The following is a 57459-nucleotide window of genomic DNA, read 5'->3' as shown; positions in this document are numbered from 1 at the left end:
CCGCCTCGACAAGGACGATATTCTCACGATCTATCTCAACAACGCACCCTATGGTGGCAATATCGAAGGGGTGCGGGCGGCGAGCCTCGCTTATTTCGGCCGGGAGCCCGCGCGCCTCACCCTCGCCCAGGCCGCCCTCCTCGTCGCCCTGCCGCAATCCCCCGAGACGCGCCGGCCGGACCGCTTCCCCGAGGCTGCCCGCGCCGCCCGTGCCCGCGTCCTCGACCGTCTCGCCGAGCGCGGCGTCATCTCCGCGCGCGATGCGGCCGAGGCGGGGCGCGAGGCCATTCCGGCAGAGCGCCGCAGCGTTCCCCGCCTCGCCCCGCACCTCGCCCGCCAGCTCGTCGATGCCGCACCTGAACGGCGCATCCACGAGACGACTTTGGAGCGCGATTGGCAGGCCGCGCTCGAGCGCCTCGCGGCGGAGCGTGTCGACCTCATCGGCCCACGGGTTTCCGCCGCGATCCTCGTCGCCGACCTTCGCAATGGCGAGATCAGAGCGAGCGTCGGGGCCGCGAAATTCCTCGACGCGGGCCGCGCCGGCTATGTCGACATGGTCCGCGCCGTCCGCTCGCCGGGATCGACGCTGAAGCCATTCATCTATGGTCTCGCGATGGAGGCCGGCCTCATCGCCCCGATGACCCTCCTCGAGGACACGCCCCGTACCTTCGCGGGCTACGAGCCGAACAATTTCGACGACACCTTCCACGGCCTCGTCACCGCCACCGAGGCGTTGCGGCAATCGCTCAACGTGCCGGCGATCGCACTCCTCGACGCGCTCGGCGCGACGCGGCTCGCCGTGCGGCTTCAGGAGGCGGGCGCGCGGGTCGTCCTGCCGGGCGGGGCCGAGCCGTCGCTCGCGATCGGTCTCGGCGGCTTCGGCACGCGGCTCATCGATCTTGCCGAGCTCTACACGGCGCTCGCGCGGGACGGCCGGCCGATCGGGCTTCATGCGACGGGCGGTGCGCCGCCGGTGCGCAACCGCCTCTTGTCGGAGCGGACGGCCGCGGCCGTGTCCGGGATCCTCTCCGGTATGCTGCCGCCTCGCAATGCGCGGCCGGGCGCGATCGCCTACAAGACCGGCACCTCCTACGGATATCGCGATGGCTGGGCCGTCGGCTACGACGCGCGTCACGTCATCGCCGTCTGGGTCGGCCGGCCGGACGGCACGCCCATCGCCTCGCTGACGGGCTGGACCGACGCCGCCCCGATCCTCTTCGACGCCTTCGCCCGGATCGGTATCGAGCGGCGCCCCGCCGCGCCCGATCCCGTCGCGACGGCCGAACTGCCCCCGCCTTTGCGCATTTTCGGGCAGCGTATGGCGGGCGGTGCGCCCGTCGGGCGTTCGGTTTCGATCGCCTTCCCGCCGGCCGATGCGAGCGTCGCGCTCGCCCGCGCCGATGGCGAGCGCGATCCGCTCGTCGCCCGCGTGCTCGGCGCGCCGGTCGATGTCTGGCTGCTCGACGGGCGGCCCCTCGCGGTGCCCCCCAATCGGCGCACCGCGCAGCTCGACGTTCCCCCGGGGGAGCACACCCTCACCGTCGTCACCGCCGACGGCGCGTCCGAACGCGTCACCTTCAAAGTGGACTGACATTCGTCAATTTGACGGTTCCAAACTGAATTAAAAATTTCTCCTATTCAAAAGGGAACGGGAAGTTAATCACAACCATTCGGAGTTGTGTAACGGATGCTCTCTCGAGGGAGGTGATCCGTTCGTCAACGAGAAGGAACGTCCCATGGCGACGATAACGAACAGAACGACGACACCCGTTTCGGTCCGTAATGAAGACCTCACCATCACGGACACGGGGCGCGTCGTCGTCGATTCCAACAACGCGGCAGTTTTCGCCCGAGTTGACAGTGGGAACATCTCGATCGTAAACGATGGAAGCATCGTTTCTCAAAGCTCGAATGCAATGAACATTCGTGCGGGGGAGGAATCCAGCTTCGAGGTGCACAACTCCGGCCTCATTAAGGGCGAGTATGGCGTCCGAGCGAATGTCATCAATGGTGACGATCCGCTGATGCCGACGTTCTCGGGTGAGATCGTAAACAATGGCAAAATCGTCGGCACAACCGAATCCGCGATTTATTTGCAAGGCCAAGACGATATCGTAATCAACCATGGAGTCATCCACGGAAACGTTTCCCTGGATCTCGAAAAGGATGACGATGGCAACGATGATCTCGATGCCGTCGGCAATGATTTTTACAAGGGCTCCGGCAACATCGCCGGTGACTTGAACACGGGCGCCGGAAACGACCGGATCGACCATGCCGGCCTGATCACTCAGAACGTTTATGCCGGCGACGGTGACGACGTTCTCATCGTTCGTGACGGCGGCCGGATCCGCGGCGAGACGGACATGGGAGATAATTCTTCCGATTCCGACCAGATCATTAACAAAGGCCGGATGGAAAGCGGCGTCTTCTTCGGTGACGGCGACGACAGCTATCGCGGGATTTCGAACGGCTTCGCCGCGTCAGTCCTCGGTGGCGAAGGCAACGATACGCTGCGCGGCAGCAACAATGCCGATACCTTCTGGGGTGGTGACGGCCAGGATGTCCTGATCGGCGGCGCCGGCGGCGACAATCTCGATGGCGGTTTCGGCAACGATGTGTTGTTCGGCGGCCCCGGCAGCGATTTCCTCACCGGCGGCGACGGCTTCGATCGGTTCGTGTTTGCGCCGGGCGACGGCAACGACTTCGTCACCGACTTCGAGACCGGCGACACGCTCGATCTTCGCGCCTTCGACCTCATCTCGTTCGACAATGTCGAGGCGGTGACCCGCTCGAATGAGGATATCACCGTGATCCGTCTCGAAGACACCCGCATCGTGCTCGAGAACTACACGGAGCTCAGCTCGGGCGACGTCCTTCTCTGAACGACACGCTTGAGACAATCACCCATCCGGCGCACGCCGGGTGGGTGCTTTGACGGCCGACGCGTCGGCGACCACGCTGTCGCGAAGGCTTGTCTATCGGCTCCGCACCGCCGCGAGCGCCGTGCCGAGCCCGATGAGAACGCCCCCTCCCAACGCCTCCAAGATCATCACGGTCTTCGCCCGCAGCCAGCGCATCGAGAGCGAGGCGAGCAGCGCATATAGGCCGAGAATCGGCAGCTCGATCGCAATCGAGACGAGGCCGAGGATCAAAAATTCCGTGCCAACCGCCGGACCCGGCGTCACGAATTGCGGAAGCAAGGCGACGAAGAACGCGAGATTTTTGGGATTGGAGGCTTGCAGGAACGCCCCCTTACGGAACGCGCGGCGTGGATCTGTCCGCGTCGCGATCGGCGTTTCGACGGGCGACGCCTCAGCCCCCTTTCGCCATGCGGCGAGCCACGGCCTCAGCATCCCGACGCCCAGAAAGACGAGATAGGCCGCGCCGAGCCATTTGAGCACGCCGAACAGCGTCGCGCTCGCGAGGATGAGCGCGCCGACGCCGAGGGCGGACAGCGCGAAATAGACCGCATTGGTTGCGATCACCCCGGCCGAAGCGGCGAGCGCCGGCCCCGATGCCGACCGCATCGCAAGACCGATGACGAGGATCACCGCCGGCCCCGGCGTCAGTGACAGCAACGCCTCGGTCGCCGCGAAGAGAAGAATCGTCTCGATGGACATGATCGTTGCGCGTCCCGCCCAGCATCGGTTCGGCCTCGCCTCGCGAACGACCGCCCCTCACGCTCAACAGGCAAGTTCTGCGCCATCGGTGGAGACCGAACCGCCGCGAAAGAGAAAGCGCCATGCCGTCACGGCAGGGCACGCTCTCCTTCGGGGATCGGGTCCACCGCCGCGGATCGTTCGCGGCAGGCCGGCCCCATGGGCGCGGCGTCAGTCCTCGTCGTCGTCGTCGGCCGGGCGCTCGCCCTTCTTCCAGGCCGCGAGGCCGGAGAAGACGGCGTCGGGATCGTAACGCTCTTTGGTGTTGCGCGCGTCGTCCTCGTCGTCGCGCGGCGCGTCGAGGCTGTCGTCGACGGGCAGCAGCGCGTCGGGTTGATCGAACGGCATGAGCTGCGGCGGCTGGGTGATGCCCGCTTCACGCGCCGCGACTTCGACTTCGCGATCGAGATCGATCTGCGAGCAGAGGCCGAGCGTCACCGGATCGAGCGGCTGTAGGTTCGCCGAATTCCAGTGCGTCCGGTCGCGAATCGCCTGGATCGTCGTCTTCGTCGTGCCGACGAGGCGGATGATCGCCGATTCCTTCAGCTCGGGATGATGGCGTACGAGCCACAGGATGGCGTTCGGCCGGTCCTGCCGTTTCGACACCGGCGTGTAGCGCGGCGCCTTGCGCTTCAGCTCCGGCACGATCGTCTTCGGCTTGGACAGCTTGAGGCGGTAGGACTTGTCGTTCTCCGCCTTCTCGATTTCCTGACGGGTGAGCTGGCCCGTCTGGATCGGGTCGGCGCCCTTGATGCCTTGAGCGGCGTCACCGTCGGCGATGGCGCCGACTTCGAGCGGGTGCAACCTGCAGAACGCAGCGATCTGTTCAAAGGTGAGCGAGGTATTGTCCACCAGCCAGACGGCGGTCGCCTTGGGCATCAAGGGCGTGTCTGGATCAGCTTGCATGGAACCTCCTTGTGCTCTCCGGCGGTTAAAGCTGGAGAACCCGGCAAGTTGCGGGATTTTGGGGAACGACCAAGATATAGGCCGCTCCGCCCGGCGGTGCAATTCGGCTTAGAGGGTGAGCACAATCTTTCCGATGTGCCCGCTGCCTTCCATCCGCCGATGGGCCTCCGCCGCCTCCTCGAACGGGAAGCTCTGATCCATCACCGGACGGATCCGCCCCTCGGCGATCAGCGGCCACACGCTCGCCTCGAGCTGCTCGGCGATCTCGGCCTTGAAGGCGACGTCGCGTGGACGAAGCGTCGCGCCGGTGTGGACGAGGCGCTTGCGCATCAGCTTGGCGAAGTTCGCCTCCGACGGGCCGTTCAGCGTGGCGATCTGGACGATCCGCCCCTCGACGGCGGCGACGTTCCAGTTCCGCTCCACATAATCGCCGCCGACCATGTCGAGAATGACGTCGATCCCGTTCGGCACCGATTCCTTGAGGACGGTGACGAAATCGCGGGCGTTATAATTGATCGCCCCGTCGGCACCGAGCTGCTCGCACGCGGCGCATTTTTCGTCGGAGCCGGCGGTCGTCACCACGTTGGCGCCGAAGGCCTTGGCGAGCTGGATCGCCGTCGTGCCGATGCCGGACGTCCCGCCATGGACGAGGAACCACTCGCCCGCGCGCAGCTTCGCCCGGTCGAACACGGTGCTCCAGACGGTGAAGAACGTTTCGGGAAGGGCCGCCGCCTCCAGCATCGACAGCCCGGCCGGGATCGGCAACGCGTTCCGCTCGTCGACGACGCAATATTGCGCGTAGGCGCCGCCGGGGACGAGCGCGGTCACCGCATCGCCCACTTTGTAGCGCGCCACATCGTGGCCGACCGCGACCACCTCGCCGGCACATTCGAGGCCGAGAATCGGCGTCACGCCCGGCGGGGCGGGATAGTGTCCGGCGCGTTGGATGCAGTCCGGTCGGTTGACGCCTGCGGCGGCGACCTCGATCAGAATGTCCGTCGGTCCCGGCGCGGGCGTCGGGTGCTCGTCGATCACCAGGACGTCCGGTCCGCCAGGCGTCGGCGCGGTGATCGCCTTCATCATCGGCTCGATCGTCATCTCTCCCCCTCGAACTCTTTCGCCGTGCACGCTACCCTTGGTCACGGATGGAGGTGACCATGGACGACGAACCCCAAGCTCCGAAAGCCCATATGCTGGGAGATGATCTCAGCCGCATGTCGATCCGCGAGCTGGAGGCTTTGAAGGCGGCCTGTCTTTCCGAGGCCGAGCGCATCACGCAGGAAATCAAATCGAAGGGGGAAACGCGCGTCACGGCGGACAGTTTCTTCCGCATTTGACGGCGGCGCGCAAACGAAAGCCACGCCGGCATGGGATGATGCCGGCGTGGCTCAGTCGATCGGAACCCGTTGCGGGCGTCGCGCCTCGGACCAGCCGGCGCTCAGGCGCCGGGGATGCCCTTGAACTTGCTCTTGAAGCGCGAGATGCGACCGCCGCGATCGAGAAGCGTCGTCTGACCGCCGGTCCAAGCCGGATGGGTGCGCGGGTCGATATCGAGGCGGATCGTGTCGCCGGCGGAACCGGAGCACGAACGCGTCATGTACTCGGTCCCGTCGGTCATCACGACGGTGACCGGGTGATAGTCCGGATGGATGTCCTTCTTCATGGCTCGTCCTTGGCGTCGAAGGCGTGCGGAACACCATCACGAGCGACCCGTTGTCGCCGCCATGAGATTCCACATCGTGTGAGAAACCCGCTGCACGTAACCTCTCCGGGCCGTCTGCGCAAGCTGTCGTGCTTGCCACATTGACATTGTCGAACGACGGGCGTTCTGAGGCGAGATGCGATTTGGTCGAAATAAAGCGCCGGCGGCGGATGAATCTGTCGAGGACGGCGCACAAAAGAAGCGGGAGCGGGTGCGGTTGCGGCCGCTCGCTTATCTCTGGCCCTATGCGCTGCGCTATCGCGGGCGCCTCGTCCTTGCCGGCATAGCGATGCTCGCGGCGACGGCCGCGACGCTCGCCGTGCCGCTCGCCGTCCGCCGCATGATCGATTTCGGCTTCGGTCAGGACAACGCCGAGTTTATCGACGCATATTTCGGAATGCTGATCATCGTGGCGGGTGCGCTCGCGGTCGCCTCGGCCGCGCGCTTCTATCTCGTCACCACGCTCGGCGAACGGATTGTCGCCGATATCCGCTCCGACGTGTTCGCGCGCGTGATGGACCTCTCCCCCTCCTTCTTCGACAGGACGCTTTCAGGCGAGATCGTCTCGCGCCTCACCGGCGACACCACACAGATCAAGGCCGCCGTCGGGGCGAGCGCGTCGATCGCGTTGCGCAATTTCCTGATGTTCGTCGGGGCGATGGCGATGATGGTGGTGACGAGCCCCAGCCTGTCGGCGATCACCCTTGCGGTGATCCCGGTTCTGGTGCTGCCCCTCGTCGCGCTCGGTCGGCGCGTGCGCAAGCGCTCCCGCGCCGCGCAGGACACCCTCGCCGGCATCTCCGCCTATGCGACGGAGGCGATCGGCGCGGTCCGCACGCTCCAATCCTTCGGCGCCGAGGGCCGGGCCGCGGAGCGCTATCGCAACGGCGCGCTCCAGGCCTTCGAGATGGCGCGCGGTGCCACCGCGGCGCGCGCGTGCCTCACGGCGATCGTCATCTTCATCGTCTTCTCGGCGATCGTCGCTGTGCTGTGGATGGGCGCGCAGCAGGTGCTGAGCGACGCGCTCACGCCCGGCGCGCTCGGCCAGTTCGTGCTCTATGCGGTGTTCGCCGCCGGCGCGCTCGGCGAGCTCAGCCAGGTTTGGGGCGAGATCGCGCAGACCGCCGGCGCCGCCGAGCGCCTCTCCCTCCTCGCCCGCGAGACGCCGGAGATCGCCTCCCCCGCGAGCCCGCGCGCGCTGCCCGAGCCCCCCGTCGGCAGTGTCGAATTCGACAATGTGACCTTCGCCTATCCGGGCGAGCCGTCCCGCCCGATCCTCCACGGTCTCACCTTCGCGGCCGAGCCCGGCAAGACGATCGCCCTCGTCGGCCCCTCGGGCGCGGGCAAGACGACCGTCTTCCAGCTCATCGGCCGCAACTACGATGTCGGCGCGGGCCATGTCCGCATCGACGGGATCGACGTGCGCGAGACGGAACTCGCCGCGCTGCGCGAGCGGATCGCCCTCGTCCCGCAGGACACGACGATCCTCGCCACATCGATCGCCGAGAATATCCGCATCGCCCGCCCCGCCGCCTCCGACGAGGAGGTCGTCGCGGCCGCTCGTGCGGCGCGCGTCGATCCGTTCGTCGCCGCCCTTCCCGACGGCTATGCGACCGTCGTCGGCGAACGGGGTATCACCCTGTCGGGCGGTCAGCGTCAGCGCATCGCGATCGCGCGCGCGATCCTGAAGGACGCACCGGTGCTCCTTCTCGACGAGGCGACCTCGAGCCTCGATGCCGAGAGCGAGGCTCTGATCCAGGATGCGCTGGAACGGCTGATGGTCGGCCGCACGACGCTCGTCATCGCGCACCGTCTCGCGACGGTGGTGCGGGCCGACCGGATCCTGGTGATGGACGAGGGCCGCATCGTCGAGCAGGGCACGCACGGTGAGCTCGCACGGCGCGAGGGCGTCTATGCGCGCCTCGCGACGCTCCAATTCGGCGACGCGGCACAGGAGAGGATCGCAAGCGCGATGCAATAGGCCGCCGCGCCGACGAATGGCGGGCGTGGCCAGGCGTCAGACAGGCGTCAGGCGCTCAGATGTCTGGCGCTCCGGCGTTTCTGCGTCTTCTGCCGAAGACGGCCCACCAGGAGCGCGATGTTCACGACGGCGAGGATCGCGACGAGCGATCCGAAAGCGGTCACGAGCCATCCAGCATCGAAAGGCATAAGGCGTCGAATTCCCTTACGAGGCGGCCGGCGACCCTCCCGGACCCTTGCTTGCGTACCCTTGCCCGCGCACCGTTGCCCGCATCATGGCGCGCGCTGGTCCCGGCATGGCATGCGGCCCGCCGCGTCATCGCGGAAGGCTGGCCTGGAGGTCGTCGCGGCGAGGAGGCTCCCACGCGGGCCTTGGCCCACGCTGCCCCTCAGGCGGCGATATAGGCGGTGCGGGACGGAACGCCATCATGCGCCGGCGCAAGGCAGAAAGACGCCTCACGCGGCTTGCAACGCGTTCCTCGCGCCCCACGAGCGGGGATCAGCGTTCGGTGAGTTTCAGCTCGATGCGGCGATTGCGCTCGTAAGCCTCGGGCGTCTCGCCCGGATCGAGTGGCCGGAACTCACCGAAACCGGCCGCGACCAGCCGTTCCGGCGGCACGCCCTGGCCAATCAGATATTGCACGACCGAAATCGCGCGGGCGGCCGATAGCTCCCAGTTGCTGCGGAAGCGGCCACCCGAAATCGGCCGCGCATCCGTGTGCCCGTCGACGCGCAAGACCCAGTCGATATCGTCCGGAATCTCGGCGTTGAGCTCGATGAGCTGGGCGGCGAGCTTGCCCATCTCCTCCTGCCCTTCGGGATTGAGGACGTCCGACCCGGTCGGAAACAGCACCTCGGACTGGAAGACGAACCGGTCGCCGACGATCTCGATACCGGAGCGCTGGGCGAGGATCTCGCGCAGGCGGCCGAAAAAGTCCGACCGGAAGCGGTTCAGGATCTGCACCCGCTCGGCGAGCGCGACATTGAGCCGCCGGCCGAGATCGGCGAGCTGCGTCTGACTTTCCCGCCCGCGGGCCTCGGACGCGTCGAGCGCCTCTTCGAGCGCGCCGATCTGCCGGCGCAGGGCGCGGACCTGCTGGTTGAGGAGCGCGACGCGCGACAGGGCGTCGGCGCCGAGTTCCTGCTCGTTCTCGAGCTCGCGGCGGAGGTCCGACATCTCGTCGCCCTGCCCCACTCCGGTCGCGGTCTCGCTGGCGAGGCGGCCCTGGAGTTGGTCGCGCTGGGCCACGAGGTCGTCGAGGCTCGCCCGCATCTGGAGAACCTCGTCGGCCTGCTCGCTGCTGCCGGCGCGCTCCAGCGCGAGAAGCTCGGACAGTTCGGCGATCTGCGCGTTCAGCCGAGCAAGCGCCGTCTCCCGCCCCGACAGCTCCTGGCTGAGGAAGAACTGGGACAGCATGAAGAGCGACAACAGGAAAATGATGACGAGGAGCAGCGTCGCCATCGCGTCGACGAAGCCGGGCCAATAATCGGCACGGGTGTCGCGGCGTCGGGAAACGAGTGGCATCTGTCAGCCCCTCAAGCGCGCTCGTCCTGCTCGAGCGCGTTGTTGAGGCGGACGAGGAGTTCCTCGATCCGTTCGTTCTGCGCGCCCTGCGCTTCGGCCCAGTCGATCAACACCTTCTGTTCGCGCCGTGCGTTCTTCACGATCGCCTGTATCCCCTCGGCCAGCGTCGCGAGGGCTTTGGCCGTCTGCCGGTCGCCGCCGCCGGCCTGGTTCGCGACGATCTCGGCGAGATGGTCGACCGAGCGTTGCAGGTCGATCGTCGCCTGCGCGGCGGTCGCGGCGTCATAGTCGTCCACGATGTCGGTCAGCGTCGAGAGCCAGTCTTCGAGCTCGGTATAAAAGCGGTTCTGCGCCTGCCCCGCCTGAAGGTCGAGAAAGCCGACGATCAGCGAGCCGGTGAGGCCGAACAGCGAGGAGGAAAAGGCCGTGCCCATGCCGACGAGCGGGGCCTGAAGGCCGGCCTTCAGATCCTGGAAGATGACGGCCGAATCGCCAGACGTCACGTCGAGCGAGTTGATGGTCGCCCCGACGGACGAAATCGTCTGCAACAGGCCGTAGAAGGTGCCGAGAAGGCCGAGAAAGACCAGGAGACCGATGAGATAGCGCAGGATGTCCCGCTGCTCGTCGAGCCGGGTGCCGACGGTGTCGAGGATCGTGCGCATGGTGACGGCGCTCATCACCGTCTCCTCCACCCCGTCGCGCAGCAGCGTCGCCATCGGCGCGAGGAGGACCGGCTGACGCCGCTGTGGCGGTGCGCCGACGCGGAAGCGGTTGACCCAGGCGATTTCCCGGAACAGCCGCGTCACCATCACGACGGCGAGGAGGATGCCGATCACCCCGACCGCGATGATCAGGCCGTTGAGGATCGGGTTCGCCATGAACGCTGTCATGACGGTCCCGAACTGCATGAAGATCAGGAACGCCACGAGAATGACGAACAGCACCATCCGCCACAGGTAAACCTGCGGGGTGCTCAGACGGTAAGGATCCTTCTTGCGCGCCATATTCTCACGTGTAGCCGAAGTTCGTTACGGGAGAAACGCCATTGGCTGGCGCGGCGACGCCGAGTGCGCCGCCATCAACACTATAAGACCGATCCAATCTGAACGCCGCCTTAGCGAACGGACCGATCGGCGCCACGTGGACGCTCCGGACCGTCCGCGAAGGGCGGCGCGTCAGCGGATCGCCCGGCCTTCGCTCGCGGCGCGCAGCGTCTTCGTCAGCGCGCGATGCAGAGTTTCGTTGCCGGCGACGACCGACCCCGTGGCGAGCATTCTATCGCTTCCGTCGGGCGCGGTCACGAAGCCGCCCGCCTCGCGCACCAGAACGACCCCGGCCGCGATGTCCCACGGCTTGAGGTCGTGCTCCCAATAGCCGTCATAGCGGCCTGCGGCGACCCAGGCGAGATCGATCGCGGCCGCCCCCGCGCGACGAATGCCGGCGACCCGGCTCATCAGCGGCTGCAACTCCGACAGCGTCTGGACCTGATTGCCGTGGCCGAGAAAGGGCAGCCCCGTCGCGATCAGCGAATCGGCAAGGTCCGTGCGCGCCGCGACGCGAATGCGCCGGTCATTGAGGAAGGCGCCGCCACCCCGCTCGGCGACGAAGAGCTCGTTCATCACCGGGTTGTAGATGACGCCCGCCACCAGCTCGCCCTGCCGCTCGAGCGCGATCGAGACGCAGAAGATCGGCACGCCGTGGAGGAAGTTGCTCGTCCCGTCGAGCGGATCGACGATCCAGCGATGCTGGTCGTCCTCGCCCTTGGTGGAGCCGGACTCCTCCATCAGAAAGCCGTAACCGGGGCGCGCCTTCGACAGCTCGCGATAGACGATCTCCTCGGCGCGCATGTCCGCCTTCGACACGAAATCGGCCGGCCCCTTGCGCGAGACCTGGAGATTTTCCACCTCGCCGAAATCGCGGGCGAGGCTTCGCCCGGCCTTTTCGGCGGCCGCGACCATCACATTGAGTAGGGCCGAACGGGCCATGTCGTCGTCCCCTCTTCAGTCGGCGCGGCGGACGTAGGCGACCTCTTCGGTATCGACCACGATCTTCTCACCCGCGCCGATGAAGGGCGGCACCATGACCTTGACGCCGTTCTCGAGCACCGCCGGCTTGTAGGAGGAGGACGCCGTCTGCCCCTTCACCACGGCATCGGCCTCGGAGATTTCGAGGGTGACGTGCTGGGGAAGGGAAATGCCGATCGGCCTTTCCTCGTACATCTCGACGGTGACCATCATGCCGTCCTGGAGGAAGGCGGCGCGGTCGCCGACAAAGTCCTTCGCGAGCTCGAGCTGCTCGTAGGTCGACGTGTCCATGAACACGAGGTCGTCGCCTTGCTCGTACAGGAACTGGAAGTCCTTCTGCTCGAGGCGGACGCGCTCGACGGTGTCGGCGGAGCGGAAACGCTCGTTGAGCTTGCGCCCGTCGAGGAGGTTCTTGAGTTCCACCTGGGCGAAGGCGCCGCCCTTGCCGGGCTTCACGTGCTGCACCTTGACGGCGGCCCAGAGGGTCCCCTGGTGCTCCAGCACGTTGCCGGGGCGTATTTCGTTGCCGTTGATTTTCATGGCCGAGCTCTAGACATCTGATTGATATGACGTGACCGGAATCCGTGCATGGCACGCGCGCCCGGCGCGGTTCCGCGTGGAAACCACAGGCTGCGGCCGATCGCAAGCGGGGACACCGGCTTCGATTGAGGTGAGCGCTATGTCGTCGATCGGCGAACGTTTGCCAACCCCACCCGCGCCTAGCGGCCGACGGCGACGGTTCAACCGCCGACGAAGGTCGCCGCCCGCCGCCGCGCTTCGGCGACGATATCGGGATCGGCGGTGCCCATGAAGCCGTCCATGAAGAGATCGGACAGGCCGGCCTGCCGCGCGAGGAGATGCCACTTGATGGCCTCGACCGGATCGGGCTTCACCCCGCGGCCATTGGCGAGCAGCCGCGCATAACGGTTCATCGCGACCGGATTGCCCGCGCGGGCGGCCCGGCCGAAATAGCGCGCGCCGACCGCCTCGTCCGGCTCCGCCCCGACGCCGTTGAAGATGCGCAGGGCATAATCGAGCATCGCCGATTTATCGCCCGCCGCCGCGGCCCGGCCATACCAATAGGTCGCCTCCGCCTCGTCCGGCAGCGTCCCCTGCCCCTCTTCGTACATCACCGCGAGCGCGAACTGCGCGGCGACGTCGCCGCCCATCGCCGCCATCCGCATGAACTTGAGCGCCGTTTGCGCATCCGTCGACCGGCCCTCGCCCTTGAGGAGCATCAGCGCGAGGCTGTGCGCCGCGTCGGGGCTTCCGGCGTCGGCGGCCGCCTCGAACACCTCGGCCGCGCGCGCCGAATTCTGCGGCACGCCGCGGCCGGCGAGAAGCATCGCGCCGAGCCGGTTCTGCGCCTGCGCGTTGCCGAGATCGGAGGCGATCGCGTACCAGCCCGCCGCCTTGGCAAAGTCCTGCTCCTGGCCGAGCGCCTCTTCATAGAGGCGGCCGATGAGGGCCGACGCGTCGGGATCGTCGTTCGCCGCGGCGCGCAGGGCGACCTGAAAGGCGGTGCGATAGAGCCCGCGCTGGTAGGCGCCGAAGGCGAAGTCGGCGAGGGACAGCTGTCCCGGCGCGGTACCGGCGGCGGCCAGCATCGAATCGGGGATCGTCACGTCACGCGCCGTTCCGCCGTCGAGACCCATGAACGAACCGGGGACGTCGAGCGCATCGGTCGCGGTGGCGGACTCGTCGGTGCGCGCGCTCGACACGACGACGCCGGGCGCTTCCTGTTGCGGGATCTGCATCGGACGCGAGAGCGGCATCGGCAAGAAGCGGTGCGCCCGATTCTCGGCCTGCTCCAGCATCAGATCGGCGGTTCCGGGCGTCCGCTGCATCAGCGATGGCGGCAACCGGTTGTCATCGGCGGACCGCGGATTACTACCGGGACGCGGATCATCGGGATTGGGACGGGGCAACGGTCCCGTTGCCGGGGTCTCGCCGCCTTGGCGCAGCACACCGGGGAGTGCGGCTTCCTCGGCCGGGGCGGCGATCGGAGGCGTCGATCGCGCGAGGCCCGGCAGGCCCGTTGTCGGTGCGGTCGGTGCCGGTTCGGTCGATGAGGACGCGGCGGATGACGGCTCGGTGCTGGGCGATGCGGCCGGGTTCACCGGCTCTCGCGCAGCCGTCTCGTCGTCCGGCTCTGCGGTCGCCTCGCCAGGCGCACTCGCCGTCGCCGGCGGCGTGGGGTCGGTCTCGGACGTGGTCGCCGCCGCATCCGCCTCGCCGGGCGCAGCGCCGGCGGCCTCGGGGGGCGTGCCGGGCTGCGGCGTCTCGCCGGTCCCGGTCGCTGATGTCGTCTCGGTCGCAGGTGTCAGGGGTTCGGCGTCGGCCCCGTCGGCGTCCTCGATGGGCGCGGCTGCGCCGGCCTCGTCACCGTCCGCGGCATTTGCCGCATCGCGGCTCGGGCCCGCGGGGGTGTCCGCGCCATCGGTCCCGATGGCTTCGGCCGCGGCGTTTTCGGTCACAGGTGTTTCGGCCGCACTCGGAACGGCTTCGGGCGCCCCGGTGACCGCGGTGGGATCCTCCGCGCGATCGTCAGGCTGCGCGGCGGTGTCGCCCTCGCCGGCCGGGTCGGTCGGCGTCGAGGCGGCGGGGTCGGTTGCCTCCGCCTCCGACGCGGCAGCGCCCTCGTCGGCCGTCTCGGCGCTCAACGTTTCGGTCGGATCGGCGGGGGCCGTGTCACGGTTGTCCGCTTCGGCGGGTTCGGCGGCCGGGCCGCTCTCCCCCGGCTCGCCGGCGGTCTGGGCAATCGCCTCGGAAATCGTGCGCGGCGGGCGCGGGTCGGCGCCGGGTTCCGTTTCGGCCGCGGTCGTGGAAGCGGCAGGGCCGGACGACGGCGACGCCCCATCGGTGGATTGCGCCGCGGCGTCCTCGGCCGCGGCGGCGTCCGGCGCGTCGGTGGTGCGAACCGCCTCGGCCGCCTCGGCCGCGGGAAGCGGCGCGAGGGATTGCGTCTCGACGTCGGTGGTTTGGGCGGCAGGCCGCGAATCCGCGCCCGTGCTCTGGCCGAGCGCCGGCGCGACGACGGCACCTTCCGCCGCAATCCCGATCGCGGCGGACATCAGGACCGCCCCGATCCGTCTCACGATGAAGCGAGGCCCTGATCGAGGCGATTGTTGATCATCATGACCCAATCGCCAGGGTCTTCGGCACTCGAAAACACATCCACGGCGATGAACTCCACCTTTGTCGCGATCATCAGATCGATCGCCGCCGCATTACACGGACCTGCCACCACCGCCGGGATTTCGAACACGGCCTGCCACCAGATGCCCAGCTCCACCGCTTCCTCGTCGAGGGTGCGGGTGTTGCCGAACCACAGATAGTCCGCGCCGAGTTCGCCCAAACTCATCGCCTCATGGCGATTGGTGGCGATCGCCCCGATGGTGGCACCTTCCGGGCGTGTGTCAACGGCGGTGGACCGCGCCGCAAGGTCGCCGGCGGCGTGAACCCCGTCGGCACCGTAAGCGAGCGGCCATGGCGGCCGGTCTCCCTCGGCGAAATCATAGCCGAGCAGCGCGGCGGCGCCCGCATTCTGGGTCGCCGCCACGATGGCGCGCAAATGCGTCGCGCCGGCCGGAATGACCAGCGCGGCGACATCCCCGGCCGACAGCGCCTTTTCGATGGCGGCGCTGTCGGCGTCTTGGGGGGCTGAGAGGATCAGTCGCGATCGCAAGGGAGCGTAATCAGGCCGCCTCGCGCTCGTCTTCAGGGCTCCAGAGGCCCATCGCCGCGCGACCGTTCATCTTCGCGCGGTGGGTGAAGGCCGCTTGCGCCGCCGCCACGTTCTCCGCACGCCCCGCCCAGGTCTTGATCGCCGCCTGCTGCAGCGCCCGCCCATAGGAGAAGGTCATCTTCCAGGGGAAGCCGCCGATCTTGTTCATGATCGCGAGGTGCTCGGTCGCGAGCTCGTCGGACTGACCGCCCGACAGGAACGCGATGCCCGGCACCGCCGACGGCACCGTCGCTTTGAGGCAGGCGATGGTCATCTCGGCGACCGTCTCCGGCGAGACCTGCGGCCCCTTCTGACCCGGCACGACCATGTTCGGCTTCAAGATCATGCCCGTGAGATCGACCCGCATGTCATAGAGCGCGTCGAAGACGATCTTGAGCGTCTCCTCCGTCACCTCATAGCAGCGCTCGACCGTGTGGCTGGCGTTCGGCCCGTCCATCAGGACCTCGGGCTCCACGATCGGGACGATGCCGTTCTCCTGGCAGAGCGCGGCATAACGCGCGAGGGCGTGCGCGTTGGCGCGGATGGCGCCCGTCGTCGGCAGCCCCTCGGCGATGTCGATCACGCCGCGCCACTTCGCAAAGCGGGCGCCGAGCTCGTAATATTCCTGGAGCCGCTCGCGCAGACCGTCGAGGCCCGCGGTCACCGATTCGCCGGGGAAGCCGGCGAGCGGCTTGGCGCCCTTGTCGACCTTGATGCCGGGGACGGCACCGGCCGCCTTCATCAGGTCGACGAAGCGGGTGCCGTCCTTCGCGGACTGGCGGATCGTCTCGTCGAACAGGATGACGCCGGAGACATAGTCCCGCATCGCCTCGTCGGAGGTGAAGAGCAACTCGCGATAGGCACGGCGATTCTCTTCGACATTCTCGAGGCCGATTTGATCGAAGCGCTTCTTGATGGTGCCGGTGCTTTCGTCGGCTGCCAGGATCCCCTGACCGTCCTGCACCATCGCATCAGCGATGCCAGCAAGTGTTTCACTCATCCAGGATCTCCTTAGAGGCTTTGCTACGGAAGAACGTTCTAGCGCTCAATGTTCAGCCTTCAAAGCTTCGACACCGGGCAGCGGCTTGCCTTCCATCCATTCGAGGAAGGCGCCACCTGCGGTCGAAAGATAGCTGAAATCGGCACTGACCCCGGCATGGGCGAGCGCGGCGACCGTGTCACCGCCCCCTGCGACCGAAAGAAGTTTGCCCTCGCGGGTGCGCTTTGCCGCATGTTTTGCGAGGGCGACCGTGCCTTTGTCGAACGGCGGAAACTCGAACGCGCCGACCGGCCCGTTCCAAACGAGCGTCGCCGCACCGTTCATCTCGTCGTTGACGAGTTCGACGGTGCGCGAGCCGATATCGAGGATCATCTTGTCGTGGTCGACGCCTTCGTCGACGCCGATGTGCGTCGTTGCGACGCCGGCCTCGAGCTTCTCGGCGATTTCGGCGTCGCGCGGCAGCATGATCGCACAGCCGGAGCGTTCGGCCGCGTCCATGATGCGGCGCGCCGTCCCGGCCTGGTCCGCCTCGTGGAGCGAATGGCCGACATCGACGCCGAGCGCGTGCAAGAAGGTGTTCGCCATCCCCCCGCCGACGACGAGCGCGTCGACCTTGGTCACGAGATTTTCAAGGAGCGCGATCTTCGTCGAGACCTTCGCCCCGCCGACGATCGCCATCACCGGACGTTTCGGATGGCCGAGCGCCTTCTGCAAGGCTTCGAGCTCGGCCTGCATCGAGCGGCCCGCATAGGCCGGCAGGCGATGGGCGAGCCCTTCGGTGGAGGCGTGGGCGCGGTGGGCGGCGGAAAAGGCGTCGTTGACGTAGATGTCGCCATTGGCGGCGAGCGCGTCGGCGAAATCCGGCGCGTTCTTCTCTTCGCCGGCATAAAAGCGGGTGTTCTCGAGGACGAGCACGTCACCATCACCGAGCGCCTTGATCGCGTTGGCGGCATCCTCGCCGATGCAATCGGGCGCGAAGGCGACATTGCGCCCGAGCACCCGCGCGAGCGCCGGAATGACGGGCTCCAGCGACATCGAGGGGTTCTTCTCCCCTTTCGGCCGGCCGAAATGCGCCAGGAGAATCACCTTCGCCCCGCGATCGGACAGATCGAGGATCGTGTCCTTCACCGCTTCGAGGCGCGAGGCGTCGGTGACGCGTCCGTCGGCCATCGGAACGTTGAGATCGACCCGCACGAGGACGCGCTTGCCCTTCGCCGTTCCGAGATCATCGAGGCTCTTGATTGTGCTCACGACGCTATCGCCTTTGTTAGCAGGATCCATTCGGTGGACGCGGTCTCCCAGTCGTCCTGTATCACGGGCGCGCGTTCGATTTCGCGATAGCCGAGCCGCTCATAAAGCCGTCTTGCACCGACATTCGTGTCGGCGACGACGATCGACACCCCATGATGGCCCGCCGCGGCGGCATGGCTCTCGGCGAAATGGATGAGGCGTGCCCCGAACCCGCGGCCACGCGCCCGCGGATAGGTGGCGAGCACGTTGAGATACCACGTGCCCGGCACCTTGTTTTCGAGTTCCTGCAAGGGGCGCAGGACAGGAAGCATGTCGTCTCCGATCGGAACGGGGTCCTCGCCGATCGGATAGCCGGTCATCGCGGCGAGAACGCCCGATCCTTCGTCGACGACGACCGTCTGTCCGGCGGCGGCGCGCTGGGCCTGGCGGTGAGCCCCGATCGTCCAGGGGTTTTCACCAGGCGCGGCGAGCCGTCGCCAGAGATAGAGCGGCAACCCCTCTCCGGCAAAATTCACGAGGTCCGCGAGCGCGGGGCCGTCGGCCTCGGTCGCGAGCCTCAAGGGCGGAAAGAGGTCGGCCCTCACGTCAGATGAACTTCGCCATCGCGACGGCGGTGTCCGCCATGCGGTTGGAGAAGCCCCATTCGTTGTCATACCAGGACATCACGCGGCAGAAATCGTTGTCGAGGACCTTGGTCTGGTCGGTCGCGAAGATGCTCGAATGGGCGTCGTGGTTGAAGTCCATCGAGACGAGCGGATCGTCGGTGATGCCGAGAATGCCCTTCAGCTCGCCCTTGGCGGCTTCCTTGATCGCGGCGTTGATCTCGTCCACCGACGTGGCGCGCGCGGCCTCGAACTTGAAGTCGACCACCGACACGTTCGGGGTCGGCACGCGAACCGAGACGCCGTCGAGCTTGCCGTTCAGCTCCGGCAGCACGAGACCCACGGCACGGGCGGCGCCCGTCGAGGTCGGGATCATGTTCATCGCCGCAGCGCGGGCGCGATAGAGATCCTTGTGCAGCGTGTCGAGCGTCGGCTGGTCGCCGGTATAGGAGTGGATCGTCGTCATGAAGCCGCGTTTGATGCCGAGCGCCTTGTTGAGGACATAGGCGACCGGGGCGAGGCAGTTCGTGGTGCACGAGGCGTTGGAGACGACGAGATCGTCCGCCGTCAGCACGTCGTCGTTGACGCCGAAGACGATCGTCTTGTCGGCGCCCGAGGCCGGCGCGGAGACGAGGACGCGCTTCGAGCCGTTTTCGAGGTGCAGCGCCGCCTTGTCGCGCGCGGTGAAGATGCCCGTGCACTCGAGCGCGATGTCGACGTCTTTCCAGGGGAGCGCCTTGGGATCGCGCTCGGACGTCACCCGGATCGACTTGCCGTTGATGACGATCTTATCCCCGTCGACGCCGACCTCGGCCGGGAAACGGCCGTGCACGCTGTCATAGCGCAAGAGGTGGGCGTTGGTTTCGACCGGACCGAGATCGTTGATCGCGACGACCTCGATATCGGTGCGCCCCGCCTCGACGATCGCGCGCAACACGTTGCGACCGATGCGCCCAAATCCGTTGATTGCAACCTTCACCGCCATACCGGCCTCCCATCAATCTTGCGAGGCCTTTAGCCCCCCGTATCACTTGAGAGCAAGAGCACCTCTTTCAACACCAAAGCCTCGCACCCGCCGCCCCGGTGACACCAAGCACGAAAGGCGCGCGGGCCCTCGTCGTACCGGTGAGGCCCGAACGTTCAGGATCGCGTACGCTTGGAGGGAGCATTGAGAGGAACGAGAACCGCCGCGCTACAAGAAATTATAATTGCGACGCCGACGAGGCGTTCCGATGCCATTTCGCCGCAGCCGGGCTCTCCATCGGACGGCCGCTTACGGGCGGCGATGCCGCCGAACGTTCCGGTTGTCTGGTGAGGGATGGCCGCCGGATGGCGCGAGCGATAGTGCGCTGGCGCTGGCGGTGATCGCCTGTAGCGGCCTAGGCCGGGTCGGAGCGGCGGCCGGGGCGGCCGCACACTATACGAGGCGAAAGATGGGGAAGGTGGGCGAAGCCGCCTCGGCCGTTGGAGGATTCGATCCCGGGACCTACAAAGTAGGTGGGCGCCGTTTGCTCAAGCCCACGGGCCGGAACAGGGACAGCTCCCTTAAGGATCGATAAGGCCCCGGGGATTCAAGTCTCCTATCGAACCGAACAGCAACGCCTGAAGCCAATATAGACGCGACATGCCCCCGCGAAAAGGCGTCCATCGCAATCACACGCGGAATTTTTGTCCCGATCGATGCGCCTAACGCCGCACGAAGGCGAGGCTTACGCCGCCGGCGACGAGGAGCGACCCGCTGATACGCTCGACGAGCTTGACCCGCCCTTGCGTGAGGAGCCTGCCGGCCTTGCCGGCGAGCAGCGCATAGAGGCTGTCGATCAGCGTCGCCACCACCATGAAGATCCCGCCATAGACGATGACCTGCAGCGCGGTGCCGTTCGCACGGTCGACGAACTGGGGGATGAAGGCGCCGAAGAAAAGGAGCGCCTTGGGGTTCGACCAGATCACGATGAACCCTTGAAGCGCATAGCCGAGCGAGGAGCGCGCCGTTCCCTTGGAGCGGGCGACGACGCCGCCCGCGCGCCACAGCTTGATGCCGAGATAGACGAGATAGGCCGCGCCGGCGAGCTTCACGACGAAGAAGGCCTCCCCCATCACCGCCACCACCATGTCGAGGCCGAGCGCGACGACGAGGATCATGGTCGCGAGGCCGGCCTGCGTGCCGGCGACATTCGCCAATCCCGCCGCGGGGCCGGTGCGCAGCGAATTGGCGACGATCATGCTGACCGTGGGGCCCGGCACGGCGACGATCGCGGCCGAGGCGATGAAGAAGGTGAGGATGACGGAGGCGTCGAACATGAGGGCCACTCGATGAAAGGGGGGATCGCGCACCAGGTGCGACTGAGCCCCCCTTTCCGCCGTCCGTCAATCGGCGATGGCGTCGGGCCGTGTTAGTCGGCGATCGTCCAGGTGATCATGACCGTCGCCGACACCGACTGCTCGCCGGTCGCGACCGGCACGGAGGAGGCCATGCGGTTCGCCGCGAACGGACGCGGACCGCCGCCGAAGCCGCCTTCGGTGACGACGGCGATGTCGCCGAGCGTGACGCCGGTCGCCTCGGCGAAGAGCTGCCCCTTGCGCTTGGCGTCCTCGACCGCCGCGCGGCGCGCCTCGTCGGTCACGTCGGTGTCGTCGGCAAAGCCGAAGCTGATGCCGAAAATGCGGTTCGCACCCGATCCGACCACCTTGTCGAGGAGCGCGCCGAGCCCGTCGAGATCGCGGACCTTCACGTTCACCTGGTTGACGACTGCGTAGCCCGAAACCTCGCTACCGCCATCGGCCGAGGCGCGGTCGGTGTAACGCGGCTGCACCGAGATGTCGGACGTTTGAATGTCGCGCGCTTCGATGCCGGTCTCGCCGATCGTGTCGAGGACGGCCTGCGTTTCCGTGTTGTTGTTGGCCATGGCCTCGGCGGCGGTCGGCGCCACCGTCTCGACGCCGATGGTGATCGTCGCGACGTCCGGCGCGGCCGAGGCCGTCCCTTCGCCCGTCACCGTCAGTTGGCGCATCTCGTCCGCATTCGCCGGGGTGAGGGCGAAGACGACGATCAGCGCGGCAGCAGCAACTCTGAACATACCAGTCTCCTTATGGCGTTCCTGATCGGAACGTTTGGGGCTTGCCAGCCCGCGAGTTGGAGGCCAAGAGGTAAGATCGTAGCGCCCGCAGCTCAATCGATCGGAGCCGGTCGCTTCTGACGGGCGCGGCGCCTTTGATTTATCAGGGTAATTTCGCACTCGGCACGTTCCGACGAGAACGGGGGAGTAGCATAATGGTCAATGCCAGTCGCTCATAACGGCTCAGATGGGGGTTCGAATCCCTCCTCCCCTACCAACGAACCGTTGCACATCGATCCACCCGCCCGGCCAACGCCAGCCTGTGGTCAGCCTCTCTCGTCCCCGTCCACCGGGTGCAAGAGCGCGCCGACGGCATGGATCTGGCGGATCGTCAGTCGCACGACAACATCGCTCGTCGGCTCGTCATCGTGGACACTCGCCCGATAGGCGTTGGCCAGCGCCCGCCCGACCAGCGCGGCCACGAGCTCGGCGGTCTGCCGCGCGTCCTCGCCCATCCGCGCCACGAGAAGGTCCGCCAACTGGTCGACGAGGCCCTGAAGCGAATTCGCGAAGACGGCCTGCAGGTTCGTGTCCGTCCTGCACAGCTCCTCGATCCGGCACAGCCGCTCGCGGTCGATGCCGGCATCCGCGACGATCTCGCCGAGCAGCCGCTCGAGATCCGGCAGGAGCGGCTGCCGTGAGGCGCGGAACCAGGAGAAATCGAAGTTCTTGAACCGCAACGGTTCACCCGCCAGAGCCGCCTCCTTGTTCGGAAAATAATTGAAGAAGGTGCGCAGGCTGACGCCCGCCGCATCGGCGATCATCCCGGTCGTGACGTGGCCGAAGCCGTGGGCGAGCGCGAGGCCGAGCGTCGCGTTCTGAATATCGCGTGCGGTCCTGCGGCGCCGGCGCGCGTTGAGAGAGGATGAGGGAGTCGGCTGCGTCATTTCTTCATAATGCGCAAAACTTGCACACTATGCAATTCCATGAAAGGACCGTCCCTCCGGTCCGGCGCCCAGGGACCAACCCGTGTTCGGAGTTCGATCATGACCTTCTTCCGCAATGTCGGCGTGGCCGTCGGCTGGGGCGCGCTCCTCGCCGGGCCATCGGTCGCACTGGCGCAGACGCCGCCGAAAAGTGTCGGCGTCATCGAAATGCGCCTCACCGAGGTCCCGCGGATCGTCACCGTTCCGGGGCGCGCGTCGGCGAACTCGCGGGCGTCGATCCGGCCGCAAGTGAGCGGCCTCGTCACCGAGATCCTGTACCAGCCGGGCACCGCCTTGTCCGAAGGCGATCCGATGTTCCGCATCGACCCGACGACCTACGAGGCCAACCTCACCGACGCGCAGGCGAACCTCGATTCGGCGCGCGCCGCGGTCGCCGCAGCGCAATCGAATTATAACCGCCTCAACCAACTGCGCAGCAGCGCCTCGGTGAGCGAGGCGCAGATCGAGACGGCGCGCACCGAGCTCGAACAGGCACAGGCGAGCGAACTCGCCGCCGGCGCGGCCCTCCGCCTCGCCGAGGCCCAGCTCGCCTGGACCACCATCACCAGCCCGATCGACGGCATGGCGAGCGTCGCCCACGTCTCCGTCGGCGACCTCGTCACCGCCAGCCAGACCGACATGATGGCGACGGTCACGCAGCTCGATCCGATCAACGTCGACGTCTATGGCCCGTCGGTCGGCGTCCTGTCCGTCCTCGAGGACATCGAAGCCGGCCGGCTGACGATCGCCGACGAGATCCACGCGAGCCTCACCCTCGAGACCGGACGAGAATATCAGGCGACGGGCGAATTGGTCGCGCCGGGCTACGAGGTGTCGACCACGACCGGCTCGATCGCGACGCGTTTCCGGTTCGACAACCCCGACCGGCGGCTCCTGCCCGGCATGTTCGTGCGCGCCCGGATCAATGTCGGCGTGGCGAAAGCCTTCCTCGTCTCGCAATCCGCCGCGACCCGCGACCGTATCGGCCAACTCAGCGCCTTCGTGGTGGAGGATGGCAAAGCCGTGCGGCGTGACCTGACCGAACAGGGCACCTATCAGAACAATTGGATCGTCACGGACGGGCTCGCGGACGGCGACCTTCTCGTCGTCGACGGCCTGACCGGCCTTGCGCCGGGCGCCGACGTGAGGACGGTTCCTGTGGCGTTCGACGCGAACGGCGTTCCGCGCCCGGTCGAGCCGGACGCGCCAGCGGATGCTGCCGACACGGATCCCGCCTCCGACACCGGCGCGGCGGAGTAACGTCGCATGGCGCATTTTTTCATCCATCGCCCGGTGTTCGCCTGGGTCATCGCGATCATCACGATGATCGGCGGCATCATCGGGCTGAACACGTTGCCGATCGAGCAATATCCGCAGATCGCGCCGACCACCGTGCGCATCGGCGCGACCTATACCGGCGCCTCGGCGGCGGTCGTCGAAAGCTCCGTCACGACGATCGTCGAGGACGGCATGACCGGCCTCGACGGGCTCCTCTACATCACCTCGGACTCGACGCCGGGCTCGGCCAGCATCTCGCTCGTCTTCGACGACAGCATCGACGCCGATATCGCCCAGGTGCAGGTGCAGAACCGTCTGCAACTCGTCACCCCGCAGCTCCCGGACCTCGTGCAACGCACCGGCGTATCGGTGTCCCGCTCGACGAGCTCGATCCTCCTCGTCGGCGCCCTCACCTCCTCCGACGGCGCGTTCTCCTCGCTACAGCTCGGCGACCTCGTCGCTCAGATCATCGAGGATCCGGTGCAGCGCACGCCGGGCGTCGGCTCGATCAACGTGTTCGGCTCCGGCTACGCGATGCGAATCTGGCTCGATCCGATGCGGATGGTCCAATACGGCGTGACGCCGACGGACGTCACGTCGGCGGTTTCCGAGCAGAACACCAACGTCACCGTCGGCAGCCTCGGCGCTCAGCCCTATCCGCAAGGGCAACGCCTGACGGTGCCGCTGTCGGCGCAATCGCAGCTCTCGACGGTCGAAGGGTTCGAGCAGATCCTTCTGCGGGTCGACGAGGATGGCTCGACCGTCTTTCTCGGCGATGTCGCCGACATCGAGATCGGGCAGGAAAGCTATGGCTCGAACTCGCGCTATAACGGGCAGCCGGCGGCGGGCTTCGCCGTCAACCTCGCGAGCGGCGCGAACGCCGTCGACACATCCGCCGCGGTCCGCGACAGGCTGAACGGGCTCGCATCGTCCCTGCCGGCGGGGGTCGAGATCGTCTATCCGTACGATACGGCGCCGTTCGTCGCCGCCTCGATCGAACAGGTCTACAAGACGCTCGCCGAGGCGGTGCTTCTCGTCTTCCTGGTGATCTTCATCTTCCTGCAGAGCTGGCGGGCGACGATCATTCCGACGGTCGCGATCCCCGTCGTCCTTCTCGGCACGATCGGGGTGCTGGCGATCTTCGGCCTCACGATCAACACGCTCACCATGTTCGCCCTCGTCCTGTCGATCGGACTGCTCGTCGACGATGCGATCGTGGTCGTCGAAAACGCCGAGCGCGTGATGGAGGAAGAGGGGCTCGGCGCCAAGGAGGCGACCGAGAAATCGATGTCCGAGATCGGGTCGGCGCTCGTCGGGATCGTGCTCGTGTTGTGCGCTGTGTTCGCGCCGATGGCCTTCATGGGCGGCTCGACCGGCGTCATCTACCGGCAATTTTCCATCACGATCATCACCGCCATGGTCATCTCACTCGGCTTTGCGATGATCCTGACGCCGGCGATGTGCGCCACCATCTTGAAGGCGCGCAAGCCGGGCGGCGGCATCGCCCCGGTGCGGTGGTTCAATCGAAGCCTCGACGGCGCGACCAAAGGCTATGGCGGCGCCGTCTCCCGCCTCGTCCGGCGGCCTTTGCGGCTCCTTCTGGTCCTCGTCGCGATCTCCGCCGCCGCGTTCATGCTCTATGACCGGGTGCCGGGATCGTTCCTGCCGCAGGAAGATCAGGGCGTTCTCCTCGTCATGGTGGAGACGCCGGAGGGGTCGACGACCGACCAGACGCTGGCCCTCGTCGAGCAGGTCGAGGCCTATCTTCTCGAAGAGGAGAGCGCGACGGTCGATTCCGTGTTCGGGGCGCTCGGCTTCAGCTTCACCGGCTCGGGCCAGAACCAGGCGATGCTCTTCGTGCGGCTCAAGGACTATGCCGACCGCGACGGGCTCGACGCCGCCTCGCTGGTGACCCGCGCCAACACGCACTTCTTCCTGAACAATCGCGGCGGGCAGGTCTTTGTCCTGCTGCCGCCGGCGATCTCCGGGCTCGGAACCTCCGAAGGCTTCACGATGTATCTCGTCGACCAGGCCGGACAAGGACAGGAGGCCCTCGCCGCGGCGGCCGACACCCTCGTCGCCCGTGCGCAGGAAGACGGCCGGGTCATCAATCTGCGCGGCAACGACTCGCCGACGGAATCGGTGCTGCGCCTCGACATCGACCAGCAGAAGGCGGCGGCCTTCGGGCTCTCGATCCCCGAGATCAACGCGATGCTGTCGATCATCTTCTCCGGGCGCGACGTCAACGACTTCACCCTCGGGACCGAGCTGCGTCCGGTGATCGTGCAGGGCGCGGCCGACGCCCGCGCGCAGCCGGAGGACGTCGCGCGCTGGTACGCGCGCAACCAGTCCGATGAGATGGTGTCGTTCGAGGCGTTCTCGTCCCGCGTGTGGGAGCAGGAACCGCAATCCCTCGCGCATTATGGCGGAACGCGCGCGCTGGCGCTGAGCGGCGCGGCGGCGCAGGGCCTTTCCTCCGGGGCGGCGATGGACGCGATGGAGGAAATGGTCGCCGATCTCGATGGCGGGTTCGTCACGGCGTGGACCGGCATTTCCTATCAGGAACGCCTTTCGGGCAACCAGGCCCCTCTCCTGTTCGCCCTGTCCGCCCTCGTCGTCTTCCTCGCCCTCGCCGCGCTCTATGAGAGCTGGACGGTGCCGCTCGCGGTGATGATGACGGTGCCGATCGGGCTTCTCGGCACCCTTGCCGCGGCGATCCTCTTCGACCAGTCGAACGACGTCTACTTCAAGGTCGGCCTCCTGACGATCATCGGCCTCGCGGCGCGGAACGCCATCCTGATCGTCGAGTTCGCGCAGGAGCTGCGGGAGGGCGGAAAGTCGTTGCAGGAGGCGGCTGTCGAAGCCGCGCGGCTTCGCTTCCGTCCGATTCTGATGACGGCCATTTCGTTCATGCTCGGCGTTCTCCCGCTCGCCATCGCGACCGGCGCGGGCGCGAACGCCCAGCAATCGATCGGCATCGGCATTCTCGGCGGCATGACGGCCTCGGTCGTGATCGGCCTCTTCCTGGTGCCGGTCTTCTATGTCGCCGTGCTCGACATCACGCAGCGCGTGCGCCGGCGGTCGGCGCCCGCCGCCGCGTCCGCCGGCGAGACGCCCAAGGCCTGAGGCGAGACGTGGCCGGGGCACCCGCGACGGGTCGCCCCGGCCCCGCACCGCGCCGCCTCGCGGCCGGCGAAAACACGCGGTCCGGAGATCGCAGCCGCTCCTCCGCGAACAGTATAATTCCGGTATAGATCAAGCATTCGCGGCACCACGCGGCGCACGCCCTCCTCCCGTGCGCGCGCCGATAGGGGCGCCGATCCCGTCCCCGTACACCGCGATCGGGACAGGCCGCAGCGCGCCGCGTCCCGGCCATGTCCGTCGCGTCCCCCTTCGAGCGCTCTCAACGGACGCGACGGCGCGGACGGATTAAAGCAGCCGTCTCGGCCGACCCTCGGCGCCCATGATGTCCGCCGGATGACTCCGATTGCCGGACGCGACAATATTGTGTATCCGATCACGAAATCGCGGAACAACTATCGAATACTTCTAAAAATTCGGCACTTTAGAAGTATATTTATTTCAATTCCACCATCCCATCACAGGACCCCTCAGCGTGAAGCCAACACCCTGCGTTGCGATCGTCGCGGCCGGCCTCGTTCTCGCCTCCGGAAGCGCCCAGGCTCAGATCGAATTCAAGGACCATCGCGGCAAGACGATCGTGCTCGACGAACCGGCGAAGTCGGTCGTCACCATCGTGCGGTCGGGGCCGATCCTCTATCGGGCGGTCGATGGCTCCGCCGACCGGATCGCCGCCGTCAACCAGAGCTTCTTCAAGCGCGATTACGTCGCCGGCCTCTATGACGCGCTTTTGCCCGAACTCGGTGACCTCCCCGCGACGGCCGCGATCGAGGGCTTCGTGCCGAACGTCGAGGCGATCCTCGAGCTCGAGCCGGACGCCGTGATCCAGTGGGCGAGCGAAGGCGCCGAGCCGCTGGAACGCGTCGGGCTCAATGTCGTCATCTGGGATTGCTGCACCGCCGAGCAGCGCCGGGATTATGTGACGCTGACCGGCCTCCTCACCGGCAAGGAGGACCGTGCGAAGGCCATTCTCGACCTTCAGGACGCCTCGTCGGCCGCGATGGCGGAGGCGTTCGCGGCGATGCCGGATAGCGCCAAGGTCTCGGCCCTCACCGTCGACCAGCTCGGCGACCAGATCCGCATCATCGCCAACGGGTCACAGGACCTGTCCCTGAGCGGCGTCAGCAATCCGGCCGCCGACGAGACCGGGCAATGGTGGAAGACCATCGATCTCGAGCAGCTCTTCGCCTGGAACCCGGACATGATCCTGATCCCGCCATATGCGCGTGATCTCACGCCGGCCCAGTTCTACGAGCATCCCCTCCTGTCCGGTCTCGACGCGGCGAAGAACAGGCGCGTCTACAAGATCCCCGCCTTCGCCGGCTCGCCGGACGCGCCCGAGATCTTCCTGTCCTCGCCATGGCTGGCGGCGGTCGCGCACGGCCCGGACCGGGTGCCCGATCTGCGCCGGACGGTTCACGACGCCTATGCCGCGATCTACGGCATCGACCTCACGGACGGGCAGATGAACGACGTCCTTTATATGGACCAGAACGCCGACTCCCATGGTTATGGCGCCACATTCCGATAAGGCCGCGCTGCCGGCCGCCGCGGCGCGCAAGCGCCTCGGCGGTGCGGCTCTGCTGCCGCCGCTGCTCCTCGCCCTCCTCCTTGCGACGATGCTCTATTCGGTGACGGTCGGCCGTTACGAGGTCGGGGTGCGCGAGGTGCTCTCGATCCTTTGGAGCCATGTCGTCCCAGGCGCCCAATCGCAGGCGAGCGCCATTGCCGCGACGGTCGTCGAACAGGTGCGCCTCCCGCGCATCCTGGCCGCGGTGCTCATTGGCTTCGGACTCGCGATATCGGGGGCGGCGCTCCAGGGGCTCTTTCGCAATCCGCTGGTCGATCCGGGGATCATCGGCGTCACCGCGGGGGCGGGCTTCGGCGGCACGCTCGCGATTTTGCTCGGCATCTCCGGCTACGGCCTCCTCGCGATCGCCTTCGGTTTCGGCATCGCGAGCGTCGTGGTGGTCAAATATCTCGCCACCGTCGGCGGGCGGACCTCGCTTCTGATGCTGGTGCTGGCGGGCGTCGTGGTCTCCGCCTTCTTCGCGGCGGCCATCTCGATCGCCAAATTGCTCGCCGACCCGTTCCAGAAATTGCCGGCGATCACCTATTGGCTGATGGGAAGCATCGCCTCCAACGACTATGGCGACGTCGCCCTCCTCGCCGTCGCGATCGTCCCCTCGGCGGCGGTCGTCTATCTCCTGCGCTACCAGATCAACATCATGTCCCTCGGCGAGGAACGGGCCCAGGCGCTCGGGACGCCGATCGCAACGGTCCGATGGACGATCCTCTTGGCGAGCGCCTTCATCTCGGCCGGTGTCGTCGCGACGAGCGGCATCATCGGCTGGGTGGGGCTCGTGATGCCCCATGTCGCCCGCGCGTTCGTCGGCGCCGATCACGGCCGCGTTCTGCCCGTCGCGGGTCTCATCGGTGCGATTTATCTCCTCCTCGTCGACAATGTCGCCCGCACCGCGACGACGGCGGAAATTCCGCTCGGCATCATCACCGCGCTGATCGGGGTGCCGGTGTTCGCCGTGATCCTGCGGCGGCTGCATTCGCATGGCGGGTGGCGCGGTGATTGAGGTCGAGGATCTCGGCGTCCGTCGCGGCGGGCGGTTGATCATCGAGCGCTGCACCATCGCCGTGCCGCGGGGTGGGATCCTTGCCGTGCTGGGCGCCAACGGCGTCGGGAAGACGACATTGCTGATGACGCTGACCGGTGTTCTGAAACCGGAGATCGGCCGCCTCCGCGTCGACGGGCGGACCGGCTACGTGCCGCAGCTCTACGACGTCGCCTTTTCCTATTCCGCGATGGACATCGCCTTGATGGGCCGGGCGCGCCATGTCGGCCTGTTCGGCGCGCCGCGCCAGCGCGACTACGCCATCGTGCGCCGCTATTTCCGCCTGATGGGCATCGACGATCTCGAGGAGCGGACCTTCAACACCCTCAGCGGCGGTCAACGTCAGCTCGTCGTGATCGCGCAAGCGCTCGCCTCGGAATGCGATGTCCTCATCCTCGACGAGCCGTGCGCCGCGCTGGACTACAAGAACCAGCGCATCGTGATCGACCTTCTGGCCCGCCTCAGCCGCGAGCACGGCCTGACGGTCGTCTTCACCACCCACGCCCCGCAGCACGCCGTGGAGATCGCGAGCGAGGTGCTGTTGATGTACCCCGCCGGGCCCGCGCTCGGGGGCGCGCGGGAAGACGTCCTCAACGCGGGCAATCTCAGCAGCCTCTACGATGTCCCGATCGGGCGCGCCGATTTCGTTGGAAGCGACCGCTTCACCTACGCGCCCCTTTATGGCGATGGCACGGAGGCGGCGCGATGAGCCCGCGCATCGCCTTCCTTCATGGCGGCAACAACGCCCAGCTTCGCAGCTTCGAGGATTTCTCGCATTCCATCGACGACCTGATCTATCTCGGCGACCTGCCGCGGTGCGACCTCCGGCAGTATGCCGCCGTCATCGTGCCCGACGCGATGGACAGCGTGCGCATCGCCGAGCACGCCCGCCAGCTCAACGACTATGCCCGCGGCGGCGGCTTCCTCATCGTCTTTTTCCAGGGCGAGGCCGATTGGATCGATGTCGTCGATCTCGAGTGGCGGCCGAGCCTCATCCGGGACTGGCTGTGGTGGACGAAAGGCGGAAGCGTCGAGATCCATCAGAACGAGCCGCGTCATCCGATCTGCGAGGACATTCCGCTGCCCGCGATGACCTGGCACTGGGGCGGGGCCTATGTTCCGCCTCCCGGAGCGGTACCGATCCTGTCCCTTTGCGACGGCACGGGATCGCTTTTCCTCGATATCGCGATACCCGGCGGCGGCAGGCTCATGGTCGCAACGCTCGACCCGCACCTCCACAATGGGCAGCGCTTCATGCCGTCGGCGACGCGCTTCCTCCAGGGCTTTTATCCGTGGCTCAATCGCGAGCTCGGGATCGCGCGCCCAGCCGCGAACCGCGTCACCTATCTCCAATGCGTTCACACGCTCGACAATTGGGATCCGGTGACGACCACCGAGAGTCTCGCGGAGGCGGGCTTCACCATCCGCACCCATCCGCATCTCGACATCGACGCGGCGGTCCTCGAGGCGACCGACATCCTTTATCTGCCCTCCAATTATGACGAGTACGCCCTCGCCGCGAAGCGCGACCTCATCCTCGCCTATCTCGCCCGCGGCGGTTCGATGATCATCTGCGGCGAGCCGCACACGCCGTTCCTGCCCTTCCTCTCCCGGTTCCAGGCCGTCCCGGCGCGGCCGTTCGCCAACCTCAAGGTGCGCGTGCGTGACGACCGCGCCGGGTTCTTCGCCGGGATGCCGGAGGATTTCGACGCTTGGCAAGGCGTCGTCGGCCAGTATGCGCGCGGGTGGAGCGCGATGCCCGGCGGCGCGATCCAGCTCACCGACGTCGGCCCGGCGGACGATCCGAAGCCCGCCGATTGGCTGTGGCGATATCCGACCGAGACGTGCACCGGCGGGTTCGTCCTCATGCACAATGGCGACAATCTGATCCGCTATCCCGACCATGGCCCGGCGAAGGACCGGCTCGTCCGCGACATCTGCCTCGGCTTGCGGGCGTTGATGATGGGGCAGACCGTCATCTGACGGCCTCACTCTCGACATCCTCACCATCGAGAGGAACGCGGGCCGTGATCGATGCGTCGAAACCGGGTCCGGACCACGCCATTTGATCGCGCGACGCGCGAGGCGGCGCTATCACGGGAGCCGATCCCGGCGGCGTGGAACGGCCGAGGCTTCGCTTGCACCAATTCGAAGCTTCGTCCAATTCTAAATTCCGCTACGGAGTTCTCGATGCAGGTATCGGACAAGGAACTGCGGCTGCATCAAAGTGTGGCCAACCAACTCATCCAGGATATCGGCAGCGGCACCTATCCGGTCGGTAGTCGCCTTCCGCCGGAGAGCGAACTCGCCACCCAGCTCGGCGTCAGCCGCTTCACGCTGCGTGAATCGCTGCGTTATCTCCAATCGCTCGGCCTCGTCACCCGGCGACAGGGGCACGGCACCGTCGTTCGCGCGAAGGAGGCGAACCGGCAGCTCAAGCTGACCGTGGGCTCCGTCTCCGACATCGAAAGCCACGGCCAGGTCACGCATCTCGTGGGGATCGACAAGCGGATCGTCGAGGCGGATGTCGCCCTGAGCCGCGACCTGCCATGCGATCCCGGCGAGCGCTTTCTCCATATCAGCTACAAGCGCGTTCCGGCCGGCGCCGACGACACGGTGCCACCCGCCCTCAACGACACCTATGTCGTCGAGCCGCTTGCCGCGGTCGGCGAGGCGGTCGGCGACCGGCTCGTCGGTCCGCTCTATCTCGAGATCGAGCGGATGTTCGGAGAGCGTATCGAAGTGATCGAGCAGGATGTCGGCGCGCTGAAGTTCGACCTCGACACCTGCCGCGCGCTCGGCGTGCCGCGAGGCAGCGTCGGGCTCAGGATCAAGCGGAGCTATTATAACCGCAGCGCCCGCCGGCTCATGGTGACCTACCACCGCTATGCGGGCGACCGCTTCTCACTCAACATGCGCATTCAGCACGGCTGACGCGTCCGCCGCCGCCGACGCCTCTCACAGAAGAAGCGTCCCCTCCGCCACCACCACCGCAGCGCCCGACAGCTCGACGCGCGCGGGCTTGCCGCCTTCGATCTCCACCAGCAGCGAGAGTTCGGAGGGGCGGCCCATCTCCATGCCCTGGGTGATCGTGATCGCGTGGGCTCCGTCGGCCGGCCGCTCCGCTTCGGCGAACACCGCCGCGAACGCGACGGCGGCCGATCCCGTCGCCGGATCCTCCTCGACGCCCATCTCGGGGGCGAACATGCGCGTCTGGAACGCCGCATCGCCGCGCCGTGCGACCACATAGACGGCGCGCCAATCCTGCGCGAAAGCGGTGTGCCAGAGGCTGTGATGCAGTGCGATCCGGCCGAGGATCGTCGCGTCCTTCACCGGCACCACCGTAAAGCGCGGCCCGCTGAAGGCGCCGGTCGGGGCGTAATCGTCGAAGCCGATCGCGTCGGCATGAAGGCCGAGCGCGGCGGCGGCGGCCATCGGGTCGACCTTCACCCCGCCCGCTTTCGGCAGCAATGGCGCGTCGATCGCCGCGCGTGTCGTGTCCGTTCCGTCGACGCGGGCGCGGACGAGACCGGCCGGCACCTCCATCGCGATCGCACCGTCCGCCCCCACGCCCCGCCGGGCGAGCGCCACGGCGGCGCCGACGGTCGGATGCCCGGCGAAGGGAAGCTCGGCCTTCGGCGTGAAGATGCGCGCCGACACGTCGTTCGCCGGGTCGGCCGGGGCGCGGATGAAGATCGTCTCCGACAGATTGAATTCCGCCGCGATCCGAAACATGTGCTCCGTATCGAGCCCGTCCGCGTCGTAGACGACCGCGAGAGGATTGCCGGCAAGCGGCGCCTCGGTAAAGACGTCGAGGATCTGATAGGGATAGGGCATAATTCCACCTCCGCTCGCTCGCCTCTAGCACAGCCGGGCGGCGAACGGACCACAATGCCGCGGTGCGCGACGCCGATGGGAGGATCGATGACGATTTGGACACGGACCGCGGCGGCCCTCGCCCTCGCGGCCATCGTGGCGACGAGCGTCGCCCCGGCGAACGCCGCTTCGTGCGGCAACAGCGCGGCCGGCTTCGATGCCTGGCTCTCCGATTTCAAGGCTCGCGCCGTGGCGCAGGGGATCAGCTCCAGCGCGGTGAACCGCTCACTCGACGGCGTCACCTATTCGAGCCGGGTGATCGGCTTCGACCGGAACCAGAAATCCTTTCGCATGTCGTATGAGGATTTTTATCGCCGCCGCGTCGACCAGCGGATGATCAATCGCGGCCGCTCCTATCTGCGGGACAATGCGGGCCTGATCGGCCGGATCGAGGATCGTTATGGCGTGCCGGGCGCGCTCGTCGTCGCCGTATGGGCGCTCGAAACCGGGTTCGGGCGCGACATGGGCGACCTGTCGATCATGCGCTCCCTCGCAACGCTCGCTTATGATTGCCGGCGGAGCGACTTCTTCACGGGCGAGCTTCTCGCCGCGCTGCGCATCGTCGACAAGGGCGACATGACGCCGGCGGAGATGAAGGGGGCCTGGGCCGGCGAAATCGGCCAGACGCAGTTCCTCGCCGAGCGTTATGTGAACTACGCCGTCGATTTTGACGGCAACGGCAAGGCCGACCTCATCCGCTCGGTGCCCGACGCCCTCGCCTCCACCGCGAACTGGTTCCGCCGCAATGGCTGGCGTCCCGGCGCGCCGTGGGGTCCCGGCACCGCGAACTATGCGGTCATCGGCAAGTGGAATCGGGCGGAAGTCTATCAGCGGACGATCGCCGCCCTCGCCGACGAGCTCGCCCAATAGATCCGGCGACCGAGGCCGGACCGATGCGCCGGCCTCGTCCCACCCGACGCATCCCGCCTGCCGCGCCCTCTCTGCCCCGGCCGCTCTGCCTCAAGGCTTGGCGCCGAGCGCCCCTTTCTCGGTGAGCCAGGCGCGGATGATCGCCTTGTGGCGCCGCCCGTCATAACTCGGGAAGTGGCCGCCATGGACGACCCGCGCCGGGATATCGAACAAGCGCGCCATGCTCGCCACATAATCGGCCGCGTTCGCGTGATAGGTGTCTTCCACCAGCGGGCCGTCATAGACGATGTCGCCGGAGAAAAGGATGCCGGTCTCCGCCTCCCAGAGCGCGACGCCGCCGGGAGAATGGCCGGGCGTGTGGATCACCTCGAACCGCCGATCGCCGAGATCGACGAGATCACCGTCGGCGACGAAACCGGTCGCCGCCGCGCTCGTCACGCCATAGTCGGACGAGGCATAGGGCGCGGGCGGTAACGCTTCGAAGATCGCGTCGGTCGCATAGGGATTGGCGAGCGTCGCGGCCCGCGTCGGATGGGCGAGAATATCCGCCTCGGCCGGATGGACGATCCGCTCGGCAAACTCGTGATGACAGCCGATATGGTCGAAATGGGTGTGGCTCGCGAGCGCGGTGAGGCGCTTTTCAGTGACGAGCGGCACATGCGCGCGAAGGCTCACGACGCCCATGCCCGAATCGATGAGCAAATCGCGGTCCCGGCCGCGCACATGCCAGATATTGCAGCGATAGAAGGCTTTGATGAACGGCTCGTCGATCAGCGTGACGCCGTCGCCCACATGCTGTACGCGATACCAGCGATCCGCATCGACACGCTCCATCGCCTCTCCCTTTGCGAACGGCCCGACACGCCCCATCTCGAGGCGGCCTCGCCGGAACGGGACCATCGCCGCCGGCTCCGCATCACCCTGACATGCGCGGCCCGGAGGCGGTAGGGCGTCGACAAGAACCCGGACGGGAGGAACAATCGTGGCTGCCATCAGCGAGACCCCACGGGTCGCCGCGCACGGGGACGACCCGTCGGTCGGCGTCGCACTCATGGTCGTGGCGATGCTGCTCGTCCCGATCGGGGACACGCTGTCGAAGCTCCTCACCGAACACATCCCGCCGGTCGAGATCGCGTTCTGGCGCTATCTCGTCCAGAGCGTGTGCCTGCTCGCGCTCGCCGCCATCATGCGACGCAAGGTGCGCGGCCTCACCGACCCTCTCCTTTTGCTCGGCGGGGTGACGAGCGGCGCTTCGCTCCTCTTCCTCGTCACGGCGTTCCAGGTGATGCCGATCGCGACGGCGATCGCGATCTTCTTCGTCGAGCCGCTTATTCTGACGATCCTGTCGGCCCTGTTCCTCGGGGAGCGGACAGGCTGGCGACGGTTGAGCGCGGTCGCGGTCGGCCTCGTCGGCGCGGTGATCGTGATCCGGCCGGGCTGGTCGACCTTCGGCTGGTACGCGCTCCTGCCCCTCGCCGCGGCCCTCGCCTTCGCGATGACGATGGTCGTCGTCCGCCGCGCCTCGCGAAAATATCCCCCGCTCACCACCCAGTCGGCGATCTCGATCAACGCGACGCTGTTCCTCGCGCTGGGTCTCGCGATCCTGACATTGAGCGGCGCCTCGGACGGGCCGACCCTCGACGTTCCGTCTTTCGTGTGGATCGCGCTCGGGGGGATGGGGCTTTTGTCGGGCCTCACCTTCCTGTTGGTCTCGCAGGCCTTCAGCCGCGTGCCGGCCTCGATCCTCGCCCCGTTCCAATATCTCGAGATCGTCGGGGCGACGACGCTCGGCTATCTCGTCTTCAACGAGTTCCCCGACGCCATGACATGGCTCGGCACCGCGATCATTCTCGGTTCGGGGGTCTACGTCTTCGCGCGCGAACGGCGACTTGCACTCAACCGGCCGATTCTCTCCACCAAAGGCCGCTGAGGCGGCGGCCTTTAAGGCCCCCGCACCCGACCGGATTTCAGAGGCTCTGCGGCTTCACCCGCGCTCATTGGAGGGCGGGACGCCGTCGGAGGCGAGGTCCGCCTTCGTCTTTGCGATCACCTCGAGGAGGGCGGCCCGCACCTGCGGCGCGGCGGCGATCACCTCCGCCCCGTCCATGATCTCGGGCGCCTTCGACGGGAAATCCGCCGTCCAGCCGCCCGCCTCACGGATGATGAGAAGCGCGGCGAGGCAGTCCCACGCGTTGATGTGCGGCTCGTAGTAGCCGATCATCCGCCCGCACGCGACTTCGACGAGCATCAGCGCCCCGGACCCGCTGCGGATGAACATTCCGCCCGCTTCCATCAGATTGTCGATGAAGCGCGGAATGCTCCCTTTCGGAATGCGGAAATTCGCGCCGACCCCGAGGAGCCCTTGGTGGAGGCCGCTTCGCCCGTCGACATTGATCGCGACGCCGTTGAGGCTCGCCCCCTGCCCCTTCACGCCGAGGAAGAGCTCGTCCGTCACCGGGGCGAAGATGATCCCGACGACCGGCTCCCCGTGCTTCACCAAGGCGATCGACACGCACCAATCGTGCCGGCCGTGGACGAAGCAGCTCGTCCCGTCGATCGGATCGACCACCCAGAGATAGCCCGACCCACCCTCGGTGAGGCCGGTTTCCTCGCCGAGAAAGCCGTCCTCGGGAAAGCGCCGGCGAACCTCCGCCAGTATGAGATCCTCCACCGCCTTGTCGGCGACCGAGACGACATCCTGCCCGTTGATCTTCTCCTCGACCTCGAGCGCATGAAGATCGGCGAAATAGGAGACGGCGAGCGCGCCGGCCTCCATGATGACGGCGCGCACCATTTCGAGGCGGGCGGACAGTTCGGCATCGGCTGACATGGGAGACACTTTCGACGGAGGACGATCACGCCCGGTTTGGCGCATCGCGGGCGTCTCGGCAATTGCGGGAGATTCGCCGCGTTGACCTCGCCTCCCGCGACACGGCCCTATGTCGTCGGATATCGTGATCGAAACGGGAGATACGGGATGCCGCATTGGCGACGGGTGCAAGCGGTGCGCCCTTTCATCGAGCCTCGGGCTTTGGCTCTGTTGTTGGTCATCGCCGCGTGCGGCTGGATCTTCATGGGCGTCGCCGACGAGGTCATGGAGGGTGAAACCCACGCGCTCGATACGGCGATCCTCCTCGCACTTCGCGATGCGAACGATCCCAGCAACCCGCTCGGCCCGCGCTGGCTCGAAGAAATGGTACGCGACTTCACCGCCCTCGGCGGCTTCGGCATCCTCACCTTCATCACCTTCGCCGTCTCGGGGTTGATGCTCCTCCACGGCAAGGTGCGCACGACGCTCTTCCTTCTCGCCTCGATCGGTGGCGGCGTCGTCTTCTCCTCGCTCGCCAAGCATCTCTTCGACCGGCCGCGGCCGGATCTCGTGCCGCACGATTCGTTCGTGACGAGCGCAAGCTTTCCGAGCGGCCACTCGATGATGGCGGCGATCACGTATCTGACGCTCGCCGCGCTGCTCGCGCGCATCGAGCCGCGACGCTCGATCAAGATCTATCTCATCGGCCTCGCCTGCCTGATCAGCGGCTTTGTCGGCGTGAGCCGGGTCTATCTCGGTGTCCATTGGCCGACCGATGTTCTCGCCGGATGGACCGCGGGCGCGGCCTGGGCGCTGAGCTGCTGGCTGATCGCCAACTGGCTCGAACGAGCCGGCGAGATCGAACCGGAGGTGCGCGAAGTCACCCCGACAACCGACCATCCCGATTGACGACCAATCCGCGCCGGCCGCCTTTTTTTTGGGGAGGCCGGCGCGGGAGCCGATTGACGTAGTCGAGTAAGTCGACTAATTAGATCGACATTCAGAGCTAGAGTGACAGCATGCAGAACGTCTTCCGCTACGCCGCCACATCCGCCTCGTTCTTTCTGATCGTTCTCGCGATCCTCGGCTATGTGAACTCCGAGAACGGCCTCGTCGCCGACCATGGCCAGCAGCCGATGACGGCGGCGATGCATGGCGCCCTCTCCGGGCGCTGATCCTGCTCAGATCCGCGTGAGGAAGAGCACCAGCCCCGGCAGGAGGATGGTGAGAAGCAGCGCGAGACTGAGGACGATATAAAACGGGATCTGGTGGCGCATGACCTCCGTCACCGAACAGTCCGCGATGCGCGCCGTGAGGTAGAGGAGCAATCCGACCGGCGGCGTCACGTTCCCGTAAACCAGTGCGACACACAGGATGATCCCGAAATGCACGGGGTCGAATCCATAGGCGAGCCCCAGCGGGTGCAGGACCGGCACCAGCACGATCACCGCCGCCGTCACGTCCACGAAGCAGCCGATCACCAACACGAACGCGACGATGATCGCGACCGCGATCCATGGGCTGTCCGTCAGCGCCTGGACGGTCGCGACGATGGTGGTCGGCACGCGTTCGAGGGCGAGCACCCAGCCGAACACCCCCGCCGCGGCGATGATGAGGCCGACGATCCCCGTCGTCAGCGCCGCATCGGCGACGGCACGGCCGAGCTCGGCCATCGTCATCGAGCGATAGAGGAAGAGCGTCACGCCGAGCGCGTAGACGACGGCGACGGCCCCCGCCTCGGTCGGCGTGAAGACGCCGAAGAGGATGCCGCCGATGATGATGAGCGGCGTGATGAGCGCCGCCACGGCATGGCGCGCCGCGGCGAATCGGGCCCGCCACGTCGCCTTTTCCGCGCCGCCCCAGCCGTGCCGATCGGCCTCGATATAGTTCACCACGAAGAGGCCGATGGTGATGAGAATGCCGGGCACGATGCCGGCGAGAAAGAGATCCCCCACCGAGACCCCGGCGAGCGAGCCATAGACGACCATGATGATCGACGGCGGAATGATCGGCCCGATCGCCGCCGACGAGGCTTCGAGCGCGGCGGCATAGCCCGCCGGATAGCCCGCCCGCTTCATCGCCGGGATCATGATCGACCCGGTCGCCGAGGCGCTCGCCGCCGAGGATCCCGTCAGCGAGGAGAAGATCGCGCTCGCCGCGACGTCGACCTGCGCGAGGCCGCCGCGCCAATGGCCGACCATCGCCTCGGCGAGCCCGATCATGCGCCGCGAGAGGCCGCCTCGCTCCATGATCGCCCCGGCGAGGATGAAGAAGGGTATGGCGAGGAGCGAGGTGGAATCGATCAGCACGAAGAGGCGCTGCGGCACCACCTCGAGCGGCAGCCGCATCGGCGAGGTGAGGAGCGCGAGCGCGCCCGACAGCCCCATCGCCGCCGCGACCGGCACGCGCAGGAGGAGAAGGCCGAAAAAAGCGACGGCGAGCGTGATCAGCATGGCGGGCGCCGCCGGTTCATCGTCATGCGCGATCCGATCGGCGCGACAGGGCCAGCTCGGCGAGGTGGGCGAGCGCGAAAATCGCCGTCAGGACGCCGAAGATCGGCAGGATCGCCTGAATGTGCGCCATCGACCAGCCGGTCGCCGGCGCCGTCGTCGTCGTGTTCACCGCCATCAGACCGAGCCCGCCCGTGCCGATGATGGCCGCGAACACGATCATCGCGAGGTCGCCGAGCACAAGGAGCGGCGTGCGCGTCGCGGGCCACGTGTCGTCGATCACGGTGATTGCGATGTGCTGAGCCTTTCGCGTCGCGAGCGCACCGGCGAGGAAGACGAGCCAGATGAACGCGTAGCGCGCCGTCTCGTCCACCCAGGGCAACGCGTTCGAGAAGAGATAGCGCAGCAGCACCTGAAGGAAGTTGATCCCCACGATATACGCGAACAGCATCACCAAGACGGCGGTGACGACCCGTTCGAGGACGGCGACGAGACGCATCGGAAAGGCTTTCGCGTGGGGCTGGAGAAGCGCGGCGCCCGATCCTGTCGGAGCGCCGCGCGCTGTCGGCGTCGTGGCCGGCTCAGCTCTTCGGCTGGCGGGCGTCGAGGAGAAGCTGCAACAGCTCCTGCCCTTCTTCGCCGAGCGGCTCGATCAACTCGGCCCAGGTGCCTTCCACCGCGGACCGCATCGCCTCCCGCTCCGGCTCGTTCACCGCGATCCCGTCCTGCGAGCGCAGCGCCTCGAGCGCGGCCTCGTTGTCCGCCCGCGCCTCGCGGCGCTGCTCGGTGAAGGCCTCGCGCGCCGCCTCCGTCACCGCGGCCTGCTGGTCCTCGGTGAGGGCGTCGAAGGTGCGAGCGCTGATCACGAGATGGATCGGGTTATAAAGATGGCGCGTCAGGCTGTAATAATCGGACACCTCGTCGAAGCGCTGCTGCTTGACGACGGCGGGCGTTCCCTCCGCGCCGTCCACGATGCCGGTCTGCATCGCGGTATAGACCTCGGCATAGGGGATCGGCGTCGGCGAGGCGCCGAGGGCCTTCATCGGCAGGATATGAAGCTGCGCCTCGGGAACGCGGATCTTGAGACCCTTGAAATCGTCGACGGTCTCAATCGCGCGCTCGGTGTTGAAGACGGACCGGAAGCCGAGCTCCCCCCATGCGAGGACGCGCATACCGGCCTCGCGCGCCAACGCCTCGGAGAGGCGGTCGCCGAAAGCGCCGTCGAGTGCGCGGTCGGCATGGTCCGCGTCGTCGTAGCTATAATAGAGAGCGGCGACGACCATCACCGGCGCGAGATTGGCCGTATAATCCGGTCCCGATGAGGTGAGATCGACCGAGCCGAGCTTGATCCCCTCGTATAGATCCCGCAATCCGCCGAGCTGTCCGGCCGGAAAGACCTCGACGGCGACGGCGCCCTCGGTCTTCTCGTCGACGAGCGTCGCAAACCGCTCATAGGCGCGATGCGTGGCACTGTCGGTCGATTCGATGTGCGCGGCGCGCAGCGTCACATCCTGAGCCGCCGCCAACTGGACCGATCCAGCGACGACGGCAGCACAAAGCACGAGCTGTTTCAGCACGGCGTTCCCTCCCCAGGGTTTTGCAGCGGGCGTCTTTGCACCCTTGCTTGCAGGCAAAACAGTCGCGGGCGGATACTGCCCTGTCAAGGTGTCGCACCCACGTCGCCGAATGCTGGCTGTGGGATCTCGGCCGGCGACCCTCTCGCGCACCATGACCCGAGGCCCGCAGACTGCACGCCTTTGATGGCCTCGTCGGCGCACCGAAGTCGTCGCGGACGAGATCGATGGATGGATCCGACCAATATTCTCGACGTTTGTTCAATTTAGAGTTCATCAAAGGATCGCCGGGTCGGGCGCGAAGTGATCCAAAAGAATCGTTCCTGTGTTCGCGTTGCGACGCGACGGGATGCTCCACATCGGGCGTGGCCGACACACCTAGAGGTGTGCTAGGCTTGCCGCTATGAGATGCTTTACCCAAAAGCGTCTCAATTCCCTCGAACCGACACCGCCCATGCTCACTGTTTCACCACCGGCCCAAGGGGTCCGCGCGAAAGCCGCCACGGACGGGCGGACGATCTATGGCGAAGTGCGCGAGGCGATTCTCAACGGCGCCTTCTCGCCCGGAAGCCGCCTGCCGACCGAGCGCGACCTCGCCGATCAGTTTCACGCCACGCGCTCGACCGTCCGCAAGACCATGAGCCGCCTCGCCGCCGAGGGGCTGATCGTGCGCCATGTCGGACGGGGCACGTTCGTTTCCGAAGGCATCGCGCGGGCGACCAAGCCCGAGGAGGAATTCTCCCTCGCCGAGCTTCTCGAAGCGCGGCTCCTCTTCGAGCCGAACCTGCCCGATCTCGTCGTCGAGCGGGCGAGCGAAGCCGATATCGACGCGATGGACGCCTGTGTCGAAGCGATGCGCGCCGCGCCCGACTGGGTGTCCTTCAAGGAGGCGAAATACGCCCTCCATCTCGCCATCGCCCGCGCGTCCGGCAATCGGTTCATCGTCTCGATCTTCAGCCAGATCCTCGCCTCTCGCCGCCGGGCGGGGTGGGACCGCGCCGGCGAGCGGCCGATGCTCCTCTCCGCCGTGCGCGAAGCCGCCTACGAGGAGAATGTCGAGATCGTCGACGCCCTCAAGGCCGAGGACGCCGACACCGCGCGGCTCGCGATCCGCAACTATCTCGTCCGCACCCTCTCCGCCGCTGGAATGAGCTGAGCCGAACGGCGCGCCACGCGCGCCCGCACCGGCTCTCGCACTGCACGCCCTTGTGGTCTACGAGGGGAGCGGTGCGACACGGGCTCCCGCCGCGCCGCCCTTCCAAGGAGACGTTGATCCATGAAATTCGTGAGCTTCACCCGGCTCGGCACCCGGGGCTTCGGCGCGGTCGTCGACGGCGGTGTCGTCAACCTCACCCGCCGGCTCGGCCATCGGTCCGACACGCTGAAGAGCGCCATCGCGAGCGACGCGCTCGCCAGCGCCGCCGAATATGTCGACGGCCGCGCGCCGGACTTCGCGATGTCCGACATCACCTTCCTGCCGTTGATCCCCGACCCGGCGAAGATCTTCTGCATCGGCGTCAACTACGAGGAGCACAAGGCCGAGACCCAGCGCCCCGACGTCGACCATCCGACGATTTTCACCCGCTGGGGCGACAGCCTCGTCGGCCACCGCCAGGCCCTCATCAAGCCGAACGTGTCGAACCGCTTCGACTATGAAGGCGAGATGGCGATCATCATCGGGCGCGGCGGGCGCAACATCCCGGCCGAAAAGGCGTTCGACCACATCGCCGGCTACTCGATCTTCAATGACGGCTCGGTGCGCGACTTCCAGCGGCACACGTCCCAGTTCACGCCGGGCAAGAACTTCCCCGGCACCGGCGGCTTCGGCCCCTATCTGGTGACGCCGGACGAGGTGGGCGACTACACGAAGCTGCCGATCGAGACGCGCCTCAACGGCGAGGTTCTCCAGAAGGCGACGCTCGACGACCTCATCTTCACGATTCCGACGCTGATCGAATACATCTCGACCTTCACGCCGCTGACCCCCGGCGACGTCATCGCCACCGGCACCCCCGGCGGCGTCGGCGACAAGCGCCAGCCGCCGGTCTATATGCGCCCCGGCGATACGGTGGAGATCGAAGTCGGCGTGCTCGGCACGCTCGTCAATCCGGTGATGGCGGAGATGTAATCGCCCGGTCCGCCCACGCGGCGGACCCTCGCCGGCGGCCCCCTTCCGCCGGCCCCTTCCGATGCCGACCGCGCCGGAACGGGAGAGGAAACACGCCGCGCCCGCGAGGGGGCGGCGCTCGAGAATGATCATCCGCCAATCGGATGGCACGAGGAGCGCACGGGAATGATCAACGACAACGTCAACGCCTTCGTCGAGACCTTCGAGATCGAGGGCAAGGCCGACGGGCCGCTCGCCGGACTGACCTTCGCGGCCAAGGACATCTACGACGTTGCCGGCCATGTCACCGGTTGCGGCAATCCGACCTGGGCCGAGACGCACGCGCCCGCGAGCGCGCATGCCGCGCCCGTGAGGACACTCCTCGAGGCCGGCGCGAAGCTCGTCGGCAAGACGCACACCGACGAACTCGCTTATTCGCTGATGGGCGCCAACGCCCATTATGGCACGCCGACGAACAGCGCCGATCCGCGGCGTATGCCGGGCGGCTCCTCCTCGGGGTCGGTCGCCGCCGTCGCGGCCGGGCTCGCCGATATCGGCCTTGGCAGCGACACCGGCGGATCGGTGCGCATGCCGGCCTCTTTCTGTGGCGTGTGGGGCCTCCGCCCGACGCATGGCCGCGTCGCAATCGAAGGGACGATGCCCGTCGCCCCCTCCTTCGACACCGTCGGCTGGTTCGCCCGCGATCTCGACACGCTGACGCGGACCACTGCCGCGTTCGGCCTGCCGACCGCGGCCCCCACCCCGCCCCGCGTCCTTCTGCCGGTGGACCTGTGGGCCTGCGCGAATGAGGCCACCGTCGCGGCGATGGTGCCGCTCCTCGCGCGGATCGAGGCGGCGCTCGGGCCGGCGGTGCCCGTCATCCTGGCGCCCGAAGGGCTCGCGAACTGGTTCGAGGCGTTCCGGGTCGGTCAGGCGGCAGAGGTGTGGCAATCGCACGGGGACTGGGTTCGCGCCCAGTCACCGCGGTTCGGTCCGGGTGTCGCCGACCGCTTCCGCATCGCGAGCGAACTCACGCCGCAAATGTGGGAAGACGCGCGGGCCACGCGGGCAAAGATCACGCGCCGCCTCACCCAGATGCTCGCCGACGGGGCGGTGCTCGTCCACCCGACCGGGCCGAGCCCGGCGCCCTTCGTCAACGACGACGAGGCGACGCTGAACGCCTTCCGCAACCGCGCGCTTCAAATGCTGTGCCCGTCGGGCCTCGCGGGATTGCCGCAACTGTCGATGCCGGCAGGGATCGTCGATGGCGGGCCGGTGGGCTTCAGCGTCACCGCCGGCCGCGATCGGGAGGGCCAGCTCTTCACGCTCGCCGACATCGCTCGCCGCGCCTGAGGCCGATTTACGGGGAAGGCCCGGCTCGGCCCTGTCGCATCCTTCGGAAACGCCCGCCTCAAGCGGGCCTTGGCGTCAGGCGCTCGCGGCGGCGATCGCCTCGCTCCGATCGGGTTTCACCTCGAAAAGGCGCAGGAAGCCGGAAATCTCGAACACTTCGAGGATGGTTGGCTGGAGGCCGCACAGCCGGATCGCGCCGCCTTCGGCCTTCGCCTTCTTGCCGGCGAGCAGGATGACCCGCAGCCCCGCGCTCGAAATATAATCGACCCCTTCGAGATCGATCACCACGTTCGTCTCGCCCGCGCCGAGCTTGCCGAGAATGTCCGTCTCCAGCGTCTTGGCGGTCGCAGAATCGACGCGGCCAGCAGGGGCCACGACCAGAACATCCCCCACCTTCTCGTCGACGATCGTCAAGTCGCTCACGGCGTCAGCCTTCCTCGATCCCGATTGCAAATCGCAACACGTTGTGCCGGCCCTCGCGCATATAATGCAAGTCCTGGGACATGGTCCGCACGAGGTGGACCCCTAGTCCCCCGATTTCGCGCTCTTCCAGCGAAGCCGTGGTGTCGGGCGACTGGCGGGCCAACGGGTCGAACGGCGTGCCGTCATCGCGCACCGTGCCTTCGATGAGATCGCCGCTTCGCAGCGCCGTCACCTCGATGGTGGCGCTGCCGTCCTTCGATCCATGATTGATGACGTTGGTGACGATCTCCTCGAAGATGAGGTTGAGCGTCATCACGGTCTTGAGCGGAAGCCCTTCCGCGTCCCCGAACGCTTCGATCGCCTCGACCATGCGGTCGAGATCGTCGGCGGCGGAAAGGGTCAAGTCGATTTCTGCACTCACCCTGTTCCCGACTCCGACGTACCGTAGCGGCGCCCGCCCCACCTTTTGCAGCACAATGACCTCATCCCGCGTCACCGTCGACCCCATCGGCATGAGATGTGGTGAATCGCGATGGCCCGGCAACCTCGTCCGGTCGAAATCGGCGATCCCGCCCGGTCGTTGCTCAGCCGCCGGTCTGGAGACGGTGCACGAAGCCGGAGACGGCGAGGCTGATATCCGTCCCATAATGAGCCGCCACCGTCGCGATCGCGACGCTGAACATGGCGACGAGGCCGAGATCGGTGCACACGCGCCGGTCGGAGCGGGCGAGGAGCGATACGGGAGTCCAAAGCAACATCCCCGCCACGCGCAGCACGTCTCGTCCGGGACGAGGCATACGACGCGAAGGGTTTGGGTTGTGCTTCATGTATCCGATCGTCCTACGTCGAGGAACGTGTACGGATATCTTGCTGCGACCAAACCGAGTTCGTCAAATCCTTTCCATGGATATGACTTAATTGTGCTTCGACTTCGGAATATCTAGAACAAAGCGCGATGTATTGCGGCGCAATGGAAGCCACTTTGTGGCGCAATGAAGGCAAACACAAACGGCGCGGACTTCTCCGCGCCGTTTCAATCGGATTTCGCGGCCCGTCGGGCCTATGCTGGCGTCAGGCGCGCTCGAGCGAGACGATGTTGGCGTTGTCGTCGACCACGCACACGGCACGGCCGCTATCGACCGTGAGGTCGACGCGATACTGCCCGTTCTCCACCTGTTGAGACGAAACCGGCAGCACCGCATTGCTCGCGACGCTGAAGCGGGTGGCCGCCTCCGACGCGCAAATGAGCTGCAAGTCCGCGGGCGCCGTCACGACGGTCTGCCGCACGGTCGAGGACGGCGCCGCGGGAGATCCCGATCCGCCGCTCTGACACGCGGCGAGCAGCGCCCCCGCCGAAACCAACACCGCCACATTCACGCTCAACCGGAGGCTCATCGCCGTTCTCCCGCTCATCTCGTTCAAACGCCGCGATAGAGCGCGGCACCCTGCATCAACACGATGACTTTCGCCCCGACCTCGACACGGCTGTAGAGGTCGACGACGTCCTCATTGTTCATGCGGATGCACCCCGAGGAAATATCGAGACCGATCGACCAGGGCTCCGTGGTGCCATGAATTCTGTAGATCGTGTCTTGATTGCCCTCATAGAGGTAGAGCGCGCGGGCGCCGAGCGGGTTGTCCGGCCCGCCAGGCATGCCGCTCGCGTATTTGGCGGCCTTCGGATCGCGCGCGACCATCTCAGCCGGCGGCGTCCAGGTCGGCCATTCCTGCATCCGGCCGACCCGCACGATGCCGGCCCAGCCGAACCCGTCCCGGCCGACGCCGATGCCGTAGCGGATCGCCTGGAAATCCGGCAGCACGAGATAGAGATAGTGCTTGTTCGCGTCGATGATGACGGTGCCCGGCTTCTCGGCCGTGCGGAACTTCACCACCTGGCGGCGGAAATCACCCGGCACGCTGCCGTGCGCACGATAATATTCGATCGCGCGGGACGGGTTGTAATTGACCCAGGTCCGCGTCGACGGATCGAAGATCTGAGTTGCGTGAGCGACGCCGATCGCAAGCGACGAAATTCCTAGTGCGAGCGCTGCGCTGCGCCACCACTTCCCCATCATTTGGTCCACTCCTCGATACGCGCTTGATTGTCGTCGACCCAGGCTGACGCGACGTCCGCCGGATCACGCCGCTCGACATGGATCGCATAGCTCATTTGCGCCGCTTCGTCGGCGGTCAGCGCGATCTTGTTCAAAAAGGCGACGATGTCCGGAAAGCTCGAATCGAGCTCGGCCGCATGGGCGACGTGGAAATGAGACGGCTCCCACGCACTCGCAGCTTCCGACTTCGCGAGCCAAGCGGGATCCTCTTCGGTGCGCACGATCGACCAGTTGGACGGATCGTGCTCGGGCTCCTCCAGCGTCACGATATCGTGGAGGGCAAACATGTAATGCGGCGAATAACAATAAAAGACGGTCGGCTGCCCGGTCGCGATCGCCGCGTCGAGGCCGGCCATCGCCATGTCCTCCGGCATCGTCAGGAGGAGCATCGATTCGTCGTAACCGTAGCTCTTGGCCCGCACCCGCTCGATACGGGTCGAGGACCATGTGCGGTCTCCGATCCACATTTCGCCACGCCCGTCACCGTCGGTGTCGAAGTTCGCGGCCATCTCGGGTTTGGCGAGATCCGACACCGCCTTGAGGCCCGTCGCCTCGGCGGTCTCGCGCGTGGTGCAGAGCTTTTGCTCGGCCCGGACGCCGATCGGCGACAGCTCGATCGTGCCGCGCTTGTCGACATACTCGTCGACGAAGGTCTGAAGGTTCGGGAGCCACACTTCGGGGTGGACGTCCACCTCGCCGCGGTCGATCGCGTCGAACATCTCCACCGAGCCGATCGGGCGCAAACGCGTGTCGACGTCGTACCGGGACCCGAGAATCTGAGCGATGATATTGGCGGTCACTTCGGCCGACGGCCAATTTGGCACACCGACGACAATGGTCGACGCCATCGCAGGCGCGGCCACCGCCGTTGCCCCCGCGATCATCAGCGCGCGTACGACGGTCAACATGGCAACATCATCCTCCTACTCGACGCAATCATTCATGCATGTGCTGGAATCATTGCAAAGCCGTGAAAGTCCCCTCACCCGATCGGCAATCATTCGTCAACATTTTCCGATCCGCCAGTCATCAGATGACGGTGCCTGCAGCGTTCGCCCGGCCTCGCCGGCACGACATCAAGCATCGGACAACATTGACCCAATGCCGCCTCTCCACCGCTGCCAACCGTTCCGCGAGGCTGAGGACGGAGCCGCATCCGGTGATCACAAATTCGAGAGGTCGGCGTGAAAATGCCGTCCCAAAACACCCCGAACGCCCCCTTAAGTTGTTGATTTTTGCACCGAGATCCGGGGTTGCCTGTGCCATCTTGGCACGCCGTTTTCGCATGACCGCAGAAATGGCGGGTTTCTGACAGCGTTAAGGCTCTGCCTATCGCCATCCACATCTTTGCGAAGCCCGCGCCAACACGCCGTTCGCCACAATTCGGCACGTTAATCCTAACGAACAAATCGGCCCCAAATTTGTTATATATTCGGTAAGGATTTCCCCGGCGGCCAGTCGAAGACACTAATACAGGCGAATGACGCGATGAAAGCCATTCTTGTCGTTCTTTTCTCAGTTCTCATGATCGGAACGGCGGCGGCTGAGTCATGCAGTCGCGCGCAGGCGCGTCTCGCCTCTGCGCAGTCCGGCGGGGGCGCGCAGGTTGCGAGCTTGCAGAAGCAAGCCCGCGCCTATGGCTGTAATTCGGCGTCCGCTTGGGGCCGCCACCGGGCCTGCGCCGGCATCGAGGCGCAGTTGCGCCGGGCCGGCGGCGGCGACGCGCGTCAGATCCGCGAGCTTCAGCGCCGCGTCGATCGGGCCTGCAACGCCCCCGTGACGGCGAGCCGCCAACCCGCCCGCAGCAGCCGCCGGCAGGCCGCCGCGCCCGCGAGCGGTGTGATCATCCACGGCACCCGCCCCGACAACCACCTCGACGCGCGCGCGAAGTCGAATGGCGGCGGCAGCTTCCTCTCCTCGATCTTCGGTGGCCGCCGTGAGGAGAGCGAGGAAATCCGCACGGTTCGCCACGATCCGAGCGAGCAGCGCTATAATGGCAAGGTCGAGAAGATGCATCTCGACGAGCGTCGCTATCGCGAGAGCGGCAAGGAAGACGACGGCAAGACCGTGCGCCTTGCGACGCAATCGTCAGACCGGGCCAAGGGCGAACTTCGGGTGGGCAGCACGCGCACCGTGTGCGTTCGTCTGTGCGACGGGTTCTATTTCCCGATCAACAGCCAATCCCATTCCGACAATTTCTATGACGAGCTCGCGATGTGTGTCGGCCGCTGCCCCGGTGCCGACGTCTCGCTCTATGCCCATAATGCGAGCTCTCCGGTCGAGACCATGCGCTCCACGATGACCGGCGAGCGCTATGTGAACCTGCCGACCGCCTTCGACTACCGCAAGGAAGCCGTTCCGAATTGCGGTTGCCAGCCGCAGACGACGATCGCCGAGGACATGAACTCCGAAAAGGCGCTCACATATGTCGGGCTCGGATCGGCGCACAACGAAAAGCCGCAGACGGCGCTCGAGGCGGCCGAGGTCGCCGCGTCGGACAGCCCGTCTTGGACCCCCTATCGCGCGGTCTATGATGCGACCGGCAAGCCCCTGCCGCCGTCGCTGACCGACCGTTCCCCGCCGGCCGACGAGAGCAACGCCGTGGCCACCGTGGCGATCGGCAGCACATCGGAATCGTCGTCGAGCCAAAGCGCGTCGCAGTCGCTCGTGTCCGAGAGCGAGCGCGTGCGTGAAGTCGGCCCGCAATTTTACTCCGCGGCGGCGATGGGCGGCGCGAAGGCGCAGCCGGTCCGCCACGTGCCCCGCTACACCACGACCGCGGTCCAGGTCGTGCCGATCACGCCGTCGGTTATCCTGCCGAATGAGGCGATCGACCCGATCGTGCCGGTCGAGGCGACGGCGCCCACCGCGGAGGCCGAACCCACCACCCCGACGGTGACGACGACGCCCATCCCACGCCCCAAGGCGCCGCGCTCGATGGACCACGCGACGCTGCCGCAGGATTCCGGCGCGTGAGGTGAACGGCGCCGGCCTGTCCGGCGCCGAAGGAAGAGGCTCGGCGGCTCAGCCCACGCCCAGCGCGACCTTCGCGGACGCGAGACGGTGGATGATCCGCTCGCGGCCCAGAAGCAGAATGAACGCCGCCATTTCAGGCCCCTGCTCGCGGCCGGTGAGCGCCTTGCGCAGCGGCATGAAGAGCGCCTTGCCCTTCGCCCCCGTCTCGGCGCGGATCGCCCCCGTCCAGGCCTTGAACGTCTCCTCGCCCCACGGATCGGGCGGCAACAGGGCGTCGGCGGCGGCGATCACCGCCGCATCCTCGCGGGCGAGGATCGGAGCGCCCGACGCATCGGTGAGGCGCGGCGCGTTCTGCCAGATGTCGAACCATTCCGCCGCGTCGCCGCGCAGCGCGAGATTGCCGCGCACCGTCTCCCAGAACATGCGGTCGGCGAGGCCGAAGCGCGCGTCGAGCCAATCGGCGGCCGCCTCATAGGGCATGTCGTGGAGCAGCGCCGCGTTGAGGCGTTTGAGGTCGGCCGGATCGAACATCGCCGGCCCCTTGGAAACCGCCGAAAGCGGCGCCTTGCCGGCAAGGTTCGCCATGTCGGCGACCGGCTCGACCGGGTGCGAGGTGCCGACGAGGACCGCCAGCGAGGCGACCGCCATCGGCTCGTATCCCTCCGCCCGCAGACGGGTGACGGACAGCGGATTGTCCCGCTTGGAGAGCGGCTCGCCGTCCTGCCGGGTGAGGAGATTGTGGTGGCCGAACGCCGGCGCCTCACCGCCCAGCGCCTCGAAGAGCGCGATCTGAACGCCGGTGTTGGTGATGTGATCCTCACCGCGCACGACGGTCGTGACGCCGAAATCGAGATCGTCGACGACCGAGGGGAGCGTGTAGAGATAACTTCCATCCGCGCGCACCAGCACGGGATCGGAGACCGTGCCGAGATTGACTATCTGCGGCCCGCGGCAACGATCGTCCCAGCTCCGCGCGCCCTCCGGCAGCTTGAACCGCCAGTGCGGACGCCTTCCCTCCGCCTCGAACGCGGCGCGCTCCGCCTCGGTCAGCGCGAGGGCGGCGCGGTCATAGACCGGCGGCAGGCCACGCGCACGCTGGCGGGCACGCTTGCGCTCCAGCTCATCGGGCGTCTCATAACAGGCGTAGAGGAGGCCGCGTGTGCGCAGATCCTCGGCGATCGCGTCATATCGGGCGAGCCGCGCCGACTGGCGCTCGACCCGCGCGGGGACGATGCCGAGCCAATCGAGATCCGCCGCGATCGCCTCGGCATAGGCCTCGCGCGAGCGTTCGACGTCGGTGTCGTCGAACCGCAGGATGAAGCGGCCGCCGGTCTGGAGCGCGAGGAACCAGTTGTAGAGCGCCGTGCGCGCGTTGCCGATGTGGATTTCCCCCGTCGGCGAGGGGGCGAAGCGGACGATCTCAGGCATCTCGATAACGGTTGGTGATGGGATAGCGTCGGTCCCGGCCGAAATTCTTCGACGAGATCTTCACGCCCGGGGCGGCCTGCCGGCGCTTATACTCCGCGATGTTGAGGAGGTGCTCGACCCGCCGCACCGTCGGCCCGTCATATCCTTCGGCGACGATGTCGGCGACGCTCGCCTCGTCCTCGATGAGGCGGCGCAGGATCGCGTCGAGGGTTTCGTAGGGCGGCAGCGAATCCTCGTCCTTCTGGTTCTCGCGCAGCTCCGCCGTCGGCGGCTTGGTGATGATCCGCTCCGGGATCACCACCCCGTCCGGCCCGAGCGCGCCGTACGGCTTGTGCGCGTTGCGCCAATGGCAAAGGCGGAAGACCTCCGTCTTGTAGAGATCCTTGATCGGATTGAAGCCACCATTCATGTCGCCATAAAGCGTCGCATAGCCGACGGAGACCTCGGACTTATTGCCCGTCGTCACCACCATGCCGCCGAATTTGTTGGAGACGGCCATCAGCGCCGTTCCGCGAACGCGGCTTTGAATGTTCTCTTCGGTGACGTCGGGTTCAAGGCCGTCGAAGATCGGGCCGAGGAGCGTGCCGAACCCTTCGACGGCGGGCGCGATCGGAACGATATCGTAGCGAATGCCGAGACATTCGGCGATCTCGGCCGCGTCCGACAGGCTCTCATTGGAGGTGTAACGGTACGGCATCATGATGCAGTGGACGCGCGCCGCGCCCAGCGCATCGACCGCGAGCGCGGCGCAGATCGCCGAATCGATCCCGCCCGAAAGGCCGATGACGACGCTCGGAAAGCGGTTCTTGTCGACATAATCGCGCAGGCCGAGCATCGCGGCGGCCCATTCCGCTTCCCCGTCCGCCGGCAGATCGGCGCGTTCGCCGGCTTCGGGCACCCACCCGTCCGCCTCGCGCTGGAAGACGACGACGTCCGAGGCGGTGCGGAAGGCCGGAAGCTGCGTCGTCAGCGCGCGGTCGGCGCTCAACACGAAGGACGCGCCGTCGAAGACGAGCTCGTCCTGCCCGCCGACCTGGTTGACGTAGACGAGCGGCAATTCGCTTTCGACGACCCGGGCGACGGCGACCTGCATCCGCCGCTCCACCTTCGTCCGCGTGAAGGGCGATCCGTTCGGAACGACGAGGATTTCCGCGCCCGTCTCGGCGAGGCACTCGACGACCTCTTCGGCCCAGATGTCTTCGCAGATCGGAAAGCCGACGCGCACGCCCTTGATATCGACGGGCCCCGGCATCGGTCCCGGCGCGAAGACGCGCTTTTCGTCGAAGACGTCGTAATTCGGAAGATCCACCTTGTGCCGCACGCCCGCGACGGCGCCATCGATCAGGATGACGTAAGCGTTGGTGAGGAGGCCGTCCTCCAGCCAGGGCGTTCCGATCGCGATCGCCGGTCCATCGACCGAGAGCGGGGCGAGCGCCCGCACCTCGGCCATCGCCCGCTCGGTGAAGGCCCGTTTCAGAACGAGATCCTCGGGCGGATAGCCGGTGATGAAAAGCTCGGTGAAGGCGACGAGGTCGACATCGCCCGCCGCCGCGATGGCGGCTTCGGCCATCGCGCGGTTGCCGGCAATGTCGCCCATGATGGGATTGAGCTGCTGGATCGAAATCGTGAAGCGGTCGCGCATGGGCTCCGGCCTGTCGTGGGATCGGACGACCCCATCCTCAGATGGCGGCGAAACTGGCCGCAAGGCGCACGAAGGTCAACGCCGCCGGCGTGACCTCCGCGATTTGTTCCTATCTCGAACCGCATCGGGGCAAAGCAAGGCCCCGCCCGGACACGCGCGGTGCGCCTCAGCGCCGCTCCCATTCGGGCTGCGGCAGGAAGAGGCCGCCCGCCTCGAACGCCCGGCGCATCGCGGCGACGCCCTGCTCGAAGCCGTAATGCGCCTCGATGAAGGCGCGCGCCTTCGCCGCAACCGACGCCCACCGCTCCGCGTCGTCATAGACGGCGAGGATCGCGTCGACGAATTCGGTGCCGGTGTCGGCGACGAACGCCGCCTCGCCCTCCCGGATCGGCAAGCCCTCCGCCGCAATCGGCGTCAGCACCGACGGGATGCCCGCCGCCATCGCCTGGAAGACCTTGCCCTTGACACCCGCCCCGCTCCGCAGCGGCGCGACGAAGAGACGATGCGCATCGAACATCTCGCCGAGATCGGCGACATGACCACCGACCACGATGCCGGGAATGTCGGCGAGCGCGTCCTCGGCATAGGAGCCATAGGCGGTGAAGGTGATGTCGGGCCGCGCCTCCTGCAAACGCGGCATTACCATCGTCGCGAACCACCGCACCGCCTCGGCGTTGGGCGGATGGCGATAATTGCCGAGAAAAGCGAGCCCGGCGCGCCCCTCGAACGGCGCGGGATCGGGCCGCAGGCGCTGCACCCACGGCACCTTGGCGACAGCGACCTCGGGCCCGAGATGGGAAAACACCACCGACGCCTCGACATCGGAATAAGACAGCACCACGTCGCTCGCCCGCATCGCGGCGATTTCGCGGGCGCGGGCGGAGCGCGCAGCATCGAGCGCGGCGGGATCGCCCGCCTCGGAGGCCGCCCGCATCTCGCGCAGGAATTGGAGGTCGGCGAGGTTGAGAAGCACCTTCGCATCCGGCGCATACCGGCGGATCGCCGGAAGCAGCGCCTCGGCGACCTGATATCGCGTCACATAGACGGCGTCGTACTCGGCGCCCCGCTCCTCGAGAAAGCCTTCGAGAGAGGTGGCGAACGGCGCATAGACGATCTCGACGCCCTGCCGCTCCATCGCCTCGGCATAGCGCGGCAGATATTCGAGACTGCGCGGCAGCACGGTGACCTTCGCGCCGAGCGCCTTGATGAGGCGGATCTCCTCCTCCGCCGCGACACTCGCCGCGTCGATATCGGTGCGCGGCAATTCGATCAGCGGAAAGAGGACGCGTGCCGTGACGCCGCGATCGTGCGCGACGCCGGGCTCCATCCGCGGCGGACGCCGATGAGCCCAGGTGCGCTTGAAGACCGGCGCGTTCAGCACCTGATGGCGCTTCACCCCCGCCGTCTCGTCCACCCCGTGCGACCCGCCTTCGGAGTGCACCACGACCCCGCCCGGCACATAGAGGACGCGCCGTCCCTCTTCGCGCACCTTGAAGCAGAGGTCGACGTCTTCATAATAAGCGGGCGCGAAGGCGTCGGAGAACCCGCCGATGCGGCGCCAGAGAGCGCGGTCGACCATCATCGCCGCGCCCGACACATAGTCGACATCGCGCGTATAGCAGAAGCGCGGATCGTAGGCGTTGCCGCCACGGCCCACCATGGTCGGCTCGCCATGATGGTCGATCCGGCCGCCGGCGTCCTGCAAGGCTCCGTCTGGATAGATCATCTTCGGCGCGACGACGCCGGCCCCCGGAAAGAGGGTGAAAGCGTCGAGCAACGCATCGAGCCAACCGGCGGTCACCTCGGTGTCGTTGTTGAGGAGGAGGACATAGCGCCCCCGCGCCTTCGCCGCGCCGGCATTCGCCGCATGGAGGAAGCCGCGCGCGCTCTCGTGCCGCACGACGGTGATCCCCTCGTGCTCGGCGAGGCGCTCCTGCGTCTCGTCGCTCGACCCGTCATCGACGACGATCACCTCGAAGGTCGCCTCGACGCGCGCGAACCGCAACGCTGCGAGCGCGATGAAGGTGAAGGCGTAGCCGTTATGGACGGGGATCACGATCGAGACGTCGGGCGTCTCATGATGCGCAAAGCGGAGCGGAAAGGGGCTCGCCCGCGTGTGCCCCTGGATCAGCGCCTGATGAAGGGCCGGCATCGCCTTCACGAGCCACGGGTCGACGGTCCCCTCGGCGAGCGCCCGTGCATGGGCCTCGAGCGCCCGGTAACGATACTCGGCGAGCGGCGCGCCGAAGCCCGGAAGCGGTGCCGGAACGTCTTCGGCGATCCGCGTCCAGGGCGTTCCATGGCGTGGGCCGGCGCCGAATCCGGTGCCGAGGATGCCGGCCGGCGAGATCACCTCGAGCCGGTGCATGCGCCCGTCGGCAACGACCTTTCCGGCGGGCAGGAGATGCCGGTCGGCCACCATCGGCGCGGCGACGATGTCGCCGAGCCAGCGGCCGTCCACCATCACCGAAGCCGCCCCCGACCAGTTGCCCGTCTCCACCGCGATGGCGCTGCCGTTCATCCCGATGCGGGCGACGCCGTCGAGCGCCGGCCGGGCGCCGATCGGATAGGCCGCGCCGTTATGCTCGACGATGACGGGCTGCGGCGGCGCACCGCGCGAGACCTGCGGCAGGCCGACCTCTACGAGAACGCGGGAGCCGTCATCGAGTGCGCGCGTCAGCGGGCCGAGCGGACAAAGACGCTCGGCGATCGGACGATCGGGCTCCGCCGATCCACATGCGGCGAGCGCGAGGTGAGTGAAGAAGGCGTAGACCTCGTCGGCGCCGGCGAAGGGGGTGATGCCGATCTTAAAGCGCACCGCCGCGGTCGACGGCGGAACCGAATGCACCGCCCCGACCTTGGCGTAACCGAACGGACTGCGCCCGCCGTTCGCCTCGGGGACGTGGGTCACGATGGTGTCGAGATAACGGTCGCTCGCATCATAGAACTCGATCTTGATCTCGAGCACGCCGCGATGGGCCGCAAAGAGGCCCTGCCACCGCACATATCGCGCGCCGACCGGAAGGGCCTCGCCGATCTCGGAGTCGCGATAGGCGACCTCGATCGGCGAAAGGTGGCCGCGCTGGGCGATATTGAGCCGCACGAACGCCGTGTGCCCGCCGATGATCTGCCAGTCGAAGGCGACGTCTCGGCCGAGCTCGGCGAAGCCGCCTTCATCATGATAGACGTGCCAATGATCGGCGATGGCGTCGAAGCCGTGATCGGACAGAAGGTCGACATCGCGCATCGATGCGCCGAAGCCGAGCGCCGGCTGCCCCTCGATCGTGAGAAGCGTGCCGGGTGAGGTCGCGAGGAGCGCCCGGTCAGAGCGCGTCGCGACGACCTCGAACGGCGCGCCCTCCGGCGCCGCGAGGCGCGTATAGGGCGCATAATTCGGCTCGTCCGGGACCGGCGTCGCGGGCAGCTCCGCAGCGTGCGCGGCGCCCTCCTCGCCAAGCGGCGCGTCGCCCTCGCCCTCAGTCGCGTCGACAGTTTCGCCCGCGTCGACGATCTCCGTCGTCGCATCGGCCGTGTCCTCGTCCGCGGTCTCGTTCGGTGCGCCGCGTTTCCCAATCGACATAATATCCCCGTCCCGACCAAAGTCTCTGCGGTTAGCGCAAAGTCTAAGACAACGCGAGCCGCACCGGCACCGTCGGCGGGAAATGTGGATGATTGCAAGCCCTGCGTGCCGCCGTTCCCGGCCTCACATCACGGTCAGCACAACGGCGCCGGAATAGATCAGCAGGATCAACGCGCTCTCAAATCCGATATTGGCGAAGCCGTGCGGCTCACGCCGGATGAGGCCGAGAAGAAGGACGCCGGTCATCGCGATGCCGACAAGCGCCCAGAATGCGCTCGCCGGATCGATGGCGTGAAAGATCGACCCCTCGCGGTACGCGACATCGGCTGCCGAGAGGAAGAGAACGTCGAACATATTGCCGCCGATGATCCCGCCGACGGCGAGCTGTAGTGCCCCGGCGCGCACCGCCGCGAGGGTCGTGACGAGCTCGGGCAGCGACGTTGCGACCGATGTCATCAGCGAGCCGACCACCGTTTCCCCGATCCCGGCTTCCTTCGCGATCGCGACCCCGAGCCAGGCGACGGCATAGCCCGCGAGGCCGATCACCAGGACGAGACCGAGCACCTGCAGGATCATCACCGATAACGGCCGGTCGTGTGATTCGGGCTCCGGGATATCCTCCCGCGTGTCCTCCGTCCGGCGCGGATGCCACATCGGCCGGTCCCGGTCGCGGCCGGACATCTTGATCCCCGCGGCATAGATGAGGAGGAGCACGATCGTTGCCGGATGGACGCCGAGCACGGTGACGGCCGGCGTGTGGATCGCGATCATCGGCACCGTCAGAAGAAGG

General features: G+C 67.1%; 52 protein-coding genes, 1 tRNA gene and 1 other RNA gene (2 of these 54 only partly in view). 20 read left to right on the top strand and 34 right to left on the bottom strand.

Annotated features, from left to right (window positions below; translation table 11 throughout):
• Both pbpC and L1787_RS04990 read left to right on the top strand, forming a co-directional pair.
• Positions 1–1591 carry the 3' portion of a penicillin-binding protein 1C gene (gene pbpC / locus L1787_RS04995; RefSeq protein ID WP_235707562.1) on the top strand. 491 nt of this gene lie to the left of the window's left edge, so only the last 1591 of its 2082 coding nucleotides appear in the window; the start codon falls outside the window, past its left edge; its stop codon occupies positions 1589–1591.
• Between the two features lie 145 nt (positions 1592–1736).
• Positions 1737–2885 carry a calcium-binding protein gene (locus L1787_RS04990; RefSeq protein ID WP_235707435.1) on the top strand — a complete coding sequence of 383 codons (1149 nt, stop codon included), beginning with the start codon at positions 1737–1739 and terminating at the stop codon, positions 2883–2885.
• A gap of 93 nt (positions 2886–2978) precedes the next feature.
• Here the strand turns inward: L1787_RS04990 and L1787_RS04985 are convergent, their stop codons facing one another.
• The 3 genes from L1787_RS04985 to L1787_RS04975 form a co-directional block, all read right to left on the bottom strand.
• Positions 2979–3623, bottom strand: coding sequence for a LysE family translocator (locus L1787_RS04985; protein WP_235707434.1), 645 nt, complete (start codon positions 3621–3623; stop codon positions 2979–2981).
• Between the two features lie 210 nt (positions 3624–3833).
• Positions 3834–4568 (bottom strand): DUF1013 domain-containing protein, encoded by a 735-nt coding sequence (locus L1787_RS04980; RefSeq protein WP_235707433.1) that lies wholly within the window; start codon positions 4566–4568, stop codon positions 3834–3836.
• A gap of 108 nt (positions 4569–4676) precedes the next feature.
• Entirely contained in the window at positions 4677–5666 is a 990-nt protein-coding gene (locus L1787_RS04975) for an NAD(P)H-quinone oxidoreductase (protein WP_235707432.1), read from the bottom strand.
• Positions 5667–5725: 59 nt separating this feature from the next.
• Between L1787_RS04975 and L1787_RS04970 the strand changes: the two genes are divergently transcribed.
• A complete protein-coding gene (locus tag L1787_RS04970; protein ID WP_235707431.1) occupies positions 5726–5905 on the top strand; it encodes a DUF1192 domain-containing protein in 180 nt (59 codons plus the stop codon).
• 101 nt (positions 5906–6006) lie between these two features.
• Here the strand turns inward: L1787_RS04970 and rpmE are convergent, their stop codons facing one another.
• A complete protein-coding gene (gene rpmE, locus L1787_RS04965; protein ID WP_235707430.1) occupies positions 6007–6231 on the bottom strand; it encodes a 50S ribosomal protein L31 in 225 nt (74 codons plus the stop codon).
• A gap of 175 nt (positions 6232–6406) precedes the next feature.
• Here rpmE and L1787_RS04960 point away from each other — a divergent pair, with 175 nt between their 5' ends.
• The gene (locus tag L1787_RS04960; RefSeq protein ID WP_235707429.1) at positions 6407–8251 is read left to right on the top strand and encodes an ABC transporter transmembrane domain-containing protein; all 1845 of its coding nucleotides are present in this window, start codon (positions 6407–6409) and stop codon (positions 8249–8251) included.
• A gap of 498 nt (positions 8252–8749) precedes the next feature.
• On the opposite strand, the gene L1787_RS04955 is transcribed toward L1787_RS04960, so the two are convergent.
• The 13 genes from L1787_RS04955 to L1787_RS04895 form a co-directional block, all read right to left on the bottom strand.
• Entirely contained in the window at positions 8750–9775 is a 1026-nt protein-coding gene (locus L1787_RS04955) for a peptidoglycan -binding protein (RefSeq protein ID WP_235707428.1), read from the bottom strand.
• 11 nt (positions 9776–9786) lie between these two features.
• On the bottom strand, positions 9787–10779 hold the full coding sequence (locus tag L1787_RS04950) for a flagellar motor protein MotA (protein ID WP_235707427.1): 993 nt from the start codon (positions 10777–10779) through the stop codon (positions 9787–9789).
• 171 nt (positions 10780–10950) lie between these two features.
• Complete coding sequence (locus tag L1787_RS04945) at positions 10951–11760, bottom strand: inositol monophosphatase family protein (protein WP_235707426.1); 810 nt, start codon at positions 11758–11760, stop codon at positions 10951–10953.
• Between the two features lie 15 nt (positions 11761–11775).
• On the bottom strand, positions 11776–12339 hold the full coding sequence (gene efp, locus L1787_RS04940; RefSeq protein WP_235707425.1) for an elongation factor P: 564 nt from the start codon (positions 12337–12339) through the stop codon (positions 11776–11778).
• A 200-nt stretch (positions 12340–12539) separates the two neighbouring features.
• Complete coding sequence (locus L1787_RS04935) at positions 12540–14873, bottom strand: tetratricopeptide repeat protein (protein WP_235707424.1); 2334 nt, start codon at positions 14871–14873, stop codon at positions 12540–12542.
• Between the two features lie 20 nt (positions 14874–14893).
• Positions 14894–15487: a thiamine phosphate synthase gene (locus L1787_RS04930; protein WP_235707423.1), complete on the bottom strand. Its 594-nt coding sequence runs from the start codon at positions 15485–15487 to the stop codon at positions 14894–14896.
• A 10-nt stretch (positions 15488–15497) separates the two neighbouring features.
• Positions 15498–16526 (bottom strand): class I fructose-bisphosphate aldolase, encoded by a 1029-nt coding sequence (locus L1787_RS04925; RefSeq protein WP_235707422.1) that lies wholly within the window; start codon positions 16524–16526, stop codon positions 15498–15500.
• A 45-nt stretch (positions 16527–16571) separates the two neighbouring features.
• Positions 16572–17777 (bottom strand): phosphoglycerate kinase, encoded by a 1206-nt coding sequence (locus L1787_RS04920; protein WP_235707421.1) that lies wholly within the window; start codon positions 17775–17777, stop codon positions 16572–16574.
• Entirely contained in the window at positions 17774–18361 is a 588-nt protein-coding gene (locus tag L1787_RS04915; RefSeq protein ID WP_235707420.1) for a GNAT family N-acetyltransferase, read from the bottom strand. Before L1787_RS04915 ends, L1787_RS04920 begins: the two co-directional genes overlap by 4 nt.
• Before the next feature lies 1 nt (position 18362).
• The gene (gap, locus tag L1787_RS04910) at positions 18363–19364 is read right to left on the bottom strand and encodes a type I glyceraldehyde-3-phosphate dehydrogenase (RefSeq protein WP_235707419.1); all 1002 of its coding nucleotides are present in this window, start codon (positions 19362–19364) and stop codon (positions 18363–18365) included.
• Between the two features lie 460 nt (positions 19365–19824).
• Positions 19825–19981: non-coding RNA, 6S RNA (gene ssrS, locus L1787_RS04905), on the bottom strand.
• 84 nt (positions 19982–20065) lie between these two features.
• Positions 20066–20680 (bottom strand): LysE family translocator, encoded by a 615-nt coding sequence (locus L1787_RS04900; protein ID WP_235707418.1) that lies wholly within the window; start codon positions 20678–20680, stop codon positions 20066–20068.
• Positions 20681–20772: 92 nt separating this feature from the next.
• The gene (locus L1787_RS04895; RefSeq protein ID WP_235707417.1) at positions 20773–21456 is read right to left on the bottom strand and encodes an SIMPL domain-containing protein; all 684 of its coding nucleotides are present in this window, start codon (positions 21454–21456) and stop codon (positions 20773–20775) included.
• A 180-nt stretch (positions 21457–21636) separates the two neighbouring features.
• Between L1787_RS04895 and L1787_RS04890 the strand changes: the two genes are divergently transcribed.
• Positions 21637–21712 (top strand) — tRNA-Ile (locus L1787_RS04890).
• Positions 21713–21761: 49 nt separating this feature from the next.
• Here the strand turns inward: L1787_RS04890 and L1787_RS04885 are convergent.
• On the bottom strand, positions 21762–22382 hold the full coding sequence (locus tag L1787_RS04885; protein WP_235707416.1) for a TetR/AcrR family transcriptional regulator: 621 nt from the start codon (positions 22380–22382) through the stop codon (positions 21762–21764).
• A 99-nt stretch (positions 22383–22481) separates the two neighbouring features.
• On the opposite strand from L1787_RS04885, the gene L1787_RS04880 reads away from it, so the two are divergent.
• From L1787_RS04880 to L1787_RS04850, 7 genes are all read left to right on the top strand, one after another.
• Complete coding sequence (locus L1787_RS04880; protein WP_235707415.1) at positions 22482–23681, top strand: efflux RND transporter periplasmic adaptor subunit; 1200 nt, start codon at positions 22482–22484, stop codon at positions 23679–23681.
• 6 nt (positions 23682–23687) lie between these two features.
• Positions 23688–26825, top strand: a complete 3138-nt coding sequence (locus tag L1787_RS04875; RefSeq protein WP_235707414.1) for an efflux RND transporter permease subunit — start codon at positions 23688–23690, stop codon at positions 26823–26825.
• Between the two features lie 490 nt (positions 26826–27315).
• On the top strand, positions 27316–28371 hold the full coding sequence (locus L1787_RS04870; RefSeq protein ID WP_235707413.1) for an ABC transporter substrate-binding protein: 1056 nt from the start codon (positions 27316–27318) through the stop codon (positions 28369–28371).
• A complete protein-coding gene (locus L1787_RS04865; protein WP_235707412.1) occupies positions 28352–29428 on the top strand; it encodes a FecCD family ABC transporter permease in 1077 nt (358 codons plus the stop codon). The genes L1787_RS04870 and L1787_RS04865 overlap by 20 nt, the downstream gene beginning before the upstream one ends.
• Positions 29421–30176: an ABC transporter ATP-binding protein gene (locus L1787_RS04860; protein WP_235707411.1), complete on the top strand. Its 756-nt coding sequence runs from the start codon at positions 29421–29423 to the stop codon at positions 30174–30176. The genes L1787_RS04865 and L1787_RS04860 overlap by 8 nt, the downstream gene beginning before the upstream one ends.
• Positions 30173–31450: a hypothetical protein gene (locus tag L1787_RS04855; protein ID WP_235707410.1), complete on the top strand. Its 1278-nt coding sequence runs from the start codon at positions 30173–30175 to the stop codon at positions 31448–31450. The genes L1787_RS04860 and L1787_RS04855 overlap by 4 nt, the downstream gene beginning before the upstream one ends.
• 207 nt (positions 31451–31657) lie before the next feature.
• Positions 31658–32401, top strand: a complete 744-nt coding sequence (locus tag L1787_RS04850; protein ID WP_235707409.1) for a GntR family transcriptional regulator — start codon at positions 31658–31660, stop codon at positions 32399–32401.
• A 24-nt stretch (positions 32402–32425) separates the two neighbouring features.
• Here L1787_RS04850 and L1787_RS04845 read toward each other — a convergent pair whose 3' ends face one another.
• Complete coding sequence (locus L1787_RS04845; protein WP_235707408.1) at positions 32426–33304, bottom strand: PhzF family phenazine biosynthesis protein; 879 nt, start codon at positions 33302–33304, stop codon at positions 32426–32428.
• Between the two features lie 87 nt (positions 33305–33391).
• Between L1787_RS04845 and L1787_RS04840 the strand changes: the two genes are divergently transcribed.
• Complete coding sequence (locus tag L1787_RS04840) at positions 33392–34213, top strand: lytic murein transglycosylase (RefSeq protein WP_235707407.1); 822 nt, start codon at positions 33392–33394, stop codon at positions 34211–34213.
• 90 nt (positions 34214–34303) lie between these two features.
• On the opposite strand, the gene L1787_RS04835 is transcribed toward L1787_RS04840, so the two are convergent.
• The gene (locus L1787_RS04835) at positions 34304–35047 is read right to left on the bottom strand and encodes an MBL fold metallo-hydrolase (RefSeq protein ID WP_235707406.1); all 744 of its coding nucleotides are present in this window, start codon (positions 35045–35047) and stop codon (positions 34304–34306) included.
• A 148-nt stretch (positions 35048–35195) separates the two neighbouring features.
• Here L1787_RS04835 and L1787_RS04830 point away from each other — a divergent pair, with 148 nt between their 5' ends.
• The gene (locus tag L1787_RS04830) at positions 35196–36143 is read left to right on the top strand and encodes a DMT family transporter (RefSeq protein ID WP_235707405.1); all 948 of its coding nucleotides are present in this window, start codon (positions 35196–35198) and stop codon (positions 36141–36143) included.
• Positions 36144–36197: 54 nt separating this feature from the next.
• Here L1787_RS04830 and L1787_RS04825 read toward each other — a convergent pair whose 3' ends face one another.
• Entirely contained in the window at positions 36198–37043 is an 846-nt protein-coding gene (locus L1787_RS04825; protein WP_235707404.1) for an inositol monophosphatase family protein, read from the bottom strand.
• A 201-nt stretch (positions 37044–37244) separates the two neighbouring features.
• Between L1787_RS04825 and L1787_RS04820 the strand changes: the two genes are divergently transcribed.
• Positions 37245–37931 (top strand): phosphatase PAP2 family protein, encoded by a 687-nt coding sequence (locus L1787_RS04820; protein WP_235707403.1) that lies wholly within the window; start codon positions 37245–37247, stop codon positions 37929–37931.
• 110 nt (positions 37932–38041) lie between these two features.
• Positions 38042–38197: a hypothetical protein gene (locus L1787_RS04815; protein ID WP_235707402.1), complete on the top strand. Its 156-nt coding sequence runs from the start codon at positions 38042–38044 to the stop codon at positions 38195–38197.
• A 6-nt stretch (positions 38198–38203) separates the two neighbouring features.
• Here the strand turns inward: L1787_RS04815 and L1787_RS04810 are convergent, their stop codons facing one another.
• The 3 genes from L1787_RS04810 to L1787_RS04800 all read right to left on the bottom strand — a co-directional run bounded on the left by L1787_RS04810 (position 38204) and on the right by L1787_RS04800 (position 41049).
• A complete protein-coding gene (locus L1787_RS04810; RefSeq protein WP_235707401.1) occupies positions 38204–39475 on the bottom strand; it encodes a TRAP transporter large permease in 1272 nt (423 codons plus the stop codon).
• 22 nt (positions 39476–39497) lie between these two features.
• The gene (locus L1787_RS04805; RefSeq protein WP_235707400.1) at positions 39498–39971 is read right to left on the bottom strand and encodes a TRAP transporter small permease; all 474 of its coding nucleotides are present in this window, start codon (positions 39969–39971) and stop codon (positions 39498–39500) included.
• Between the two features lie 82 nt (positions 39972–40053).
• Positions 40054–41049, bottom strand: a complete 996-nt coding sequence (locus L1787_RS04800) for a TRAP transporter substrate-binding protein (RefSeq protein ID WP_235707399.1) — start codon at positions 41047–41049, stop codon at positions 40054–40056.
• 451 nt (positions 41050–41500) lie between these two features.
• Here L1787_RS04800 and L1787_RS04795 point away from each other — a divergent pair, with 451 nt between their 5' ends.
• The 3 genes from L1787_RS04795 to L1787_RS04785 all read left to right on the top strand — a co-directional run bounded on the left by L1787_RS04795 (position 41501) and on the right by L1787_RS04785 (position 44506).
• Complete coding sequence (locus L1787_RS04795) at positions 41501–42202, top strand: FadR/GntR family transcriptional regulator (protein WP_235707398.1); 702 nt, start codon at positions 41501–41503, stop codon at positions 42200–42202.
• Between the two features lie 120 nt (positions 42203–42322).
• Positions 42323–43174, top strand: a complete 852-nt coding sequence (locus tag L1787_RS04790) for a fumarylacetoacetate hydrolase family protein (RefSeq protein WP_235707397.1) — start codon at positions 42323–42325, stop codon at positions 43172–43174.
• Between the two features lie 165 nt (positions 43175–43339).
• Positions 43340–44506 (top strand): amidase, encoded by a 1167-nt coding sequence (locus L1787_RS04785; protein ID WP_235707396.1) that lies wholly within the window; start codon positions 43340–43342, stop codon positions 44504–44506.
• A gap of 75 nt (positions 44507–44581) precedes the next feature.
• On the opposite strand, the gene L1787_RS04780 is transcribed toward L1787_RS04785, so the two are convergent.
• From L1787_RS04780 to L1787_RS04755, 6 genes are all read right to left on the bottom strand, one after another.
• Positions 44582–44929, bottom strand: a complete 348-nt coding sequence (locus L1787_RS04780) for an STAS domain-containing protein (protein WP_235707395.1) — start codon at positions 44927–44929, stop codon at positions 44582–44584.
• Positions 44930–44933: 4 nt separating this feature from the next.
• Positions 44934–45332, bottom strand: a complete 399-nt coding sequence (locus tag L1787_RS04775) for an ATP-binding protein (RefSeq protein WP_235707394.1) — start codon at positions 45330–45332, stop codon at positions 44934–44936.
• Between the two features lie 181 nt (positions 45333–45513).
• Positions 45514–45687, bottom strand: a complete 174-nt coding sequence (locus L1787_RS04770; RefSeq protein WP_235707393.1) for a hypothetical protein — start codon at positions 45685–45687, stop codon at positions 45514–45516.
• Positions 45688–46000: 313 nt separating this feature from the next.
• Positions 46001–46324 carry a hypothetical protein gene (locus L1787_RS04765; protein ID WP_235707392.1) on the bottom strand — a complete coding sequence of 108 codons (324 nt, stop codon included), beginning with the start codon at positions 46322–46324 and terminating at the stop codon, positions 46001–46003.
• A gap of 23 nt (positions 46325–46347) precedes the next feature.
• Positions 46348–47004, bottom strand: coding sequence for a L,D-transpeptidase (locus L1787_RS04760; protein ID WP_439648260.1), 657 nt, complete (start codon positions 47002–47004; stop codon positions 46348–46350).
• Positions 47001–47951, bottom strand: a complete 951-nt coding sequence (locus L1787_RS04755; RefSeq protein ID WP_235707391.1) for an ABC transporter substrate-binding protein — start codon at positions 47949–47951, stop codon at positions 47001–47003. Before L1787_RS04755 ends, L1787_RS04760 begins: the two co-directional genes overlap by 4 nt.
• A 706-nt stretch (positions 47952–48657) precedes the next feature.
• Here L1787_RS04755 and L1787_RS04750 point away from each other — a divergent pair.
• On the top strand, positions 48658–50019 hold the full coding sequence (locus L1787_RS04750; protein WP_235707390.1) for a DUF2865 domain-containing protein: 1362 nt from the start codon (positions 48658–48660) through the stop codon (positions 50017–50019).
• A 48-nt stretch (positions 50020–50067) separates the two neighbouring features.
• Here L1787_RS04750 and gltX read toward each other — a convergent pair whose 3' ends face one another.
• The 4 genes from gltX to L1787_RS25945 form a co-directional block, all read right to left on the bottom strand.
• Entirely contained in the window at positions 50068–51453 is a 1386-nt protein-coding gene (gene gltX, locus L1787_RS04745; protein ID WP_439648261.1) for a glutamate--tRNA ligase, read from the bottom strand.
• Entirely contained in the window at positions 51440–53089 is a 1650-nt protein-coding gene (locus L1787_RS04740; protein ID WP_235707388.1) for an NAD+ synthase, read from the bottom strand. Before L1787_RS04740 ends, gltX begins: the two co-directional genes overlap by 14 nt.
• Positions 53090–53255: 166 nt before the next feature.
• Positions 53256–56669, bottom strand: a complete 3414-nt coding sequence (locus L1787_RS04735) for a glycosyltransferase (RefSeq protein ID WP_235707387.1) — start codon at positions 56667–56669, stop codon at positions 53256–53258.
• A 123-nt stretch (positions 56670–56792) separates the two neighbouring features.
• Positions 56793–57459 carry the 3' portion of a sodium:calcium antiporter gene (locus L1787_RS25945; RefSeq protein WP_235707386.1) on the bottom strand. The gene runs 353 nt beyond the window's last position, so the window shows 667 of its 1020 coding nt (coding positions 354–1020); its start codon lies off the right edge, out of view; its stop codon occupies positions 56793–56795.

It is taken from the genome of Acuticoccus kalidii, from assembly GCF_021556395.1.
In the GTDB taxonomy this organism is placed as follows: Bacteria; Pseudomonadota; Alphaproteobacteria; order Rhizobiales; family Amorphaceae; genus Acuticoccus; species Acuticoccus kalidii.
This window is presented reverse-complemented; position numbering and strand designations above follow the sequence as displayed.

What these genes read in the sequence shown, in the direction of transcription:
- L1787_RS04805 (WP_235707400.1), bottom strand. Translation starts at nt 39,971, where the DNA reads ATGCGTCTCGTCGCCGTCCTCGAACGGGTCGTCACCGCCGTCTTGGTG.
- L1787_RS04925 (WP_235707422.1), bottom strand. Translation starts at nt 16,526, where the DNA reads ATGAGTGAAACACTTGCTGGCATCGCTGATGCGATGGTGCAGGACGGT.
- L1787_RS04835 (WP_235707406.1), bottom strand. Translation starts at nt 35,047, where the DNA reads ATGGAGCGTGTCGATGCGGATCGCTGGTATCGCGTACAGCATGTGGGC.
- L1787_RS04865 (WP_235707412.1), top strand. Translation starts at nt 28,352, where the DNA reads ATGGCGCCACATTCCGATAAGGCCGCGCTGCCGGCCGCCGCGGCGCGC.
- L1787_RS04825 (WP_235707404.1), bottom strand. Translation starts at nt 37,043, where the DNA reads ATGTCAGCCGATGCCGAACTGTCCGCCCGCCTCGAAATGGTGCGCGCC.
- L1787_RS04970 (WP_235707431.1), top strand. Translation starts at nt 5,726, where the DNA reads ATGGACGACGAACCCCAAGCTCCGAAAGCCCATATGCTGGGAGATGAT.
- L1787_RS04785 (WP_235707396.1), top strand. Translation starts at nt 43,340, where the DNA reads ATGATCAACGACAACGTCAACGCCTTCGTCGAGACCTTCGAGATCGAG.
- L1787_RS04980 (WP_235707433.1), bottom strand. Translation starts at nt 4,568, where the DNA reads ATGCAAGCTGATCCAGACACGCCCTTGATGCCCAAGGCGACCGCCGTC.
- L1787_RS04850 (WP_235707409.1), top strand. Translation starts at nt 31,658, where the DNA reads ATGCAGGTATCGGACAAGGAACTGCGGCTGCATCAAAGTGTGGCCAAC.
- L1787_RS04950 (WP_235707427.1), bottom strand. Translation starts at nt 10,779, where the DNA reads ATGGCGCGCAAGAAGGATCCTTACCGTCTGAGCACCCCGCAGGTTTAC.
- L1787_RS04740 (WP_235707388.1), bottom strand. Translation starts at nt 53,089, where the DNA reads ATGCGCGACCGCTTCACGATTTCGATCCAGCAGCTCAATCCCATCATG.
- L1787_RS04875 (WP_235707414.1), top strand. Translation starts at nt 23,688, where the DNA reads ATGGCGCATTTTTTCATCCATCGCCCGGTGTTCGCCTGGGTCATCGCG.
- L1787_RS04955 (WP_235707428.1), bottom strand. Translation starts at nt 9,775, where the DNA reads ATGCCACTCGTTTCCCGACGCCGCGACACCCGTGCCGATTATTGGCCC.
- L1787_RS04810 (WP_235707401.1), bottom strand. Translation starts at nt 39,475, where the DNA reads ATGCTGATCACGCTCGCCGTCGCTTTTTTCGGCCTTCTCCTCCTGCGC.
- L1787_RS04760 (WP_439648260.1), bottom strand. Translation starts at nt 47,004, where the DNA reads ATGATGGGGAAGTGGTGGCGCAGCGCAGCGCTCGCACTAGGAATTTCG.
- L1787_RS04985 (WP_235707434.1), bottom strand. Translation starts at nt 3,623, where the DNA reads ATGTCCATCGAGACGATTCTTCTCTTCGCGGCGACCGAGGCGTTGCTG.
- L1787_RS04840 (WP_235707407.1), top strand. Translation starts at nt 33,392, where the DNA reads ATGACGATTTGGACACGGACCGCGGCGGCCCTCGCCCTCGCGGCCATC.
- L1787_RS04770 (WP_235707393.1), bottom strand. Translation starts at nt 45,687, where the DNA reads ATGTTGCTTTGGACTCCCGTATCGCTCCTCGCCCGCTCCGACCGGCGC.
- L1787_RS04885 (WP_235707416.1), bottom strand. Translation starts at nt 22,382, where the DNA reads ATGACGCAGCCGACTCCCTCATCCTCTCTCAACGCGCGCCGGCGCCGC.
- L1787_RS04895 (WP_235707417.1), bottom strand. Translation starts at nt 21,456, where the DNA reads ATGTTCAGAGTTGCTGCTGCCGCGCTGATCGTCGTCTTCGCCCTCACC.
- L1787_RS04945 (WP_235707426.1), bottom strand. Translation starts at nt 11,760, where the DNA reads ATGGCCCGTTCGGCCCTACTCAATGTGATGGTCGCGGCCGCCGAAAAG.
- L1787_RS04765 (WP_235707392.1), bottom strand. Translation starts at nt 46,324, where the DNA reads ATGAGCCTCCGGTTGAGCGTGAATGTGGCGGTGTTGGTTTCGGCGGGG.
- L1787_RS04795 (WP_235707398.1), top strand. Translation starts at nt 41,501, where the DNA reads ATGCTCACTGTTTCACCACCGGCCCAAGGGGTCCGCGCGAAAGCCGCC.
- L1787_RS04935 (WP_235707424.1), bottom strand. Translation starts at nt 14,873, where the DNA reads ATGTCCGCCGCGATCGGGATTGCGGCGGAAGGTGCCGTCGTCGCGCCG.
- L1787_RS04790 (WP_235707397.1), top strand. Translation starts at nt 42,323, where the DNA reads ATGAAATTCGTGAGCTTCACCCGGCTCGGCACCCGGGGCTTCGGCGCG.
- rpmE (WP_235707430.1), bottom strand. Translation starts at nt 6,231, where the DNA reads ATGAAGAAGGACATCCATCCGGACTATCACCCGGTCACCGTCGTGATG.
- L1787_RS04900 (WP_235707418.1), bottom strand. Translation starts at nt 20,680, where the DNA reads ATGTTCGACGCCTCCGTCATCCTCACCTTCTTCATCGCCTCGGCCGCG.
- L1787_RS04845 (WP_235707408.1), bottom strand. Translation starts at nt 33,304, where the DNA reads ATGCCCTATCCCTATCAGATCCTCGACGTCTTTACCGAGGCGCCGCTT.
- efp (WP_235707425.1), bottom strand. Translation starts at nt 12,339, where the DNA reads ATGAAAATCAACGGCAACGAAATACGCCCCGGCAACGTGCTGGAGCAC.
- L1787_RS04960 (WP_235707429.1), top strand. Translation starts at nt 6,407, where the DNA reads ATGCGATTTGGTCGAAATAAAGCGCCGGCGGCGGATGAATCTGTCGAG.
- L1787_RS04880 (WP_235707415.1), top strand. Translation starts at nt 22,482, where the DNA reads ATGACCTTCTTCCGCAATGTCGGCGTGGCCGTCGGCTGGGGCGCGCTC.
- L1787_RS04735 (WP_235707387.1), bottom strand. Translation starts at nt 56,669, where the DNA reads ATGTCGATTGGGAAACGCGGCGCACCGAACGAGACCGCGGACGAGGAC.
- L1787_RS04755 (WP_235707391.1), bottom strand. Translation starts at nt 47,951, where the DNA reads ATGTTGACCGTCGTACGCGCGCTGATGATCGCGGGGGCAACGGCGGTG.
- L1787_RS04855 (WP_235707410.1), top strand. Translation starts at nt 30,173, where the DNA reads ATGAGCCCGCGCATCGCCTTCCTTCATGGCGGCAACAACGCCCAGCTT.
- L1787_RS04815 (WP_235707402.1), top strand. Translation starts at nt 38,042, where the DNA reads ATGCAGAACGTCTTCCGCTACGCCGCCACATCCGCCTCGTTCTTTCTG.
- L1787_RS04975 (WP_235707432.1), bottom strand. Translation starts at nt 5,666, where the DNA reads ATGACGATCGAGCCGATGATGAAGGCGATCACCGCGCCGACGCCTGGC.
- gap (WP_235707419.1), bottom strand. Translation starts at nt 19,364, where the DNA reads ATGGCGGTGAAGGTTGCAATCAACGGATTTGGGCGCATCGGTCGCAAC.
- L1787_RS04990 (WP_235707435.1), top strand. Translation starts at nt 1,737, where the DNA reads ATGGCGACGATAACGAACAGAACGACGACACCCGTTTCGGTCCGTAAT.